At 45.2% G+C, this 54,296-nt stretch carries 67 protein-coding genes (1 of these 67 running past the window's edge); 30 read left to right on the forward strand and 37 right to left on the reverse strand.

Annotation, left to right across the window (positions count from 1 at the left end; all coding sequences use genetic code 11):
- Positions 1–331: 331 nt before the first annotated feature.
- From RMY31_RS35035 to RMY31_RS35045, 3 genes are all read left to right on the forward strand, one after another.
- A complete protein-coding gene (locus tag RMY31_RS35035) occupies positions 332–1,519 on the forward strand; it encodes a catalase (RefSeq protein WP_409879342.1) in 1,188 nt (395 codons plus the stop codon).
- Positions 1,520–1,991: 472 nt separating this feature from the next.
- On the forward strand, positions 1,992–3,710 hold the full coding sequence (locus tag RMY31_RS35040; protein WP_409879344.1) for a diflavin flavoprotein: 1,719 nt from the start codon (positions 1,992–1,994) through the stop codon (positions 3,708–3,710).
- A 224-nt stretch (positions 3,711–3,934) separates the two neighbouring features.
- Positions 3,935–5,647: a diflavin flavoprotein gene (locus RMY31_RS35045; RefSeq protein ID WP_409879347.1), complete on the forward strand. Its 1,713-nt coding sequence runs from the start codon at positions 3,935–3,937 to the stop codon at positions 5,645–5,647.
- Between the two features lie 58 nt (positions 5,648–5,705).
- On the opposite strand, the gene RMY31_RS35050 is transcribed toward RMY31_RS35045, so the two are convergent.
- Complete coding sequence (locus RMY31_RS35050) at positions 5,706–6,404, reverse strand: TAXI family TRAP transporter solute-binding subunit (protein WP_409879349.1); 699 nt, start codon at positions 6,402–6,404, stop codon at positions 5,706–5,708.
- 819 nt (positions 6,405–7,223) lie between these two features.
- Between RMY31_RS35050 and RMY31_RS35055 the strand changes: the two genes are divergently transcribed.
- Complete coding sequence (locus RMY31_RS35055) at positions 7,224–8,330, forward strand: integrase (RefSeq protein WP_409879351.1); 1,107 nt, start codon at positions 7,224–7,226, stop codon at positions 8,328–8,330.
- Between the two features lie 16 nt (positions 8,331–8,346).
- On the opposite strand, the gene RMY31_RS35060 is transcribed toward RMY31_RS35055, so the two are convergent.
- The 6 genes from RMY31_RS35060 to RMY31_RS35085 form a co-directional block, all read right to left on the reverse strand.
- Positions 8,347–8,625 carry a J domain-containing protein gene (locus RMY31_RS35060; protein WP_409879353.1) on the reverse strand — a complete coding sequence of 93 codons (279 nt, stop codon included), beginning with the start codon at positions 8,623–8,625 and terminating at the stop codon, positions 8,347–8,349.
- 28 nt (positions 8,626–8,653) lie between these two features.
- On the reverse strand, positions 8,654–9,406 hold the full coding sequence (locus tag RMY31_RS35065) for a hypothetical protein (protein WP_409879355.1): 753 nt from the start codon (positions 9,404–9,406) through the stop codon (positions 8,654–8,656).
- Positions 9,387–9,563 carry a hypothetical protein gene (locus RMY31_RS35070; RefSeq protein ID WP_409879356.1) on the reverse strand — a complete coding sequence of 59 codons (177 nt, stop codon included), beginning with the start codon at positions 9,561–9,563 and terminating at the stop codon, positions 9,387–9,389. The genes RMY31_RS35065 and RMY31_RS35070 overlap by 20 nt, the downstream gene beginning before the upstream one ends.
- Positions 9,560–9,709 (reverse strand): hypothetical protein, encoded by a 150-nt coding sequence (locus tag RMY31_RS35075; RefSeq protein WP_409879358.1) that lies wholly within the window; start codon positions 9,707–9,709, stop codon positions 9,560–9,562. The genes RMY31_RS35070 and RMY31_RS35075 overlap by 4 nt, the downstream gene beginning before the upstream one ends.
- A 241-nt stretch (positions 9,710–9,950) precedes the next feature.
- On the reverse strand, positions 9,951–10,289 hold the full coding sequence (locus RMY31_RS35080; RefSeq protein ID WP_409879360.1) for a hypothetical protein: 339 nt from the start codon (positions 10,287–10,289) through the stop codon (positions 9,951–9,953).
- Positions 10,290–10,383: 94 nt separating this feature from the next.
- Complete coding sequence (locus RMY31_RS35085) at positions 10,384–11,157, reverse strand: hypothetical protein (RefSeq protein WP_409879362.1); 774 nt, start codon at positions 11,155–11,157, stop codon at positions 10,384–10,386.
- 236 nt (positions 11,158–11,393) lie between these two features.
- Between RMY31_RS35085 and RMY31_RS35090 the strand changes: the two genes are divergently transcribed.
- A complete protein-coding gene (locus RMY31_RS35090; RefSeq protein ID WP_409879364.1) occupies positions 11,394–11,636 on the forward strand; it encodes a hypothetical protein in 243 nt (80 codons plus the stop codon).
- Between the two features lie 138 nt (positions 11,637–11,774).
- On the opposite strand, the gene RMY31_RS35095 is transcribed toward RMY31_RS35090, so the two are convergent.
- From RMY31_RS35095 to RMY31_RS35115, 5 genes are all read right to left on the reverse strand, one after another.
- The gene (locus tag RMY31_RS35095) at positions 11,775–11,921 is read right to left on the reverse strand and encodes a hypothetical protein (RefSeq protein WP_409879366.1); all 147 of its coding nucleotides are present in this window, start codon (positions 11,919–11,921) and stop codon (positions 11,775–11,777) included.
- A 306-nt stretch (positions 11,922–12,227) separates the two neighbouring features.
- Complete coding sequence (locus RMY31_RS35100; protein ID WP_409879650.1) at positions 12,228–12,728, reverse strand: DUF2335 domain-containing protein; 501 nt, start codon at positions 12,726–12,728, stop codon at positions 12,228–12,230.
- A gap of 21 nt (positions 12,729–12,749) precedes the next feature.
- A complete protein-coding gene (locus RMY31_RS35105) occupies positions 12,750–13,013 on the reverse strand; it encodes a hypothetical protein (protein WP_409879368.1) in 264 nt (87 codons plus the stop codon).
- Positions 13,014–13,238: 225 nt separating this feature from the next.
- The gene (locus RMY31_RS35110) at positions 13,239–13,565 is read right to left on the reverse strand and encodes a hypothetical protein (protein ID WP_409879370.1); all 327 of its coding nucleotides are present in this window, start codon (positions 13,563–13,565) and stop codon (positions 13,239–13,241) included.
- Entirely contained in the window at positions 13,566–13,994 is a 429-nt protein-coding gene (locus tag RMY31_RS35115; protein WP_409879372.1) for a hypothetical protein, read from the reverse strand. It abuts the gene before it with no gap.
- A 143-nt stretch (positions 13,995–14,137) separates the two neighbouring features.
- Here RMY31_RS35115 and RMY31_RS35120 point away from each other — a divergent pair, with 143 nt between their 5' ends.
- The 3 genes from RMY31_RS35120 to RMY31_RS35130 all read left to right on the forward strand — a co-directional run bounded on the left by RMY31_RS35120 (position 14,138) and on the right by RMY31_RS35130 (position 14,861).
- Complete coding sequence (locus tag RMY31_RS35120) at positions 14,138–14,356, forward strand: hypothetical protein (protein WP_409879374.1); 219 nt, start codon at positions 14,138–14,140, stop codon at positions 14,354–14,356.
- 77 nt (positions 14,357–14,433) lie between these two features.
- Positions 14,434–14,670, forward strand: coding sequence for a hypothetical protein (locus RMY31_RS35125; RefSeq protein WP_409879376.1), 237 nt, complete (start codon positions 14,434–14,436; stop codon positions 14,668–14,670).
- Complete coding sequence (locus RMY31_RS35130) at positions 14,667–14,861, forward strand: hypothetical protein (RefSeq protein WP_409879378.1); 195 nt, start codon at positions 14,667–14,669, stop codon at positions 14,859–14,861. The genes RMY31_RS35125 and RMY31_RS35130 overlap by 4 nt, the downstream gene beginning before the upstream one ends.
- A gap of 163 nt (positions 14,862–15,024) precedes the next feature.
- Here RMY31_RS35130 and RMY31_RS35135 read toward each other — a convergent pair whose 3' ends face one another.
- Positions 15,025–15,366, reverse strand: a complete 342-nt coding sequence (locus tag RMY31_RS35135; protein ID WP_409879380.1) for a hypothetical protein — start codon at positions 15,364–15,366, stop codon at positions 15,025–15,027.
- A gap of 92 nt (positions 15,367–15,458) precedes the next feature.
- On the opposite strand from RMY31_RS35135, the gene RMY31_RS35140 reads away from it, so the two are divergent.
- Both RMY31_RS35140 and RMY31_RS35145 read left to right on the forward strand, forming a co-directional pair.
- Positions 15,459–15,665, forward strand: a complete 207-nt coding sequence (locus tag RMY31_RS35140; protein WP_409879382.1) for a hypothetical protein — start codon at positions 15,459–15,461, stop codon at positions 15,663–15,665.
- A 67-nt stretch (positions 15,666–15,732) separates the two neighbouring features.
- Complete coding sequence (locus tag RMY31_RS35145; RefSeq protein ID WP_409879384.1) at positions 15,733–15,963, forward strand: hypothetical protein; 231 nt, start codon at positions 15,733–15,735, stop codon at positions 15,961–15,963.
- On the opposite strand, the gene RMY31_RS35150 is transcribed toward RMY31_RS35145, so the two are convergent.
- The gene (locus tag RMY31_RS35150; RefSeq protein WP_409879386.1) at positions 15,917–16,264 is read right to left on the reverse strand and encodes a helix-turn-helix transcriptional regulator; all 348 of its coding nucleotides are present in this window, start codon (positions 16,262–16,264) and stop codon (positions 15,917–15,919) included. The genes RMY31_RS35145 and RMY31_RS35150 overlap by 47 nt on opposite strands.
- Positions 16,265–16,566: 302 nt before the next feature.
- Between RMY31_RS35150 and RMY31_RS35155 the strand changes: the two genes are divergently transcribed.
- The 14 genes from RMY31_RS35155 to RMY31_RS35220 all read left to right on the forward strand — a co-directional run bounded on the left by RMY31_RS35155 (position 16,567) and on the right by RMY31_RS35220 (position 25,470).
- Positions 16,567–16,932, forward strand: coding sequence for a hypothetical protein (locus tag RMY31_RS35155; protein WP_409879387.1), 366 nt, complete (start codon positions 16,567–16,569; stop codon positions 16,930–16,932).
- 74 nt (positions 16,933–17,006) lie between these two features.
- Entirely contained in the window at positions 17,007–18,407 is a 1,401-nt protein-coding gene (locus RMY31_RS35160; RefSeq protein WP_409879389.1) for a ParB N-terminal domain-containing protein, read from the forward strand.
- 4 nt (positions 18,408–18,411) lie between these two features.
- Complete coding sequence (locus RMY31_RS35165) at positions 18,412–18,684, forward strand: hypothetical protein (protein ID WP_409879391.1); 273 nt, start codon at positions 18,412–18,414, stop codon at positions 18,682–18,684.
- Positions 18,681–19,019 carry a hypothetical protein gene (locus tag RMY31_RS35170; RefSeq protein ID WP_409879393.1) on the forward strand — a complete coding sequence of 113 codons (339 nt, stop codon included), beginning with the start codon at positions 18,681–18,683 and terminating at the stop codon, positions 19,017–19,019. The genes RMY31_RS35165 and RMY31_RS35170 overlap by 4 nt, the downstream gene beginning before the upstream one ends.
- Complete coding sequence (locus tag RMY31_RS35175; RefSeq protein WP_409879395.1) at positions 19,016–19,216, forward strand: hypothetical protein; 201 nt, start codon at positions 19,016–19,018, stop codon at positions 19,214–19,216. Before RMY31_RS35170 ends, RMY31_RS35175 begins: the two co-directional genes overlap by 4 nt.
- A 59-nt stretch (positions 19,217–19,275) precedes the next feature.
- Entirely contained in the window at positions 19,276–20,022 is a 747-nt protein-coding gene (locus RMY31_RS35180; RefSeq protein WP_409879397.1) for a hypothetical protein, read from the forward strand.
- Positions 20,015–21,016, forward strand: coding sequence for a helix-turn-helix domain-containing protein (locus RMY31_RS35185; protein ID WP_409879399.1), 1,002 nt, complete (start codon positions 20,015–20,017; stop codon positions 21,014–21,016). Before RMY31_RS35180 ends, RMY31_RS35185 begins: the two co-directional genes overlap by 8 nt.
- Entirely contained in the window at positions 21,013–21,609 is a 597-nt protein-coding gene (locus RMY31_RS35190) for a hypothetical protein (protein WP_409879401.1), read from the forward strand. Before RMY31_RS35185 ends, RMY31_RS35190 begins: the two co-directional genes overlap by 4 nt.
- Positions 21,599–21,886: a hypothetical protein gene (locus RMY31_RS35195; protein ID WP_409879403.1), complete on the forward strand. Its 288-nt coding sequence runs from the start codon at positions 21,599–21,601 to the stop codon at positions 21,884–21,886. Before RMY31_RS35190 ends, RMY31_RS35195 begins: the two co-directional genes overlap by 11 nt.
- Positions 21,883–22,350, forward strand: a complete 468-nt coding sequence (locus RMY31_RS35200) for an ASCH domain-containing protein (RefSeq protein ID WP_409879405.1) — start codon at positions 21,883–21,885, stop codon at positions 22,348–22,350. The genes RMY31_RS35195 and RMY31_RS35200 overlap by 4 nt, the downstream gene beginning before the upstream one ends.
- The gene (locus RMY31_RS35205; protein WP_409879407.1) at positions 22,337–22,639 is read left to right on the forward strand and encodes a hypothetical protein; all 303 of its coding nucleotides are present in this window, start codon (positions 22,337–22,339) and stop codon (positions 22,637–22,639) included. The genes RMY31_RS35200 and RMY31_RS35205 overlap by 14 nt, the downstream gene beginning before the upstream one ends.
- Complete coding sequence (locus RMY31_RS35210; protein ID WP_409879409.1) at positions 22,639–23,031, forward strand: hypothetical protein; 393 nt, start codon at positions 22,639–22,641, stop codon at positions 23,029–23,031. The genes RMY31_RS35205 and RMY31_RS35210 overlap by 1 nt, the downstream gene beginning before the upstream one ends.
- On the forward strand, positions 23,028–23,354 hold the full coding sequence (locus RMY31_RS35215; protein ID WP_409879411.1) for a hypothetical protein: 327 nt from the start codon (positions 23,028–23,030) through the stop codon (positions 23,352–23,354). The genes RMY31_RS35210 and RMY31_RS35215 overlap by 4 nt, the downstream gene beginning before the upstream one ends.
- A gap of 1,558 nt (positions 23,355–24,912) precedes the next feature.
- Entirely contained in the window at positions 24,913–25,470 is a 558-nt protein-coding gene (locus tag RMY31_RS35220; RefSeq protein WP_409879652.1) for a DNA cytosine methyltransferase, read from the forward strand.
- A 784-nt stretch (positions 25,471–26,254) separates the two neighbouring features.
- Here the strand turns inward: RMY31_RS35220 and RMY31_RS35225 are convergent.
- From RMY31_RS35225 to RMY31_RS35290, 14 genes are all read right to left on the reverse strand, one after another.
- Positions 26,255–26,782, reverse strand: a complete 528-nt coding sequence (locus tag RMY31_RS35225) for a hypothetical protein (protein ID WP_409879413.1) — start codon at positions 26,780–26,782, stop codon at positions 26,255–26,257.
- 3 nt (positions 26,783–26,785) lie between these two features.
- On the reverse strand, positions 26,786–27,307 hold the full coding sequence (locus RMY31_RS35230) for a hypothetical protein (protein WP_409879416.1): 522 nt from the start codon (positions 27,305–27,307) through the stop codon (positions 26,786–26,788).
- A gap of 1 nt (position 27,308) precedes the next feature.
- The gene (locus tag RMY31_RS35235; protein ID WP_409879418.1) at positions 27,309–28,118 is read right to left on the reverse strand and encodes a hypothetical protein; all 810 of its coding nucleotides are present in this window, start codon (positions 28,116–28,118) and stop codon (positions 27,309–27,311) included.
- Between the two features lies 1 nt (position 28,119).
- Positions 28,120–28,770: a hypothetical protein gene (locus RMY31_RS35240; protein ID WP_409879419.1), complete on the reverse strand. Its 651-nt coding sequence runs from the start codon at positions 28,768–28,770 to the stop codon at positions 28,120–28,122.
- Positions 28,739–28,990 (reverse strand): hypothetical protein, encoded by a 252-nt coding sequence (locus tag RMY31_RS35245; protein ID WP_409879421.1) that lies wholly within the window; start codon positions 28,988–28,990, stop codon positions 28,739–28,741. The genes RMY31_RS35240 and RMY31_RS35245 overlap by 32 nt, the downstream gene beginning before the upstream one ends.
- 126 nt (positions 28,991–29,116) lie before the next feature.
- A complete protein-coding gene (locus RMY31_RS35250) occupies positions 29,117–29,530 on the reverse strand; it encodes a hypothetical protein (protein WP_409879423.1) in 414 nt (137 codons plus the stop codon).
- A 33-nt stretch (positions 29,531–29,563) separates the two neighbouring features.
- Positions 29,564–30,499, reverse strand: coding sequence for a major capsid protein (locus RMY31_RS35255; protein ID WP_409879426.1), 936 nt, complete (start codon positions 30,497–30,499; stop codon positions 29,564–29,566).
- A 127-nt stretch (positions 30,500–30,626) separates the two neighbouring features.
- Positions 30,627–31,358: a hypothetical protein gene (locus RMY31_RS35260; RefSeq protein WP_409879428.1), complete on the reverse strand. Its 732-nt coding sequence runs from the start codon at positions 31,356–31,358 to the stop codon at positions 30,627–30,629.
- 88 nt (positions 31,359–31,446) lie between these two features.
- Positions 31,447–31,728, reverse strand: a complete 282-nt coding sequence (locus tag RMY31_RS35265; RefSeq protein ID WP_409879431.1) for a hypothetical protein — start codon at positions 31,726–31,728, stop codon at positions 31,447–31,449.
- Positions 31,721–32,686 (reverse strand): hypothetical protein, encoded by a 966-nt coding sequence (locus RMY31_RS35270; protein WP_409879434.1) that lies wholly within the window; start codon positions 32,684–32,686, stop codon positions 31,721–31,723. The genes RMY31_RS35265 and RMY31_RS35270 overlap by 8 nt, the downstream gene beginning before the upstream one ends.
- Positions 32,676–33,428, reverse strand: a complete 753-nt coding sequence (locus RMY31_RS35275) for a hypothetical protein (RefSeq protein WP_409879436.1) — start codon at positions 33,426–33,428, stop codon at positions 32,676–32,678. Before RMY31_RS35275 ends, RMY31_RS35270 begins: the two co-directional genes overlap by 11 nt.
- A 46-nt stretch (positions 33,429–33,474) precedes the next feature.
- Entirely contained in the window at positions 33,475–35,586 is a 2,112-nt protein-coding gene (locus RMY31_RS35280; protein WP_409879439.1) for a hypothetical protein, read from the reverse strand.
- A 42-nt stretch (positions 35,587–35,628) separates the two neighbouring features.
- Positions 35,629–36,099, reverse strand: coding sequence for a hypothetical protein (locus tag RMY31_RS35285; protein WP_409879442.1), 471 nt, complete (start codon positions 36,097–36,099; stop codon positions 35,629–35,631).
- Between the two features lie 138 nt (positions 36,100–36,237).
- On the reverse strand, positions 36,238–36,501 hold the full coding sequence (locus tag RMY31_RS35290) for a TRADD-N-associated membrane domain-containing protein (RefSeq protein ID WP_409879445.1): 264 nt from the start codon (positions 36,499–36,501) through the stop codon (positions 36,238–36,240).
- 165 nt (positions 36,502–36,666) lie between these two features.
- On the opposite strand from RMY31_RS35290, the gene RMY31_RS35295 reads away from it, so the two are divergent.
- Entirely contained in the window at positions 36,667–38,007 is a 1,341-nt protein-coding gene (locus RMY31_RS35295; RefSeq protein ID WP_409879448.1) for a pentapeptide repeat-containing protein, read from the forward strand.
- A gap of 187 nt (positions 38,008–38,194) precedes the next feature.
- On the opposite strand, the gene RMY31_RS35300 is transcribed toward RMY31_RS35295, so the two are convergent.
- From RMY31_RS35300 to RMY31_RS35310, 3 genes are all read right to left on the reverse strand, one after another.
- Positions 38,195–38,629, reverse strand: coding sequence for a hypothetical protein (locus RMY31_RS35300; protein ID WP_409879450.1), 435 nt, complete (start codon positions 38,627–38,629; stop codon positions 38,195–38,197).
- Complete coding sequence (locus tag RMY31_RS35305) at positions 38,626–39,327, reverse strand: DUF433 domain-containing protein (protein ID WP_409879452.1); 702 nt, start codon at positions 39,325–39,327, stop codon at positions 38,626–38,628. The genes RMY31_RS35300 and RMY31_RS35305 overlap by 4 nt, the downstream gene beginning before the upstream one ends.
- A 91-nt stretch (positions 39,328–39,418) precedes the next feature.
- Entirely contained in the window at positions 39,419–46,954 is a 7,536-nt protein-coding gene (locus RMY31_RS35310) for a tape measure protein (protein ID WP_409879454.1), read from the reverse strand.
- 80 nt (positions 46,955–47,034) lie between these two features.
- On the opposite strand from RMY31_RS35310, the gene RMY31_RS35315 reads away from it, so the two are divergent.
- Positions 47,035–47,271 (forward strand): hypothetical protein, encoded by a 237-nt coding sequence (locus RMY31_RS35315; protein ID WP_409879457.1) that lies wholly within the window; start codon positions 47,035–47,037, stop codon positions 47,269–47,271.
- 24 nt (positions 47,272–47,295) lie between these two features.
- Here RMY31_RS35315 and RMY31_RS35320 read toward each other — a convergent pair whose 3' ends face one another.
- Positions 47,296–47,736 carry a hypothetical protein gene (locus RMY31_RS35320; protein WP_409879460.1) on the reverse strand — a complete coding sequence of 147 codons (441 nt, stop codon included), beginning with the start codon at positions 47,734–47,736 and terminating at the stop codon, positions 47,296–47,298.
- Between the two features lie 44 nt (positions 47,737–47,780).
- Positions 47,781–48,395: a hypothetical protein gene (locus RMY31_RS35325; protein WP_409879463.1), complete on the reverse strand. Its 615-nt coding sequence runs from the start codon at positions 48,393–48,395 to the stop codon at positions 47,781–47,783.
- A 248-nt stretch (positions 48,396–48,643) separates the two neighbouring features.
- On the opposite strand from RMY31_RS35325, the gene RMY31_RS35330 reads away from it, so the two are divergent.
- Positions 48,644–49,234 carry a hypothetical protein gene (locus RMY31_RS35330; protein WP_409879466.1) on the forward strand — a complete coding sequence of 197 codons (591 nt, stop codon included), beginning with the start codon at positions 48,644–48,646 and terminating at the stop codon, positions 49,232–49,234.
- Positions 49,235–49,343: 109 nt separating this feature from the next.
- A complete protein-coding gene (locus tag RMY31_RS35335; protein WP_409879468.1) occupies positions 49,344–49,928 on the forward strand; it encodes a hypothetical protein in 585 nt (194 codons plus the stop codon).
- On the opposite strand, the gene RMY31_RS35340 is transcribed toward RMY31_RS35335, so the two are convergent.
- The 4 genes from RMY31_RS35340 to RMY31_RS35355 form a co-directional block, all read right to left on the reverse strand.
- Complete coding sequence (locus RMY31_RS35340) at positions 49,895–50,644, reverse strand: DUF3102 domain-containing protein (RefSeq protein ID WP_409879471.1); 750 nt, start codon at positions 50,642–50,644, stop codon at positions 49,895–49,897. The two genes, RMY31_RS35335 and RMY31_RS35340, sit on opposite strands and share 34 nt — an antisense overlap.
- Positions 50,641–51,291, reverse strand: a complete 651-nt coding sequence (locus tag RMY31_RS35345) for a sigma-70 family RNA polymerase sigma factor (protein WP_409879474.1) — start codon at positions 51,289–51,291, stop codon at positions 50,641–50,643. The genes RMY31_RS35340 and RMY31_RS35345 overlap by 4 nt, the downstream gene beginning before the upstream one ends.
- Before the next feature lie 95 nt (positions 51,292–51,386).
- Positions 51,387–52,898: a terminase large subunit domain-containing protein gene (locus RMY31_RS35350; RefSeq protein ID WP_409879477.1), complete on the reverse strand. Its 1,512-nt coding sequence runs from the start codon at positions 52,896–52,898 to the stop codon at positions 51,387–51,389.
- Positions 52,880–53,356 (reverse strand): helix-turn-helix domain-containing protein, encoded by a 477-nt coding sequence (locus RMY31_RS35355; protein ID WP_409879480.1) that lies wholly within the window; start codon positions 53,354–53,356, stop codon positions 52,880–52,882. The genes RMY31_RS35350 and RMY31_RS35355 overlap by 19 nt, the downstream gene beginning before the upstream one ends.
- A gap of 99 nt (positions 53,357–53,455) precedes the next feature.
- Here RMY31_RS35355 and RMY31_RS35360 point away from each other — a divergent pair, with 99 nt between their 5' ends.
- Together RMY31_RS35360 and RMY31_RS35365 are read left to right on the forward strand one after the other, a co-directional pair.
- Positions 53,456–54,238, forward strand: coding sequence for a hypothetical protein (locus tag RMY31_RS35360; RefSeq protein ID WP_409879483.1), 783 nt, complete (start codon positions 53,456–53,458; stop codon positions 54,236–54,238).
- A protein-coding gene (locus RMY31_RS35365; RefSeq protein WP_409879486.1) for a DUF6464 family protein crosses the window boundary here: on the forward strand, positions 54,225–54,296 show its 5' portion. 951 nt of this gene lie beyond the right edge of the window; the window shows 72 of its 1,023 coding nt (coding positions 1–72); its start codon is at positions 54,225–54,227; its stop codon lies off the right edge, out of view. Before RMY31_RS35360 ends, RMY31_RS35365 begins: the two co-directional genes overlap by 14 nt.

Genomic DNA, 54,296 nt, shown 5'->3' on the forward strand with positions numbered 1-54,296 from the left:
CGCAACTGTACCGCCAGTAAAGTAATTTGGCGTTTTACTACTGAAGACGCGCGTGTCAAACTTAAACATCTTTATCCAATTTTTGAAACCGATGAAACAGGCGATTCTAATGCAACATTTTAGCCTTGACACGCCACTACGAATGTAGAATAATTTATTTTTTGGTATTCCCTGAGATAAAAAAAGTTTGCCAACTTGCCCAAGCAGCCTGGAAGCAGTTTCAAACAAATCCTCGAAGCTGGGTGATGACCGCAAAGCGATGCCTACGGCGGGCTGCGCCTACGCAGCTAATAAACTCAATTGATGAATTAACCTTCCCTACCTTAAAAAAATGAAGCTATTTACCGAATATCCAGAAAAAGATGAAGCTAAATATTGCGCTCTCATGAGTGAGTTAGTTAAAAAGAACATGGACAATCTTTACGGAGGTGATAAGAAAAAAACCGCCAAGAGAGATACTCACTCGAAAACCCATGCTGCTGTTCAAGGTACTCTAGAAATTTTTGACTTTGATGAAGCAGTAATTAAGCAGGAATTGAGCAAACGCGCCTCATTAACTGAAGCTCAACTTCAAGCAATTTCCCTAAAACAAGGTTTATTTGCTAAACCGAAACAATATCCGGTTTGGCTACGATTTGCCAGTGGTGCGTTCTCAGTCAAGAATGATTATGAAGGAGATACGCGCTCCATGGCTGTAAAAGTGATAGGTGTAGAAGGAGAACGAATACCGCACAGTCACGAGTTAAAAACCCACGATATTATTGTCCACAATACCGAACTCTTTTTTGTTAGAACCATCAAAGACTTCTACGGCTTTTTTTTGGCGATTTATCGAGCAGGGCTGTTTCCGCTTTTTAAGCTGTTGGTGCTTTTATGGCTAAAGTTGCATCCCTACGAATCCACTCTTTTACAAACCAGTTTCAAACGATTTCCCAAGAGTTTGCTCACAGAACGCTATTGGAGTGCTTCGGCGTATTCTTTGGGACTCAAATCTGATTTTGATCCATCCCAACCAGGTCGAGTTCCTGTGGAATATCCGGCTGTGATTAAATATGGATTTATTCCGGTTTCCAGTCAACCACCTCATCAACAGCTTCCTCTCGAGTCCAGACCAGAAAGTGAGCTTCAGCGTGCCAAAGCCTCAGGTTCAGAGGATAACTACTACCGAGAGGATATCATTCAAGCTTTAGCAAAGCCTAATGCTGAATACTATTGGGACTTTCAAATCCAATTTCAAACTAGCCCAGAGATGTCTGTTGATGATACCACTATTACTTGGAATGAAGAAGAATCACCCTTCTTTACAGTTGGTCGTCTGACAGTTAAGCATCAGAACGTTCACTCTCCTAAAGAAGATGACTTTGGGGAAAATCTCAGTTTTTCTCCTGGAAATGGTCTAGCAGTGCATCGTCCTGTCGGTGCGATTAATCGCTTACGTAGCATTGTTTATCCTATTGTTGCTGATAACCGTCACGAAAAACGAGGAGTCAAATACCAGGAACCAACTGTGGGGGAGTAGGGAGATGAGGGGGACAAGGGAGACAAGGAGAGAAGTCGCAAGGAGGAGCCAGTCCGTTGTGGGGGTTCCCCCCATTGAAGGAACTTGCGTGGTTTCCCTCCAAGCGAACTTCGGAGGGACAAGGGAGACAAGGGAGATAATTCTTCACTTCTGCTTTCTGCCTGCTAATTCCAAACTCCCCAGTCCCCAATCTATGCTTTTTGTTACGAAAATCTTGTCAAAAAAGATAAGATATGTATGATATTTTTGGGATTTTAAATTATGCCAAGAAATATCAATTTTTAAAATGTGATACTTTTAACAAAATTGTTTTTTAGTAGATTTTTTGAGTTAAAAACAATGCTAAAAAACAGCAATAATTGATACAACTTAAAATTTCCAAAAAATAAACTTCATTACAACTTTAAAAAATATTTCCAGGCACAATGGGGGCAGAGAAACAATACTGTTTATTTGCGCTCGGAGACGAATAATGGTAGCGATCGCAGAGAACGTTCAGCATCGGCTAACTATACAAACTGTAGAAATTGCCCCTAACACAACGGCGATTCGCTCTCTTGATTGGGATCGCGATCGCTTCGATATCGAATTCGGACTGCAAAACGGTACGACTTACAATTCCTATCTAATTAGGGGCGAGCAAACAGTTTTGATCGATACTTCTCACCAGAAGTTTCGTCAGCTGTATTTAGATACGCTTAAAAGTATCGTCAACCCCAAGACTATTGATTACATTATTGTCAGCCACACAGAGCCAGACCATAGCGGCTTGGTTGAAGATGTACTTCAGTTAGCACCCAGAGCTACTGTTTTAGCCTCAAAAATTGCGTTGCAATTTTTAGAAGGTTTGGTACACGATCCTTTTTCTAAGCGGATTGTGAAAAGTGGCGATCGCATCGATATTGGTAAAGGCCACGAAATCGAATTCGTGAGTGCGCCTAACCTGCACTGGCCAGATACCATCTTTAGTTACGATCGCAAAACCCAAACTCTCTTTACCTGTGATGCCTTTGGGATGCATTTCTGTGACGAACGCACCTTTGATGAAGACTTAGAGGCGATCGAAGCTGACTTTAGATTTTACTATGACTGTCTAATGGGCCCCAACGCTCGTTCTCTCTTGAATGCCATGAAGAGAATGAACGAACTAGGGAAAATTAACATTATCGCTAACGGTCATGGGCCGCTGTTGCACCATCATCTAGATGTGCTGACCGGATGTTACGAAAGTTGGAGTCATAGACAAGCAAAAGCAGAAACCACTGTCGGCTTGTTTTATGTTTCCGAATACGGATATAGCGATCAACTCGGTATGGCGATCGCTGAAGGCATCCAGAAAACTGGAGTGGCGATCGAAGTTATCGACCTCAGCACAGCTGGGATACAAGAAATCCAAGAACTAGCAGGTAGAGCAACTGGCTTCATTATCGGAATGCCCCCAAGTACTGCCGTCGCTGCCCAAGCTGCTATTAGTTCGCTACTATCTGTTGCTAAGGATAAGCAACTGGTTGGCTTGTTTGAATGTTACGGCGGGGATGACGAACCCATTGATACGCTGCGAAGAAAATTTATCGACCTGGGTGTGAAAGAAGCCTTCCCAGCGATTCGGATCAAAGAAGCTCCCACCGCAAGTACATTCCAATTGTGCCAAGAAGCGGGTACAGACTTGGGACAATTGCTAGTGCGCGAACGCAACATCAAGCAGATTAAATCTCTTGATGTCAACATGGAAAAAGCCTTGGGGCGGATTAGCAGCGGACTATATATTGTCACCACCAAAAAAAGTGATGTGTCCAGTGCCATGCTGGCCTCCTGGGTATCGCAAGCGAGTTTGCAACCTCTAGGATTCACAATTGCCGTTGCCAAAGACCGCGCCATTGATTCCTTGATGCAAGTAGGCGATCGCTTCGTCCTCAACGTCTTGGAAGAAGGAAATTATCAAGAACTGAAAAAGCAATTCCTCAAGCGCTTACATCCCGGTGCTGACCGATTTGCCGGAGTCAAAACTCGAACTGCGAAAAACGGTTCTCCAATTCTGACAGATGCTTTGGCATACATGGAATGTGAAATCCAAAGCAGCATGGAGTGCAGCGACCACTGGATTGTATACTGCACCGTTCAAGACGGTCGTGTTTCCAAATCCGATGCACTGACAGCCGTTCGCCATCGCAAAGTAGGTAACTACTACTAAGAAAGGCAGGAGGCAGAAGGCAGGAGGCAGAAGTTAGTAGTTATTCCCTTGTTCCCCTTGTCTTTCTTGTCCCCCTTGTCCTCCTTGTCTCCCTTTTCCCCTGTCAGCATTTCATAGGAAGTATGAAATCTCCATCTTTCCTAACACACTTGCTTCAAGCTGCTAAAAACTGGGCAAAATCTACCCGGTTTTTGCATTTTTTTTCCACACTTCACCCGAAATCTATGAGCGATTCCAAACCCCGTGACGTACAAGTTCTCCCCATTGCTACAAATACTAAAATCCTCAGGGCACGTAGTTGGTCACGTCTGCGGTTTGAAATTGAATATGCATTAGAAAGAGGTACTACCTCCAATTGCTATTTAATTGAAGGTGATAAAACCGCAATTATTGACCCACCAGCTGAAACCTTCACTGAAATTTATCTAGAAGGATTACAGCAAACTCTAAACTTGAAAAAGCTGGATTATGTAATCCTTGGTCATTTTAGCCCCAACCGCATACCAACCCTCAAGGTACTTCTAGAACTGGCACCGCAAATAACCTTCGTATGTTCTCTTCCCAGCGCTGCACATTTACGTAACGCTTTTCCAGATGATGCACTGAAAATTCTAGTAATGCGTGGGAAAGAAACTCTAGATTTAGGCAAGGGTCATGTTTTAAAATTCTTACCTATTCCCAGTCCTCGTTGGCCAGAAGGACTTTGTACCTACGATCAGCAAACCCAAATTCTCTACACAGATAAGCTATTTGGAGCACATATCTGTGGCGATGAAGTGTTTGATGACAACTGGGAAGCATTCAAAGAAGACCAGCGCTACTACTACAACTGTCTGATGGCTCCCCAAGCTACCCATGTGGAAGCAGCTTTGGAGAAAATATCAGATTTACAGGTGAGAATGTATGCTGTTGCTCACGGGCCTTTGGTACGCACCAGCTTAATCGAACTCACCAAAGCTTATGGAGAATGGAGCCATTCTCAAAGAACGCGGGAGATTTCTGTCGCCCTACTTTATGCCTCAGCTTATGGAAATACAGCAACTTTAGCACAGGCGATCGCCCTTGGATTGACTAAGGGGGGAGTCGCAGTTCAATCGATCAACTGTGAATTTGCCTCACCTGATGAAATCCGCACGGCTGTAGAACAATCGGATGGTTTTATCATCGGTTCACCTACTATCGGTGGTCATGCACCGACTCCCATTCATACTGCTTTGGGTATTGTGCTGACAGTTGGTGACAACAGCAAACTCGCAGGTGTTTTTGGTTCCTATGGCTGGAGTGGCGAAGCCTTTGACTTAATTGAAGGTAAACTCCGAGATGCTGGATATCGGTTTGGATTTGAAACCCTCAAGGTCAAGTTTAAACCGGATGATGTCACACTCAAATTTTGTGAAGAAGTCGGTACAGACTTTGCCCAAGGACTGAAAAAAGCTAAAAAAGTGCGCGTACCCCAACAAGCCGCTACACCTACAGAACAAGCTGTGGGTCGGATTGTTGGTTCAGTTTGCGTAATTACAGCTAAGCAAGGAGATGTTTCGACTGCGATGTTAGGTGCTTGGGTGTCTCAGGCTACCTTCAACCCACCTGGTCTGACCGTTGCGATCGCCAAAGATCGAGCCATAGAATCTCTCATGTATCCAGGTGGTAAATTTGCCTTGAACATCTTAGCTGAAGGCAATCATGTAGATTACATGAAGCATTTTCGCAAAAATTTTGCGCCTGGTGAAGACCGATTTGCTAACTTTGGCACTACAGTTGCAGACAATGGCTGCACAGTCCTTGCTGATGCTCTCGCCTATGTTGAATGTTCAGTTAGCCAACGTATGGAATGTGGCGATCACTGGGTAGTTTATGCAACCGTTGATAACGGTAAATTAATCCAACCTGATGCTGTTACTGCCATCAACCATCGGAAAACCGGGACTCATTATTAGAAAGCTAATGACCAAGTAAAGAAGGCAGGGGGAGCAGGGGAGGCAGGGGGAAAAAATATTAATACCTCAATCCCCAGTCCCCAGTCCCTATTTTGGCATCAAGGTCATCACCGACATTAAGGTTAACTGCATCAGTAGCGATCGCATCTATCTGTCGAGCGTTCAATTTCTGAAATGCTCTCTCAAAATCAGCAGCATCCTCTTGAACTTTCAAGTTATCTGCTTTGAGCAGTTGGCTGGTGGTGAAGCGAATCCCGCTTCCTGGTGTACCAGTGGCTACGCGCTTTCCTTGAAGATCGCCAAATACCTGCAACCCTGAGTCTTTGCGGGTGATAATCTGTAAATACTCGTTGGCTAAAATTGCTACTGCTTGGACTTTTCCCTGCCGCATTGCCTCATTAGCAACATCCACCTGCACCAGAGCAAAATCTACTTTACGTTCTAGCAAGCGTTGCAGATTTTCGTAGGAACCCTGCGAGTCAAGATTGCGAACCTTTAATCCAACCGTTGTCTTGGTATTGCCAATTTGCTCGCCCACGCGATGGTAGAAGCCTCCAGCCGTCCCACTAGAGAGAGTCACGTTATCCGGCTGAAAACTACAACTGCTGAGCATCGCTACCAGGGTGCCACTTGCTAAACTGCGGAAAATCAGAAAAATTCCTTGATGGCGATCGCTATTTTTCAAAAATGACAAGTGATAACTAAGTAATTGCTTTGCCCAGGTTCGTCTACCAGATAGTTCGTACACTTTTCTCATACCAGCCCACACACGGCTGTTTTCTCCGTAACAATAACATTTTTCAGGTTACAGTTCAGCGAAATGCTTTAAAATGCTTTATTTGCCTTGTATACTTACTTTGGGAAGTTAGCAAATTGCAAGACAATATAAGTAACTTCTCACAAATAAACTTTACAAAATAGTACTGAATAAATAACGATACTTACGAATAGAGACGCGATAATCGCGTCTCTAAATTTATTTTTGCCGACCTAGTGAGGAACTTTTAGCTTGAGGCTTGGTAAGTGCGAATGTGGCAGAAAAGTTGAAGTAAGATTCCGCAATTGCCACCAAGACAATTGAATAATTATCATGTCATCTTGAACTAGAAAGTCAGTATCTGGCAGTTTTTACACAAAATGCCAACTACTGCCACAGCGCTTTTATACTACTTGTTCCTCCTATGACCGCACACAACAAAAACAATAAAATTAAATTTCCTATTTGGCAGTATCTGAACCAACCCTTGTTTAGCCACGATTCTAGATTAGAATTGAATCCCCGTCGCTTTGCCCACGGCTGGCGAATTCAACTTCTAAAAAGGTGTTGGACTAAAGAATGTGATGCTAAGGGGCCTCAACAGTCTTAGATTTGCGAAAAACTGGCGCACTGAATTTCAAGCTTGTAATCTAAGCCTCGTCCATAGAACGTGGCTTTTTGCCGTCTAGTAAAACCCCACAATCCCTTGTTTAGCTGACTAGGCTGCTTTTGGTTTCTACGATTTAGGATATTATCAATGTCCTGAAATATCCTAAAATACCCTAAATCATCCCAAGTAATTAGGGCAGATTTAGGGCAATGAGGTATTCGTTAGAAGAAATAAATAAGCGGCTCAAAGCAAGCAAGAGGGGCGTATCTCTGCGGCAAAGGGGAGATATGCTAAGTATTAGGGCAACACTGCCGCCGCGCCCTAATAGCAAAAAAATCCAGGCGCACCAGCAAGATGTAGCTTTGGGGATGTACGCCAACCCTGCCGGACTCAAAGCAGCAGAGGACAAGGCAATAGAGCTAGCGGCCGACATTGTTAAGTGGAAAACTGGACAGGCGTTTCCTTGGGAGAATTGGATTGAGGGGAAGTTAGTACCAGTGGGGAATACCTGCGAGTATTGGATAGAAGCTTTCAAGCAAGAATTTTTAATCAAGCAACAACAGTTTTCCGCTAGCACTTGGGAAAGGCATTATTCGCTTCAATTTGATCGGCTTCCAGCCAAAGCCGAATTAACTGGAGAATTGCTATTGAAAACGTTATTATCTCTGCCCATTAACACTTGGACTAGACATCATACCGCCAGTAGTTATATTAAGCTAGCTAAATTTGCCGGAATTGATATTGACCTGCGCCCCTACAAAGGCAAATACAATTCCACGGACACAATCAAGGATTTGCCAACCGATGAAGCGATCGCCTCATTGCGAGATAAAATCCCTAGCCGCCAATGGCAATGGGTTTATGGGATGTTGGCGGCTTATGGTTTAAGACCGCATGAAGTATTTTTTGTCAACGTTGAACCAAGTCCACCTTATAAATGTCGCGTGTCAGAGGGGAAAACTGGGGCGCGAATTGTGCAGCCTTTTTATCCAGAGTGGGCAGAGCGCTGGAAGTTGTGGGAGCAGCAAAAGCTTGCGACCAAAAAATCAGAGTACTGGGAGCTAGGGAGACAGGTTCGGCAATCGCTGTACTGGTACTTAAAAAAGGTGGGAGCTTATGCAGCTCCTTATGACCTCCGTCACGCTTATGCAATCAGGATTAGTGTAGTTTTTGAATTGCCCGTAACCACTTCAGCTAAACTGATGGGGCACTCGATTGCAGAACACCTGAGAACTTACCAACGTCACATTGACGAGAAAACCAATTCTAGGGCAGTGGAGAGAGCGATCGCGCGGTTTGATGGTGAAGCGCCTTAGAAAGCTCACCACCTAGCTATTTTCCATACTCCAGCTTCGCCTGCTCAAATGCGAGGTTAATGGCAATCATTTTTTCAGGGTTTGGATAAATGCCATCTGGATGGTAAATTTTGGCAGCAGCGCGATATGCGGTGCGAACTGCGTCAAAATCTGCATCACGAGCAACCCCTAGAACTTCTCGCCAGCTAGGGGTAGCACTTTGCTGTCGTGTTTGGGACTGCTGCGATCGCGTGTCACGCTTTTTAGAGCTTGTAGACTTTTTCTGCGATTTGGACTGCTCTGGCTGCTTTAACACGTGGTTAGGGGGTAGGCAGTGATAAGCATCAAATAGCAACGTCTTTGGGCGACTTCAAATAATCCAAAAATTGTGCAAGCTGATTGTCGCTTAGTTGTTGCCTCGATCGCACCTTAAATAACTCAAATAATATGCCCTTGGCTTGGTCAGTCGATATACTTTTTCGCTTCATCACTGACTCAATTTCAGCATTGAGCAGATTGCGATCTGGGGCAGAAGACAACAGAGGCGCAACTTTTGGTGCTGGAGTGGGTGACAACTTCTTGGGTTTGCTCACATGGGTCATAATGTGAGCTTTGTACTGTTCAGACAATCGTCGCACTTCTCCTTCCATCTGGTCAGACAACTGATGTCGATGCTCCCAGAGGTAGCTAACCACAGACGGCTGGTCATCCAGATAGCGCCCCACACCCCAGGATTCTGACGCGTTCTTCAAACCTTCAGCAGCAAGCCTATCGGCGGGGCTTCCACGGGTCATCTCGTTGCCTTTACCACTTTGCAACGAGATGGGGACAGATGCGATCGCTTCCTTGCGTACCCCCAAAATCGTAATCCCACACCGACAGATGGCATCGTTACCCATGTATTGGATTTCGGAATAATCGCTCATCCAGTCTGGAGCAACTTCATCTAGGCGCTCTCTAATGGTCTGCCAGCGAAGAAATATCCACTTCTTATTGCTTCCTGGAAGCTCGCGTACTTCGTGCAAGTTGGCGGGAAATAATTTTTTAAGTTCGGATTGGATTCGCCGCAAATCGTCTCTAATTTCTGGGGTAATCATTTATTACCTCTTGATATTCAAGTCCATTGACAGCCTCCTCTACACACCCTATCGCTTCATCTAGATAATGCAACGCATCAGCTAAACAGGATTTCAATTCTTCATCCTTGTCGCAAAGGTTTTCCCAAACTTCAATGACTGTTGATTGATGTTTCAAGAACCACCGTCAGCGGTTCTTTCTGGCTTGCCATTTTCACGCGGTTGTGGTCTTTTAGCTTCTATAGGTGTGTTGTTAGTAGCAGACACGATCCGTTCTCCGTAAAAGCAGGCAGTTACTAAAAACAGTAGTATCGCTAATCGCATTATGCACCTCTTAACTGATCTGTTTTTGCAGGCTTCCCGTTATTTGGAGGAATGGGGCGAGGTTTAACTTGAGAGCATTCTTCTCGTCTGGTGCATCCCTTACTTTCAACAGCAAAAGCAGGGGACATCAAAGCAATTGATATCGCTAGCGCGGTAAGATATTTCATGTTCATCTTTCTAGTGGTGGACGGGTGCGATCGCTCAACTTTCCACGGGAGGGCAATCGCACTTCAAATCTCAATTATTGTGAGTCTTGGTTACTCTCTAGCAAGGGAATTACTTGGCGAGATTCCACATCAATTACGTCTACGTCATCAAATGTGGAAAGGTATCCCTCTCCAAACCCGTGCATAAAAGGAATCGTGGTCATTTGGGCTTCATCGCCTTGCGCTCTTGTGTCGAGAATTTTGTTTCTTAGTTCAACATCGCTGTTAAAGCCAGCTATCCACCCTAAAAGGAAGTGAGCTTTAACAGTAGTCCTCCACCCTGGATAAAGTCTCGTCCAGGAATCACGATTCATGTGTTCATAATCTTTCGCGGCTATATCCCAAGCAGCGAGTGCTTCTTTTTTTGTATTCATTTTTATTGCTCGTCGCGTCATTTACAAATTACATTCATTTGTGTGTTGCGATCGCCTATTTAGTCTGGGCAGGCGATCGCACTTCAGACTTTGATTAAGCCGCTACTAATTCAGGCTCCATTGGTAGTGGCGTAGTGCGAATTTTCAGGGCTAGTCTTACTGCCTCAATATGTTTGTCTCTAAAATTCTCTTGCTCGTGTCGATGTTCGTAGTGAGGACATGTGCAGCTTCCAGCTTCCAGGTTCACTTCGTAGCGCTTTGAGGGCTGCCCTTGCTTGTGACTGTAGACTGCAAACACGTTGGGCTTATTGGTTGCAAAAGCCTCTAGAGACGGGTCTTCTTTGGGAGCAAGTCTCGCAACTGCCAAGAGTGATTCTTTAACAGCAATTCCGAAGTCAACTAGCACAGCATCGCCTGTCAAATTAGTCTTATAACCGCCCTGAACACCTGCAATACGAACCAGAGTACCGTTAACATTTGCTTCCCACAAACCACCATGAATTGTGGTGTCAACCTTGTCGAAAGCGATCGCACTACTTCCAGAATCTTCAGTAATCGGCGAAACATCGCGCAGTCCGCGATCGTATCCCATTCGGTAGCAAGGGTCACTGGATTGCATTTTTAAGCCAGCAGCCGCATCTTGATAGCCTCGTTGATTCATTTCTAGAGGTGCGATCGCTTGAGCCTGCTTCTCGATATGAGCTTCTAATTCGGCTTGCGTTACTTTCTGAGGCTGTGCTTCCAGAATGTCTGTGATGCAATCAGAGCAACTGCGGCGGCGGGGGATAACCAGAGCATCGCATATCTCGTGCAACTCCTTCCTGCAAAATTTTTCAAGTTGTTCTTTTGAGTAAATCGGTTGTACCATTATCTTCACCTGATGTTTCAACTAAGGTTCCAAGAGCGCCATTTTTCTTTGCGGGAGGGTGGCGCTTTTTGGTTTTGAAGGCAGAAGGCAGGAGGCAGAGGGCAGAAGGTTCTGTTTTTACTTATCTGCAATCGCCTTTTTGGTTGTCTGTTAATCCAATGTTATACCATGTACTACCATGTGTCAACATGGTGGTACAGGTAGTAAAATTGTGGTACAGCGCAATGGATTGAAATATGGAACAAGAGCTAATTAAGCTAGATGACCGATTAGCAATAAGAATCGACAAAAAAACAAAGGAAGAGTTCAGTAATCGCTTAAAGGCTGAAGGCAAAAATCCCTCTGAGGTAATGCTGTCCTGGATCAAAGACTTTCTACAAGAGGACAAACCGAAACTTCCTGACCTCGCGGAAATAGCAATTGATGTCAAGCTCTTGAAAGACAAAGTTGCAGAACTGGAGGGGAAGTTACCAGCCTGAGGGAGGAAAACGAGTCTCTCAGGCAATGGCGCGACTTAGTAATAAAATCAGTCCCAAAGGAAAACCCGTCAGATATCTGACGGGTTTAGTTTTATAAAGCGGATCATCAATTAATTGTACAAACATGGTGTAACAATGTTACTCTATGAAAAGCGATCGCTCAAAGCCATAACCGACTAAAAGCGATCGCCCAAACGCAGGCAAAGGCAAAGATACGGCTTTTGTCCAATGTCTGCTGCCTAAAAAAGTGCGATCGCGTACCGGCCAACTTTGGGGCGATCGCACCTACCCAAGCTGGAGGGCAAAAAACAGCGGACTGCTGCCCTGATATCAGTAGCCTTCTTAAGGCACAACTTGCCCTACAGGATGACTTCAGACGCTGTTTCCTCGCCTTGGGCAACAGAACCTTGAAAATTAAATGTATCACCCTAGCATTGCCACCAATCGGGCAACGCGGGTGAAGGAGGACAGGGGACAAAATAATCCTGAAAAATTTTTCAGGATGTTTGTTCAAATTAATCAACCCCCAGATATGAAGTCTGAGGGTTGCTGAAAACTACCAATTTTTAGACACAGAAAGAATGAATTACACTAGTCGCTTTCATCATCTTTATCATTGTTGTATACACCTGCTTCTAGCAAGGCTTTTTGCTTCTTTATTCGCTCTTGCGATCGCTTATCAGTACCATAAATAAACGCGGTCACTATTGAAACGATAGGCGTACCAGCAAAAGCAGCTCCAGCAATGTCATGACCTTGTTGAATTAAAAACGCGCCAGTTCCAATCGAAACGAGAGTAATTATAAAACCAAAAATCAAGCCAGCCCACGAACGCTTGCTATCACCAACAATCACAGTCTTTTCCATTTCTATGCGATGCTGTGATTGATTTTTGGCCATCTCGAATATTTCACCAGCAAGACCCGGTTTAACTAGGTCGTATGCTTTGAGTGTTTCAGGTGGAGGAATGGGTCCAGAAGACCTTGAAATTGCTGCCTGAATCTCTATTATCCTTTTTTCTTTGTTAACTTGATTTGCTAGTTCTTTATCCAACTTTTCAGCAGGAGTCTCATTTATGTCTTCATTGTCCATCACACCACATCAATCCTTTGTCTAAGATTGAGCCTCTGCCAAAGCCTTACGCGCTTGGGCAATCAGCGTATCATTAATTTGAGACTCTACTTCCTTAAACTCTGCCATTGCTTTTTTAAGATCGTTTCCTACAACTACCCAGTCAGACAACAGTGCTAAATAGTCTGCCTGCTCAGGGCTTAATGACGTATTGTAAGCCTGCAATGTATTACCAAAATCAACCATTCTGGCGACACCCTCGATTAAAGATGGTCGTGCATACAAATAACTTGATAATAGATCCATAATCCCTCCGTAGATCATTCATCTATTTGAGGGTAGACCCCCCCAAGGTCAATATACATCAATCAAAAGTACAGACAGCAAAAACCAGTGCCAATTTAATCAAATCTTTGACTGCATTAACCAAAAATAAAAATTTGCAGAGAATTTTGCTGAATTTATTACAGGCACAGAGCGCGATCGCTTTCCTCGGCAGAGGTCTGCAAAACCTTTACACCAAAAGCGATATTACTTATAACAGTCATCTGCTGGTTTGTTATTCAAAGAAGCCTCGGACTCGCAGGCCGCAATTTCAGCTTGTCTTGCAGCATCATCAAACTGTCTCGTCAAAGGAGTGTTTAAGACGTTCTCGTTGAGATAAACGCAAAAGCCAATAAATACAACCGGAACTAACACGAGCAAGAGTAAAAATTCTTTGCCAAACACTTGTTCATCTTCTGTGTTTTTCTGTTGTGATTGTTTTTCTTTATCGTCCATAGCATTTACACCACCGCTAACTCCTACATCTAGCAATCCCAAAACCAGATCGCGTCTAACTTTTTTAAAAATATCCACTTATTTATTCCGCCAATGTCCGCGAACGTAAGTGCCATCAGAACGAGTGTAAGGACGAACATAAACTTCACCAGTCGAGCCACTGTAGCTAGGCGTATAACTCGAACCGTAGCTGTAACCGGGACGACTGCTGGCAGAGCGATCGCCGCATGTTTTACCCGACGAATCAACTTGCCAGGAGTACTGGCAATTTCCAAGGTAAGAGTCACTGGGATAACCACCAACATAATTATTTTGTTGGTACGTGCTTGCTGGTATTCCACCACCACACAAGTTTCCCAAATTAATTATTTTGCCGCTTTCGGTTTGCATATAACAGTTTGGTGAAACAGGTTGTTCCACTTGCTGTGCTACAGCAACTTGGCTCAGTCCGAAAAGCGACGCAGCAACGCAAGAAAAAATAACGTTTAACTTTTTGACCTTTAACATGCTCTTTGGCTGTAAAAATGACTACCTCATTTTTAGGCTTGCCACGCAGGATACTGTTGCAGCAAAGCTACTGAAAAGTAGTTAAAGATTAAGCGATCGCGCCTACCACTTGCTGAAAAATTTTTCACAAACCAAGGACGACAATGACTGAAGAACGATTTGATATAGGACAAAACCTGCACTCTATGTCCATCCACCTTGAGATTCTAATAGAGTCACCCGAATACCAAAATTTAACCAAGTCCGACTTTTACCACCCCGATTTCACCTTAGTAAATGCGTTGCAAGCATTGCAGCAAGCCTTGGAAGCCTACGACAAAATGATGGCAGCCAATCCACCAGAAGAACCACTAACGCATTAGAGGATTTATCGCGCTCAAAAGTGCGATCGCGACAACTACCTCCTGAAAAATTTTTCATAAACCTAAACGAGGACATAATGAGCAATTTTCACATCGCCAATCAACAAGCCGCAATTGAAGCCGTTCAAGAAGTAGAAAGTTTATCAGACGAACAACTACGCGAAGCTATTTTGCAGTCCCTTAAAAAGGCTGGATACCCAAGCAACGATCTGCCGTCAGAGATGGATACTTCCAGACAAGGCTTGTTGGATTTTATAGCGGGGATGGCAGCGATCGCTCACAGCTATCCAGCAGAGAATGAGGTGCGGGATTGAATAATCAGTTTTGGCTACAAATCGGCGATCGCGTCGAACACGTCAAGGAAACTGGGTATCCAGGGACTGTCACGGAAATTGATTTCGATTGCTACCCATTTTTTGAATATGGTGTGACTACTTGCATAGTAGTGTGGGACGATGCAAGCGATCCAGATATCCAATGGACAAACAAGCTTTACAAAGTGTGATGCGTAAAGCCAATAAAAAGTAGTTAAAGATTGCGCGATTGCTCTAGTCGTATTCTGGAAAAATTTTTCATAAACCGTTTGTGCTACAGAACTATGCGATCGCGTCTAGGCTACTGATACTGGTAACTGCCCTAATCTTTGTGTACGTTGTTAGCAGTAGGTATTAAACTTTAATTGCGACTGTGGCGATGTCAAAAAAATCTGAGATATCTGCGCCTAAGGCCTTGCATAGCACCATCACAACTTCAATAGAGACAGTTATAGTGTCGCTTTTGAGTCTATCGGCATAATAATCCGGCTGCTCCAGCTGCTGAATATATTGATGAGCAACCTTGCAGCCTAATTGTGTTGTTATCCGCTCAAGCTGGCGGCGGGGCATTTGTCCGCGAAGCTCGATTAGTTTTTGGGCTTGAACTTCTGTCCACTTTAATGTGGCAATATGTTCTAAATTCACCATCGTAATAACTCGCTTGCCGCTACTACTTGCCAGGATATCACTTTGCATTTACGCTGTTAACGGAAGGACAACAGTAATAACTTAATTCACAAAGTGTCAGGCAGTCGTCTTCATACGCGGATATCTATTCCATCCCTCGTATGAGACGGATACAAGATATCCGTTTCAAAAAAACAAGCGATCGCACTGCTTTGGACGGTGGGGCGATCGCTTTGTTAACAATCCTGAAACGCTACTTGCTCCACTTGGGGAGCCAGTCTCGTGGGCGGGTTTCCCGACTTGAGAGAACTGGCGTGAAATCCCAAGACCGCAGTAGCTCAAATTTTTCAAGAAGTTTAATTAGCTGATTTTCGTTAAAAAGAGTAACAGAGATGGAAATTTCAGTAATTTCCGTCATTCTACCCAACTTACTCTATGAACGAGATCAGCAACAAACTTAGAGATTACAAAATCCATGCCCTAGCAAATTTTGTTCAGGACATAATTCCCCTGCTGGAGGCTGAAGGATTTTCCTTCAATGATTTCCTACTAGCTTTATCTAGCTGGGCGCAAAATCAGCCTCAGTGGCAAGATTCCGCATTTTATTTAGAACAGGCAGCTAATCCTCCAAAAGATCGGCTAAGTCCTCAACCAAAAGTTGAATAAGGCGTAATCTTTGCTTCTTATTTAACAAATTGGCTTGTAGCAAAACCTCCTCCGCAACTTTTGGCTGAGGACGCTTGAAGAGTTCCTCTCCGAGTATCTCAGCTAGAAGTTCAATCAACGGTTGCTTGGAATCTTCGGCTATTGCAGTCAACCCGTCCAGCCCTGGGGAGCTAATACAATCCTCCCAGTTGCGGACTGTGCCAGGCGAAACACCTAAAGCTTTAGCAAACTGCGCTTGAGTCCTGCGCCCCTTAACTCGCGTGACGATTTCTGCTATGCGCTGTTTTGCCTGCTCATCCATATCGCTCAAAAATGTCTGCTTAGATCATCTACTTTAAAAGCAAACATTTGATATAGGATATATACTGTGTATCACTAATAAATTACTACTAAATAACAATATTTTACTATGAGCGCCCCCCCTGATTGTATAAACCGAAGCTTTAATCTTCCAATATCGCTGGATGAAGCTTTAGCACAAGTCGCTCATAGGCGACGGACAACTAAGACTGCGTTGCTTGTAATGGCGCTTGAGGATCTGTTTTACAAGCTTGAAAGGCAAGAAGCCAACAGAGCCAAGATTAGAGCAAAAGAGGTTGCGTGATGGAGCGCAGTCCGCCATGCCAAATTACTGAGAGGCTGATTCCTGAGTCCCAACTTAGGGATGCCGTTAAAGAAATCCTGGCAGAAATGCTAGGACTGCAAGCCACCGATCCCAAATCCCAGAGGAAATGGTACGACACCGAGCAGGCTTACTCCCTATTGGGGCTAAATTCAGCCGAGCAATTGCGGGAGATGGTTAGAGATGGGAGGCTTCGCTTAAAAGAAGGACAAAGCCAAGATTTTGAAGTACGCGATGTGCGATCGCCGAATTCTGCCATCCCCAGATATCAGTTTCACATTGAAAAATGTGAGGCGAGATTAGCAATGCCGCCCGAAAAACGCTCCCACAAAAAACGCGCGGCGTGATCAACAGTTTTCTATAAAATCGGCGCGACTCGCCAAAGTCACGCCGAAAGCAAATCTATTACTAGGACTCAATTATGACACAGATAGCTGAGGTTTTAAAACCGTGTAATCCTTGTGACATAAGGATTTTGGAAAACATTAGTGCTGATGAAATTGAAGTAGGAAAAGTTATATCAGCCTATCACGCTGATGGCATTATTCCTGACATTATAGCTACAGAAAACTGGGAATTAATTGAAGGGATAAATGCTCTAGAAGCAGCCATTAGGCTTAATCAGCAGGTAGTAATGGTGAAGGTGCGCCAAGAGAATAAATCGCACATAAAAAGGAACTTAACACTGTTATCTACAAGCTTACTTTATACCCACCCTCTAAATAGCTCAATCTATGGTGAGAGAGAAGACCTGACCAGACTTAAGCAATCCATTGCTGAAACTGGCTGGATAAAACCCCTAGTTGTCACTCCAGATGCAGACGGCAAAAGATACAGAGTGGTTGATGGTAACAGCTGCTTCAAAGTCTGTGTTGAGTTACAGATCGCAGAAGTTTGGGTAGAAATTAAAGAATTCAAGAACGAACAAGAAGAACTCAAAGCGCTCTTAGCTGGCAATGTTGCCCGCGAAAAAACAATCGAACAGAAAGTCCGCGAAGGGCAACTTTGGGAGCAAATCGAGCGCTGTGAAGCCAAATCGCGCCAGGGACGAGCAGGCGAAGGACAAGGAACAACTCGCGACATCATCGCCAAGCGCGTGGGATTGGGCAGTGGTGTGAATTACGAACACGCCGCAGCCGCAGTCAAAACTCTAGATGAGACTAACGATCCGGGATTGCGATCGCAGCTAAAAATAGCCTTGTCAAAACCTCGCGGTGTGGATGCAGCTTATAAGCTGGTAGCAGAAGGCAGAAGGACGACAGTTGCCACAACGGGGGGAACCCCCGCAAGGCACTGTCTCCAGAAGGCAGAAGGCAGAGGGCAAAAACGTTGGATACCCAAAGAACTTGAGCGGGTGAAAATTATTGACGGGCCCCACAAAGGAAAAAATGCGACTGTACGAGTTTTAACTGGCATCTGCGCCATAGTCCATGTAGACGGTACTCCAGACCCCAAGCGAGAGCAAATTCCGTTTAACCAAATGGAAGCGCTAGAGGAAGAAGCTCAAAAGCCAATTACTTCAGTCACTCAAGAATCAAAGCAAAAGCAACAAGAATTAGGCTTAGGGAAGCGACGAGAGCAAGTCCTTCCCGACCTAGCACGCAATACAGGCGTAAAACCAGAAGAACAACTACAAGCTTCTGCCACTAATCTCAACGTGGCTGGCGATGCATTGGTTGGTGAAGTAGCGATCGCGCTACTCAAGCTTTCTCCCAAGCAGATGAGTGAGGTGATGTTGAGGGTGGGGCCAGATTTGTCTGTACCTCAGTTAGAAGCTATTTGGCAAGCGTTAGGCGATCGTTTAGCGCATAAGGCGGCGTAAGCAAATGATTCAAGAAATATGCGGTATGCACCCTGATTCATCTGGAAGCAAGGGGCACTTTACTTGGTTTAGACGTGAAGGAGAGTCTGGGGTAGACGCTTTTGAAGAAGTGTTTATAGTCGCGGCTTGTGGGCTAATTCAAACAAAAAATGATGGGCGGATCGATTTGCAAACGCCCGTTAAGTACTGTGAATCACCAGAGGAAGCGATCGCTTTAACTGAAAAACTCAACGCAGTTTTAGGCACTGATGACTACAGCAAGGTAAGGCGGAAATGAGTTACTGGAGAGAAAAAGCTAAGGAAGTGATTGACTGCGCGGTTTCTTCTGCCTCCGTTGGCATGAACATGAAAAATTTGAGGCAGTGCGGTGGGCAGGTTCCCTGGCATAAAGCAACTGCCGTATCAGAAACCCAAAAAAAGGAATTGAGACTTGCAATTGATGCTGCTTACCCTTTTGGAGTCAGGAAGAACCATCCCTATCAGCAATGGTGGGGCGAACGTCGCAAGGCTTTTGATCGGCTTGGTTTAGCGCAATCTGAAGGCAGGAAGAAGCCCGCGATTAATTGCGATCCGACAGTGCCAGGACAAACCTCGATTTTTGACTTGTTGTGAACATTACCGAAGTCAAAATACAACCAGATGCCTACCTCAAAATCATTGAGGGCAGGTTGGTCAAAATCAATCCCGAATTTGCGCGAGTAGCCCTTGGCAAACAGTGCCGACTCATCAATCTGGAAACAGATACTTTCATGTACCGCTACTTGCATTCAACTATTGACGAGTACGGCTATTGGGTCAAAAGGATATGAGGCTATCTTCCAAAAAAAAGATGGCCCCACCCAGAATAACGACAAACAGGAGGAAGCCAGTGATTAGTAGTTTATCAAATCTCGAACAAGCTAACAACTCGTTGTCTTTTGAGATCGCATCTCAACTTTACTCATCAGATGGAGACTTTCCAATCAATTTTGAAATAGCTTGGCAATGGCTAGGTTATACCCGCAAGGATTCAGCCAAAAAGAAACTGGTCAAAAACTTTATCGAAGGCGAAGATTATACCCTCCGCCAAGTGGCGGAGTCGGCTCCAAGTGGCGGTTTGACGCATTGGGATGACATTTGGCTTTCGGTTAATTGTCTAAAAGAAATGGGTATGCTTGCTGGTACAAATAAGGGAAAAGAAGTTAGGAACTATTTTCTCCAGTGCGAAGCGATCGCCAAGCAATCAGCCGCGTCTGTGCCAGAATTGCTACAAAGAATTCAGCAGACAGAAGACGCGATCGCTCTCCTCCAATCCCAAGTACAAAACCTACTGCCCCCATCGGCTGATTTCATCCCTCCAGGCTGGGATGCAGACGTGTGGGAGAAGTTACCGCCACAGGATAAACGCCACTTCCGTTATCTCTTTCGCCGTCGTCGCTTTCGCCCCTCCAATCAAGGCAACGATAATGTTTTGGCATTACCTCCTATCACTCCTGAACGGATAAGACAAAAACAACTTCTGGAAACAGAGCAGTTGATTGGTGAAATGTTACCTGAAGAAAAAGAACGCTTGGAAGCAGTAAAAGAGCAGGCATTAAAACAATTGTGGGCAGAAGGAGGGCAGGAAAATGAGTAGTTTTGCTTCTGCAACACTTGGACAAATCAGCACCCCAGTCAACATCCTCAAAGAATTTTTGGAGATTTTCAATCGTCGGCAGAAGTGTAAAGCGGCCATACTCTCATGGCTGGATGGCAAGCACTACTACGGTATTGAATGGGTAAGAACAACTTTTGAGAATTTAGCTGAAATATTGGGTTACTGCCGAGAAACAATCAGTAAACACCTAAATGAATTGATAGCAGATGGATTGATAGAAAAACTGCCAGCGGAACTTTTCCCAAAGGATACGGCAAATGTTTATAGACTTAATCCGAACTGGCTACCACCAATAGAATTTGATAAGTCCGATTGGAACGATTTGTCAAAACTATTGGGATTACTTAAATGCCCAGACATATTGTCGAAAATACTTTCGTGTCGATGCGAAAAAATTGACATATCTGTGCCAGATAATTCTCTAATCCATGCGAATAATCCGCCAACATTAGAGACTACCCTAAAGCTTTTTAAAAGCAACAACGTTGTTGAGGAAAAAAAAGAGAGTGAAAAGCAAGAGCCAATTCAAGATACTCACTACGCTGACGAGCTTAAAGAAGATTCTGCATCTAACGAACAATCCCCTCACGAAGATAGCTTTTCCGCCCCTGACCAGCCCACAAAACAACAACTGCGAGAAGTCTGTACCGAACTCAAGCGACTGCGAATCAACCCAGACTTATGCATGAGGGTAATGAAAAAATACTGGTGTAACGTGAGTAACGCGATCGCTAGGGTAAAGGAGGCTATAGCTGAGAATTGGTGCGACAACCCCACTGGGCTATTCATCGCCAGCTGCGAGAGTGGCGCGAAGCCCAAGAATGCGATAACGAGCGATGTTAAGCAGTGGTTTGACTGGGCCAGGAGACAAAGGATAGCGATCGCAATGACAGAGGGAGTGGTCTATACCCCAGAGGGCGAAGCAGTGGTAATCAAAGAAATGATGCAACGTTATCCAATAGGAGAAACATGAAAGCTATCACACTCAAAGCCCCTCTAGTCTGGGCAATATTTAACGCCAACCTCTCTACTATTCGCCATAAAGAGTATCTAGATCCAGGAACGCAGTTAGCTGTTCATGCAGGCAAGTCTTGCTCGGTTGTAGATGTTGAAAAATTTTCCAAGAGGTTGGGAATTTCCATCCCTCCGCGAGAGCGTCTATTTTTGGGTCAGGTCGTTGGGGTTGTGTCCATTGTTGAATGTTGCCCCTTCTCAGGAAATATGGCTCGTGAATGGGTTTTAGCCAAACCCAAACCCATTAGACGGTTTTACTGGAGAGGACAAGCTTGGGTTTACGATATTCCAGACGAGCGCATAGATTTTGACACTTCCAAAAACCCAGTCGCTGAAGAATCTGGCTACAAGTTCTCTGGCGCTCCCAAAGGCGAATGGCGAGTAACTGTCTGGCCGCATCCCAGCGAGGAAAATTTTTATTCTTATGCGGTGGCAATCGCGGGTGGTTTTTTAGGTAACGGCATTCTCGGTCATACTACCTTGCACGGATGCTACCCAGACGCAGAAGAGGCGTTACAAGCTGGAATAGAGCAAGGAGTCTATGGACGATAGTTTCAAGAGCGAATACCAATACCTGCGGCGTTTTGCTTCTTGGCGCTATCGGCATAAGCTAGAAAGCTTTGTTGGAGGAATCTACAAGCAAAGTCTAAAGGCATTCCAAAAAGGCGAATTGGAAAAAGCTTTGTGCTTGCAATTGAAGGGGTTTTCGCAGCACGAAAAAATTTTGCTGGAGTGGCTCAGAGTAGAAGAAATTATCCAATGGCTAGAACTAGATTCCGAGTTAAGAAACGTGGGCAGCAATTATCCAGATACTGTGGAGGGTGAATGAAAGCTATTTCACTGTGGCAGCCTTGGGCTTCACTGATTGCAATGGGATTGAAGCAGTATGAGACGCGATCTTGGCGTACGAATTATCAAGGCCCTTTATTAATCTGCTCTGCTCAAAGAAACTACCCCGAACAACAGCAAATTTATGCTGATATTTTCTATAAGTATCAACAAGTATTTGCTGAATCCGACAATTGGTTGATGTGGGACGAACTACCCAGAGGATACGCGATCGCCCTTGTGGAACTAGCGGGCTGCATCAAGATGGACGAGGCATTTATCCAGGCGCGATCGCAACTTGAAATTGACTGCGGTGAGTGGAGTGTTGGGCGCTATGCGTGGAGGTTGGAGAATGTCAGGAAGACTATTGTGCCAATTAAGGTCAGAGGTAGGCAAGGACTTTTTAACCTTGAAGTCGATATAAAAGAGGAAGATTTGGAGGAGGTTTCTGATGTTCGGTTTTGATGGTAATTTCAAAGGCTTTGAAATTATTTTGAGGCGCATTGCCGAAACCACAGAAAACAACGGAAATCTCACGCACAAGGAAATAAGAGCTTATGCCAGATGTATGCTCAAAATCCTTCCTGAAATTACCTTCGATGAAAAATTAAAGCTAGAAATCGAGATTTTATTAGCGGCTCTTTCTGCGTCTGGATTGCCTTTATACGATCGCTCTTTCCTTGCCACCAGAATACTGAAATTGCTGGAAGAGGATTCAAAATCAAAGTCTGAATCAAAAGGAGAAATTTTCTAATGTGTGACTGTGATATTGAACGCCCTGATTACGACGACGAATCAGGAGAAGAACTGTGGGAAGATAACGAAGTTGTAGCCCAAAAAGAAGTTTCTTGTTGTGAGTGCAGTCATCCAATAAAAGCAGGCACAACTTATAGACACATCGAAGGCTGCTGGGATGGTGAGTGGTTTACTTACAGGATGTGCTTAATTTGTTCGGCGTTAAGCGATCGCTTCATGAAAGAAACCGATTGCTGTCACGCGCTCGGTGGACTTTATGAAGAATTGATTGATTCTGGTATTCTGTGTCGGGATGAAGAGAACGAAGAAACCTGGATTAATCAAGAGCCTTGGTTAAAAGCTGTTTGTCAACATCCTCTCAAGTGTGAGGTAGTGGAGGAAGTTGCATGACTAACTTAAAAGTCGATCCAACGCGATGGAACGAAAAGGAAAAGTGGGAGGGAACAGGGATATTTATTCGCGCTCAATTCGATGACGAAACGTGGGAAGTCGTTGAAATTAGCCATTTAGATAAAGCCTCTTTACTTGCTTGGCTAAAAAGCAAAGGTGGCGATAACCGACTTGCAGAAAACTGCATTGGTGTTTTGCTCGGTCACGGACATCTTCATGAGGACAAAAGCGTAAGCAATCAGCGTCCCTTTGGACTCGCAAGAGGTGAATTTGAAGTACCCGACGATTTTGATCGCGAAGTGGTATGGGGGGATGAAGAATGACCACAGCACCCAACCTTGGTAAAGTCTTCAACGGCACAGCCAGACCCGCCAGTCCCGAAGACATCGAAATCCTCGCGCCTAGCGATTGGGTAAAAAGACAAGAACATCCTTGGTGTTACCAGTTCAGAAAGTGGGATAGCGACAAAGCGATTTGCACTTGGGAAGATGATGAGTTTTTCATCCCACGCCATTTATTGATGGTTGTTGAAGTTCTAGAAGGTCAAGCTTGTGAAAAATTTTTCAGGAGCTTAGAAAAGAGGAACCTGAAACAAACTGAGATATCGACAGACTATAGTCAGCTAAAAGTAGGCGATCGCCTAATCCATCACTCCACCAATAGCAAAGGAATCCATACTCATTTCGCTACAGTAATTGCGGTAGCAAAAGGCAAGGTAACTTTTGAGCGCGAACATAACAATTGCTGCGACACTTTTAGTTACAAGGAATTGAAGGAAGCGGGATACAGTAAATATCTGCAAGCATTGACGAGGGAAAGCACAAAGCCCAGAGTCTACATTGTTGACCAGTCAGGATCGCTAGCGATTATCACAGACAACTTAGGCTTTGGTTTTGTCGTCGATTGGTTGGGTTTTGGTAAAGTCCCCAATCCCCCCTCTGGCCGGCAAATAACTTACAACTGGGAGCGAGACAGCGAGACTATTAGTAAGTTTGCGATCGCACCATCTGAATTAGTAACCAAATTCCTAGCTCAAAACGAGCCACTGGAATTTAAGATAGGCGATCGCGTCGTTGCTTACAAAGGTAAAAAAGCATCTGCATCGGCTGTCGTTCACGATGCCAGAATTGAGAATGGGCGCATTCAGATAATTTGGGATGATGTGCCGGATGGTTTGCCCAGACCATTTGCGGTTGATTCCCTTAGCCTAGAAATAGAAACACCTAGTGAGGTGTCCAAGCCAGTTCTGCCACTGGTTGAAAAATCCCCTTGGGATATTTCCCCCCAAGAGTGGGAAAGTCAGGGGATTAAATGTCGCTACGATGGCATGTGTGTTTATTGGGGAACGGTTCCCGGTAGCATTCCTGGACTGCCAGGATGCCTAAGAATCGAAGCAACAGATCGCCTTGAAAACACATATATTAATCCCAGAACGCTGATAAATTTCGTAGAAGATTCTTGGGACACAATTCGGCAAATCCTTCACTTACTAAAACAGCCGAAGACAAAAACCGAGATACTGCGATCGCTTCATATCAAACAAAAACTCATAGCACAAGCGCTAGATGTCGGTATTGATATTGGACTAATTCACAAGGATGGAAAGCTCTATAAAACCCTTGTTGCTGCCCCATATCTCTATCCTGAGCCTCCAGAGCCAAACTCTCAGTATGAGAAAGATACAGAACTTGAAAAATTTTTCACAAGCGAAATTCAAGTAGGCGATCGCTTTGCCTTTCCCGATAGCGACAATCACATCGTTGTGATAAAAATCAATCCTCGTACCTATCGCTTGAAGTGGGGGTTAGGTGGGAAAAGAACCGTTTATCAAGATAAATTTCGTCAAGCAATTATCGATTTAAAGCTAACGAGGATTGAATCATGCTCACGTCAGGACACATCTTCTGTGGAGGCGGCGGCGATACAGAAGGAGCAATTGCCGCAGGATATAAACCCATCTGGGCAGTTGAAAACGACCCCTACGCCGCAGCCGTCTACAGAAAGCGATTCCCAGGAGCTAGGCTCATCGAGCAAGACATCAGAACCATTACAGGCGACTTTATTCTCGGACTCCCAACACCAGATATCACAATTTTCGGTTCACCTTGTCCAGACTTTTCCTTGGCTGGTGAGCGAAATGGGCTTGCTGGAGTTCGCGGACAACTGTTTTTTGAAGGACTCCGATTTCTTCGACTCCAACGCTCAAGTGCATTTGTGTTTGAAAACGTTGATGGACTCCTTAGCGCAGACAAAGCAACTGCCTTCCCGCAAGTCATCCAAGCGTTTACAAGTTTGGGGTATCGCTGCACCTGGCAACTTAGGAATGGCAACAGGCACGCCCCCCAAAACCGAGAACGGATTTTCGTCGTGGGCTATTACGGCGGAGGTCAAGGCGACACAGCCCAAGCCAACAAAGAAATCTTTGCAGGAAATTTTTAACAATACACCCGTGAACTCGTTCACGGGTGAAGAGCTTGAGGAAGCTTACACGCTAAGAGCATCCACAGCTAAATTAGGGGCAGGCAACAAATCCCATCCCAATACTTTCGTTTCTATTCCTGTAAAAGTTTATGCTGATGGAGTTGAAGCGGCCCTTGAGTCCCCCGCCCTTTGTAGTGGAGGATGGCAACACCGTAGCCCATTGCATCAAGACAAAAGAGGGGCTTCATTTGCTGTGCTGTATCGCGCTGCGGATGGCGATCGCATCTACACTGACCAAGCCCCATGCTTGCGAAGTCAAAAGGATGCAGGCACAGGAGCTTACAAAATCCGCGAGTATGTGGAAGGCAGACGGCAGACGGCAGACGGCAGAAGTTTGGATCTTGCATTTGTACTCAAGATTCTGGAATCAGCCAAAGAACAAGTCAAAATTCCTACTGCCTTCTGCCTTCTGCCTCCTGCCTTATATTTTGAGCGTCCCATCAATGCCACAGAAGCAGAACAGTTGATGGGGTGGGAAGTTGGATCGACGGCGATCGGGATTAATCAAGAAGGCGATGAAATTACTATCAGTCAAACCCAAAGAATAAAAATGCTGGGGAATGGAATCATCCCAGCAGAGATCGCCGATATATTGACTTCAATCAAACCTATTCTAGAGCGCAAATTAGAGAGCGAAGTGAGCGAAAATTTACGCTTTGCCTATCGCCAACTACGACAGCAAGGCATGAACCATCATCAAGCAATGAGCCTCTTACCAGATTGAGCATGAGCATTTAATCCCTTAAGAATTAATAATGATCTTGGCATCATCGCCAAAGCTAAAATTCATGTCATTAGCAACGGCGATCGCTTTCCATCTTTCGATTTCTTCAGTGGTTGGTAATTGCCCTTCGGGTAGCCCATCAATTACCAGGTTCCATTGGAATTGGAAAAAGATTAAATCCTGTCCTTTTAGATCCGTTCCGGCGACTCCTGTGGCAATTGTAAGTGCTTCCATTGTGGTTTTAGCGTCTTGATTGGTAGTTGCTAATCTTACGCGTGCATATCCTGGGTCGGGATACATATCCCGGTTAAAATTACCCCAGTTAGGTTTAGGGGTAGGTGGCAAAGGCTCTGTTTGGTTGATTACCTCATCTATCATTTGCAAAAAGGCGATCGCTTCTGGCGAATTAGATTCGATGACTAATGGAGCAGTTACAGGAATTGTAAAAATTCTGGCTTCTGTGATGACTTCGGTGTTGTAAAAGATTTCAATTGTTCCTTGCTCGATGTCACTTTGAAATCGCCAAGCAATGTTTTTAGATGTCATTTTTTAAGTTAGAGATTTATTTAAATAGTATTCCAACAAACAGACTGGGTTATTAATATTTGGGGCACTACCAACTTTAACTAAATTGAGTGAGTATCTACCAGTGTTGAGGTACAAAGTATTGATATCGGCACTCGTTTTAGAAACGTGCCCCGTAATTTCATTATTATTCCCAGACGTGACATTCAAGCTGTGAGTAACGCTGGCAGCACTTTTAAATTGTAGTTTCCAGTAATTACTTGCTGAAAGATTGCCAGTAGTTGTAAAACTTAATGTCAATCTTTTTAAATATAAATTTGTTGCAGTTCCTACAGGAACGGGCACGTCTGTTGTGTCTGCACTAATTTGCCCAACAGTCCCCCCAATAACTATTGTTTGTCCGTAGGCTAAGAGTATATTTGTTTGGTAGATTTTTCGACTTAGCCAAATTGAACCATTGTAGTTCCAAAGATTTACGATACCTTCGTTAGTCCCTGGTTCGTCCCAGTAGCCGACTTGAATGGGATTTATTGGTGGTATAGGCATATTACCAACTCGTCAAGGCAGTACGTTTCCAAGTATTATTAGCAGTGCAAACATAAATAAAGTTTGCATCAATTCTGATTTCTCCTGCTGTCCCCGTATCTGTTGCAGATGTGGGAGCAGTGTTTAAAGCTGACAAGCGAAATTGGCTTGCCTTGATCGAGCCACTAACTTGTAATTTATTGACATTGTCTTCTGTAGCCCCAATCAAAATATTACCAGTGCTGTTAAGCACTAAAGAGTCTATAAAAGAAGAATCACTATTTTGAAATAATTTGAATCTTATAGGAATTTTGGAGCTAGAGCCATAAGATTTTAATTGATATTCTTCTACTCCAGAAACACCCGCCGCTCTCGCTCCTAGAATGGTAAAGTATTCTGCATTGTCTTTGTAAAGTCTTAATTCATTTTCGTTAGTTCCTATTGGGTTTTGGTTTCCAATCAACAGTTTGATATTTCCATTGCCGCTACTTCTTCCAAGGTTGGCGGTAAGTAGGCTGCTGGCATCGCTAGAGCTAATTTGTAATTTAGTGCTACTGCTACCAACATTTAAGGCAGTAGCAAGCAACGTGCCAAAATAACTGTTCCCTGAAACGCCAATGCCGCCAGTGACAACTACAGCCCCCGTGGTAGTTGATGTTGAAGCCGTGGCACTAGAAAACGTTTTGTTCCCAGCGATGCTCTCATTCCCGGTTGTATGTACTGCCTTGGTATCTAGCTCAGCAATCGCCGCCTGAACATTGGTAGCAGCAATATTTCCCGTAGCAGAGAAGGAAATACATAAAGCTTTGAGCGCGTCAATAAAGTTACCCATGTTAGCCCAAAGTACTAATCAAAAAAGTCGTGCCAGTCGCGTCGTAAGTTACCGCTGCTAAGGTATTGTTACCAGTGGCTTCCCATCCTACTCGTGCGCCGCTGGGAAAACTTACTCCATTTAGAGTTCCTGCATTTGCTCCAAAATTGAAAACGGCGATCGCCGTTTTGCCTGCGGAAACTGTACCAGAATTAGAAACGCTGTTATAAGCTGGCGTTAATTGAGCCGAAACAGGGAGGCGATCGCGAACCTGTAGCAGAGTTGTTTCAGTAGCTGGGTTATCTAACGCAGTTAAAACATCATCAAGTTTTTCAGATATAATCCCTGTTTGCGAGGCGATATTTGCAGTATCGCTATTAATATAGATAGCAATGTTCTTGATTTCGCTTAATTCAGTTAGCGAACTAGTATCATCCTGAATTAGTGATAGTATTCCTGTTTGTTCGTCTTGTTTAGTAGCAATAGCAACATCAGCTAAAGCGCTGCTAATAGTAGTTACATTACTATCTATTGTTGTTAAAAGCGCTGTTTGTTCGTCTTGCTTGTCGGCTGATGCATTGCTGCCGCCACCGCCACCGTCACCGCTAAAACTAACAAGATTGCCGTCGGCATCAACGATATTAACTTTCTGATAAGCTGTTTCCTGCGCCATTTTCTGCCACTATTTTCTTGCGTTTTGGTGGAGTTGAGGGACTGGGGACTGGGGTATCGATATTTTCTCCTTCATCTCCCCCTAGTTCCCCATCTCCTTCATCCCCCCTGCTCTCTTCCACGCTCCATCCCGCCGCCAACCACCCAGGCGCGTCAACAGCAGGAATTGACTTGTTTTGCCCGTTGGGGCCGTACAAAGTTACTGGGTCTTGTTTCAACATGAGAAGTCCTTGAATGTGGATCGAGGCAGAGGGCAGATGGCAGACGGAAAGCATAATTTTTTCAATAATCCTTATATTTGGAAACATCAAGCAATTATCCCTTCTGCCCTCTGCCTCCTGCCTTTCTTAACTGCATGGCGCGAGGAATGCCCCATAAGTGAGGTTGCCGGGAGCGCCTGTTTTAGTTGCCTTCACGCGGACAAAAGCCGCATCAGTGACAATATCGTCTACCCATTCACCGCTAAGAGGCACGTCAAAGCGATTGGCAACGCCTATAACCGTGAAGGTTTTTACGGTTTTGTAAGTGCCGCCGGAAGTAGCGCAAGCTTCAATAGTGATATCCCACTGAGCGGTTGTTGCAACGTAGCCAGTGTGTGCGGCTACATCTACTACGCATTTGTAGGCTTTAAGCTTGGTGACTGGATAAGCGATCGCACTTTCAGTAGTACTGGCAGAAATAGCAGTGGCGGCGAAATCTCGCAGCTCGAGAGATTTGTCAAACAAGATGGCGCGACGATTGGCAATTGTACTTCTTGGCATAGTTAGTTCCTGAAAAATTTTTCATCAAGTACATCAAGTAGTAGCTGGCGCGTCGGTGATACCAGCCAACCTTGCAGCTGCACGACCGTGGTAGCAGGCGATCGCGGTACGCCATTCTACGCGGGTGCGATATACAGGTTTTGTTTCCAATTCACCCAAATCGCGAACAGAGACACCGAATTTGCCGTGACACTTGCCTTGAATGCCAACCAACTTCATGGGCATGAAGCTAACTACATAAATGCTGGTGCAAGCAGTGGAAGATGTACCGTCTGGGGAAGTCTCGGTAAAGTCCAAAATTTGGTTGCCTAAGTTGTCATAATCGGCGATGAGAATAGGCAAGTCGTTGTAGTAAGCGACTTGTTTGCCAAATTCATCTTGTTCCCAGCGAATATCCCCGCCAATGCCAGCACGAGCCGCAGCTGTTAGCCGTCGGCGCTGGGCTTTGCTCATAATCAGTCCGGTGGGGTCATCTACAAGGTCGATCGCCTCATCCAATCTCAAAAGCGATAATCCTGCACCCGCAGCAGCATTAGCCACTAGCTGAGAGCCAGTCAGCCTCACTTGTAGCCCATCAAATACGCGAGGATTCACGCGGCTGTCGCCTTTGATAAAGTTACGAGTCCACATCAAAGAAAGGGCTTTTACCTTCTGCAATTCGTGAACAGAACGCACCTTTTCCCCTTGAGCGTCGATGATACTGGTATCTACATCTAAGTCGCCCCCAGCAAGCTTGAAAGCTTCAGATTGAGGATTAACTACACCCACGGATTCGCTATAGCCCTCGTTCACACCCCGAAAACCTACGCCTGGAAGCTGGTCTTCGCGGTTGTAATGAATGCCCGAACCTTCATGATCTTCAAAAGGAATTTCGCGCAGGATGTCAGACTGGGCGGCGTATTCTTCAATGATCGTTGCAGTTTCAATAGAGTCAGCAACCTTTGCTGCCTCCAGTAAAGTCATTGGCATGATTCGTGATGTCTTGGGTAATGGTTTATGCGATCGCCCTCGGCATCACGCCTTTTACTAATAGCAACGTCACATTGCTACAAAGTGGGCAAAAAGTATAATTTAAAAACTCAAATTAATACTCAAGTTAAATTCCTAGTTCCCGTGCCCTGGCCAGTCGTTCGGCACGAGGCAATGCCATAATCTGCTCTCGCAACATTGCGGTGTTTTGGGTTCCGTGCGATCGCGTCATGCCGCCACCGGCACCATTATTAATCGGGTCAAACAGCGCCGCTGTGGGGCCACCGGAACGCAACTTCAGCATCAAATCATCAACAGTGAAACTCACGCCCTTGGTATCTTTGAGGAGAGTTTTGTCTCTGGGGTCAATCACGCTGATTTTGTCCTGGTCATCAAGGACGATGTAAGCAGCAGCGCGATCGCGTATCAAGTCAAAGTAAGAATATCCGTCCTCGTCCTTCCCAGCTTTGCCCCCAGTGGCATAAAAAGATTTTTCAAGAGTGTTGATAATCTGGTTTCGCTTGAGGTTCTCTTGCAACTGTTGAATCTGCTGTTGCAGCGTGGTTTTTTCAGTTGTCCAGCGTTCTTTGAGTTCGCCGAAATTGCGCTGCTCTTCGAGTTTGCGTTCTTCGTAGGTTTGGGCTAATTTCTCAAGCTCTTGATAGCGGTTGGGGTCGATTTTTTTAATCTGCTCCAACTGTTGCAAAAGTTCAGCATTCTTGGTTTGGGCTTCTTTAAATCTTTTGTCAGCCTCATCCCTTTCTTTGCGGGTGGCTTGGGCTGTATTTAGAATTTTGCCGATTTCTTCGTCAGTATATTGTTTAGTTTCAGTGGGATTTGGATCTAGTTCAGGAGGCATAAGTAAGCATCACGCTTTACGTCGCCTCCAGGTTTCCCAGTATAGTTACTAATTCGTAATTCGTAATTGAAGCTTTTGTAATTACGAATTATCTCGGCATGGCATCAATTATTGGAACGCCACCTACTGGAATTACTAAGCTTACTTGTGCGCCTTTACTTAATGCTCCAGAATTCGATATTGCCTTTGCTAAAAATGTCTGCCCGCTAGTATTTATAACTTTGTAATATCCCGTGCTTGGGTCATAATTTACTATTTTCGCACTCTGCTCTTGGGTGCGATCGCTGCGTTTTTGAACTTGTACTTGCCTAGCTTGATAGGCAGTGCGATTAATTAAAGCACGAGTTTGCAGCATAAATATCTCATTCATCTGGTAAATCATCCCAATTAATTGTTAGTAAAGATTGAGCGAATTTGCTATTTTCATTGGGTAGAAATTGCAGCGTAATTTGCGACAGCATATATGCGTCGCCGCTCAAGATTGTGCGGCTGGCTTTGTCGTAGGCGATCCAAACGTATGGGGTGTCGCCCATATAGCAAATAGGGGTTCCGTTTAAAACCTCAGAAGAACCAAAAGCAGTCAAAGTGCTAACAGTAGGAAAGTTGGCAGCATCGGGCGGTGGAAAATCGTGATTGGTGCGAGGAGTTGGTAAAGCTCTTAGCGGCGAATTCAATGCAATCATGATTTCATCTACTTTTTCTTTAAGTCCGACAAAATCAAAAAACTGCAAACATGCTGCAATATAAATAATTCCGCCTGCTTGTTGAAATTCGACTAATCTTGATATTTCGTCACTAGTAAGACCTCGACTAATACTAGGTATATAGAGTAATTTTAGTCCTTTAATATCTGGTAGAACTTCTGCTTCGCTGTAGTGTTTTTTTAGATACTTTGGATCGACGTTCTCCTTAATTTCTCCTAAGAAAAGGTTGACAGCTACCTTGAGGAAATTAACCGGAATATCCGCGCCCACCTCGGATGTAATCATATCCCAAATAAGGAATTTTACCTCTTTGGTTTTTGGTATGATTTGTTGAATTTGTGCTTGTTTTTTATTAGGCATCGCGTCATAACCAGCCATAATACCTTTGCGCCTGAGTCTAATGTTTTCTCCCTTGCCTATAGCCCCATTAGTCTGGGGACTGCCATAAAAAATATTGCCAAGGGCATCCTGCAACCGTGCCAATCCAGTTACAGCATCGAAGCCAGTGTAAGCAGTTGGTTGCTGTAGTTCCGCTTGCGCTTCAACCGCATCGCTGATTCTTTGCTGATATAAATAGCGGTTGAGGTGCGATCGCTCCCTCAACATCGCCTCCTCAGACTCCATTCACGTACCCCGCGTTCAAAACTACAAGAGGGATTTGATAGCTGTAGCTTTGTCCGGATGACACGGTGATGGGATTGGATTCAGTCGCATAGGCAACCACAATGCCATTGGCGCTCCTAGCACGGAACGTACCTGAGCCTGTATCAGTGATGTCAATGGTCGAGCCACCACCGTTGGGCTGGAGTTGAAAGTCATTAGTAGTCACGCTAGCAACTTGATAAATAGTGCTTGCTGTAATGCCGCTGGGGAGAGTTGCTAGGGCATCGGCGGTGAAAACTAATTTATCACCGTTTACAAAACCGTGAGATGTGATAGTAATGCGATCGGTGCTGGCATTGACGTTGGAGTTTGTGAAAGATTTTGAGGCTACGGCGGACGAGTCCGCGATCAAAAAAGCTGTTTGAAATTGGAGAGAGCCACCAGAAGCGCTGAAGCTGGCGTTAATTGTAGGCAATTCGTGACGCTGGTCTGTAGAGTCATAGCTGCCATCTGAGCCAAAGTTGGCGGATGCCCTAGTGTAGCCATTTGTGGGCAGCAGTTCATTGGCTATAAAATCAGCCAATGAACTTGCCCGACTCAGCGTCGCAGTGTTGGCCAAGCATAGTCGAAACTTATTTGCATTGGGGGGAGTACCACCACGGAAAAGGATTTTGGCAGATTCGGTTATCCAAGCGTTAGTAAAAGTTCCGGTTGGCATGGGGATTGGGGACAAAGAAAATAACTCCACATCACTGATTCCCATGTGAGACTGGGTTGCACTGCATCCCAGATATTTTCATCTATGTTATTTATCCTGTTACTTCCAACCCCATTCCCATTCCCAATGGAAGCGAAAAACCACTCATTGAGGAGATTCCCCCGCCCATTCCCAGTTGAATCTCTGCTGTAGTGGTAGTTAGAAGGTATGGGTAAGAATTGAATTCAACTCCTAAGCCCAATCCCAAGTAACTTAATTGCGGTTCGGTGTAAGGTGGCACAACTGCATCGCCTTGGGTAGTCCCAACCCAGATGCCATCGCAACTCCACAAAGCCTTCTGCTGCGACACCACCCAAGAGCAGCCATCTGCTAGATAGTGTTGAATCGTTCCATCTAGCTCAGCTGCCCTGACTGGATACAGGGGGTAGTAACTGAAAATTTCATCTACCATCACCATTGCCAGATCTTGTCCCTTGTACCGTCCGCGCAGCAGTCGCCCTTCGCGTTGGGCTATGGCTTGCAATTGAATAGCCGCTGGCGTGCCGCCTCCGGTGGTTTGATATATGCGTACTTCTCCAGGCTTGAGTGCTGGTTCCGTTCTGCTTGCTAAAAGCTCTACATTGTAGGTGCGATCGCGCTGCTTGAGGTTGCTAGCGCACAGGTCGCCAAATATTACTTTTTCCTCAATATTATTTTCTTCATAGTTGCATTCAACAGGACATCTCTCAGGCGCTGGTGGGAGTTCCTGTCCTGAATTGGAGGTGCGGCGGACGCTCTGTTTGGGGTTAATTATTAAATTAGTTTTGTTGCTGAGGATTTGGGAATCGTCTTGGTATTTCACCAGTTCGGTATTTACTCTGACCACACATTGCAAGCTGAAGCTGGTGTATTGCCAATTGTCTTTATTGAATTCTTTCCATTCTTGAATGACTTCCTCTGACGGCACTAAATCTTCTGGAGGAAATGTCCAGGCGCTCCAGTTTTCATCAGTGCTGTTAAGGATAATTATTTCCGGTTCTTCAGTTTTGGAGATAATTTTTCTGAGCCTATCTTTGATGTCATACTCGTAAGTTTCGCGGGTATATTTGACTAAATTTAAAGTCAGTAAATCCGTGAAAAAAGCATTGGGTTTAGCTTGCTTGTATTCTGCTAAATAAGTTGCTCTAGGCTGATAAACGTTAGTTTCATTGAGCTTGCGCTTGCACTCAAGCTTATCTTCAAAGTAGGAGTCTTCTACAGTGACTTCACTTAAAATCAATTCCAGTTTTGGTGGAGTTAATCCCCAAAAAATTTCAGGAATTACTAAGCCATAAGGTCTGTAGATGTTAGTCGTAATTCTGAGCCTGTGGGAAGCTTTATCCCACTCTTGAAACCGCTCGGTTTTTTGAATGACGATAGTGTTATCGCTGTAGTTTTTATCAACAGTTGAAGCGGTGCCAGATTCCTCTGTGATGTCTATAAAATCTTCCGTAGGGCGCGCGATCGTCTCAGTCCCGCAGGCCTTGATGATTTCACAAGGCGCTTCAGCTCCCTCAAGGCGCTTGTACCAGATATCATCGCGCCCGACCAACAGATCCACACCACCAATACCCGCAGCTATGTTAGCAGGCTGTACATGGAAAATTTCTTGATTGTTCGCCCAGGCAAACATGTTGTTAGCATAGAGCAACTTGCCAACCGAAGCGAGGTAGGAGCCAGAAAGGTTGAGGGGGTAATTGTAAATCGCGATGGGCAGGCTACCGCCAATGGCACTAATTCCAGCCAGCCCCAATAGCGTGGTGATAATCTGCCCCGCCGGCTTCCCATCGAGGGATCTATTGTCTGCCTTATCTGGATCTGTCGGTTCTTTGAAGTTGAGACAGGCGATTAAATCGCCAACTTCCAAAGTTAACTGTTGCTTTTCAGCATTATATTTAGGTGTTAGTATCCGCAGTGCCCCTCTGGGGTGACGGCGTAAAGTGCCTGAAGAGTCGGCAATTTCTAGTATTATGGGTACGCCGCGACAGAAACGAGTGGGATTTTTGCGATCGTCCAGGCTTTCGTCGAAGTTCAGCGCTTTGCCCAGCAAGATTTGACCTGTGAAACTAACCAAACCAGATTGATCCAGATGGCTATCGCTACCCTGAAACGAAATCAGGCAAGGTGTAAAATTCTTGCCACCTATGGTAATGCGGACATTTCTAGCTGATTGGTTGACGCTCATAGATTAAGGGCGATCGCGTTGCTAAAGACTAATACCCAATCCCTAATCCTCTACCTTGTCCAACTCCCGCAGTACAAAGCTTGCCACATAGGGATATAGCTGATTTACTTGCCACTGACTCCTCGGCTCAAACATCCTGGCGTAAAACTTTGCAGGATACGCCACACCACCAGTAAAAGTTGTCTCGCTTCCCCCAGCCGCGATCGCTCTTGTCCTTGTCCCCTGTTCAATAAAGTCTTGAATACTGTCCTCAACGAGGATGCGGTAATTGCCTTGCTCTCGGCGGAGGCGATCGCATTCCCCAAAGATCGCACCTAATGCAAGCCATTGCTCAAGTGTCACCATCGCAGATATTGTCCAAATATGCTTGGGTTCGTGTACAGGGCCAGAATCCAAGGGCGTGCCCACAATACTGTAGTCTGTAACTCCTGTGTCTGCGAGAGTGCGATCGTAGGAGGTAAATCGCTTGAGGGTAGTTGAGATGTCGCCGATGGTAAGGGTTAGTTGCCTCATGTAAAATTTTTCAGGATGAGGGAGAGGGACTAATCTCCAATACCCAAACAAAAAACTATTTAGATGAGTGGGTGTTAGATGATTTCGTTTCAGTGGTTGAAATGAAAGCAAAGCGATCGCCACCTTAGCAATGCTCGCTTAATCTTCGTCTTTCATCTCAGTCAAAGTTTTATCAAGCCTATCGTTAGCTTCCTTGGCAAACTGGATGCATCGCACACTAGCGCTCATTCCCCCAGCAGCAGTAAAAGTTCCTTCTGTGACTTTGCCTGACAGCAGTAATCCGGCTCCAAGAGCGCCAATGCAAGCAGATAAAGCAGTGGCAGTCAAAGCAAGGTTAAAGCTGTAGCGTGCTTGGCGTAGGCGCTCTTGGGCAATGTAAAATTCGACTGGCTTGTGACTCATAAATTTTGTTTTTTGTGCGTTCAGTTCACACTTCTAATATCGAGCCAAACGCCCGTAATCTTGACTACACAAAGATTGTGTTGTAGATAACTTGTGATTTCTCTATGATTGTTTGATGCCCAAGTTTTGATTGCGTGAGCGATTTAAATACCCAATTATCAGACTATGACAGACCCTAGTCTTGGCAGAAAAAACAAGAAAATAACTTACACTGCATCTCCAGAAGGTATAAGCAAAGCAGAAAGAGCTTTGAAGCGGCTAGGGTTTGAGTCAAAAAGCAACTTTGCAAAGTCTCAACTTATATCTCGTAGTACAGTGACAAATTTTTTTCAGCGTAAACCAATTCAGCTTGATTCCTTTAAAAGGATATGTGAGGCACTGAAATTGAATTGGAGAGAAATTGCGGAGTTAACAGAAAAAAAACAACCAAACCAGTTACCAACAAGTAGTTACAGCACCCTTGATGTTGATGTGGTAGTGGAGCAAGTGCAACTAAAGCAACGTCAAGTGACTGTAATAGATAAACAAAGTAAAAAAATTAAAGCAGTTATCACTTTAGAAGGTGATGTAGATTCAGTTCAAAACTGGAAAATTATTCAATCTGCTTTAAGAGTATATTCAGGTGACACTATAGAAATTACCGATATCAAGGAAGGCAGCATCAGATTATTTGTCGAAGGTTCTCCAAAAGATATTGAACGGCTTGTATCTTCTATCAATTCAGGAGAACTAAAAACAGTAAGAGGTTTTCCTGTTGAAGATGTTCAAATTTTAAGCGAAAGTTCAGATGATGAAAGTACCGAGTCTGATGAGAAATGGCGCTTAGTACAGGAGATTGTTAGTCAGACGATTAATAGGCGACGTTTGAGCGGTGTCGATCTAAGCGATACCGACTTGAGCAGTGCCTACCTAAGAACTGCCGACCTGAGCGATGCCGACCTGAGAAATGCCGACCTGAGCGGTGCCGATTTGGTTGGTGCCGACCTGAGAAATGCCGACCTGAGAAATGCCGACCTGATTGGTAGCTACCTGATTAGTGCCGACCTGAGCGATGCCGACCTGAGAAATGCCGACCTGAGCGATGCCGACCTGAGAAATGCCGACCTGAGCCGTGCAAATATTGATGAGGTGACGCAGCTTGATAGCAAATGGTGTTTAGTTTGGCAGATTGTTAATCGCCAAGTATTCGGTCGAGATTTAAGTAAAGCTGACCTGAAAAATGCCAACCTCAGCGGTGCCGACCTGATTGGTGCCAACCTGATTGGTGCCAACCTGAGCTATGCCAACCTGATTGGTGTCAACCTGAGTGATGCCAACCTGATTGGTGCCAACCTCAGCGGTGCCGACCTGATTGGTGCCAACCTCAGCGGTGCAGAACTAACGAGTGCTATTGTTACAAACGCTTTATTTGTAGACAGCGAAGGACTTACAGAGAATATGAGGTATGACCTAGAACGGCGAGGTGCAATTTTTGGCGATCGCCCCCCAGTTCTCAATCCCAAATAAGCGAACATGAAAAACTTTTCACAAAGTAAGAGCGATCGCATTCTCCACAACGCGACTACCTCTAAACTCATTTGGCACTAAAAAAACCACCACTGTGAGTGGGTAAAATTTCATTTCAAGCAGAGCGATCGCAGGAGTTCTAATTAAACCGTTTAATTAGAACTCCTGCGATCGCTTTTCCCACAATCTATAAAAATCGCTTCAATTCTTCCATTAGCATCTGGTCGTCTTTCCACATAGAAACCTTTCCATCACGATAAATTTTGGCAATGAATGGAGCAGGATGTTTGCGAACAAATCTTTGCATTTGGACAATCGCTTTTAGAAAAATTGCAGCCATCTCTTCCCCTAATAAGCTCTGAGAGGCGAACGTAAACATCTTTATTTGAGCGCGTGCAACGGCAATTCTTTCTAAACAGTTATTGCTAATCTTGCCATCTTTGGTCAGAACAACCCAGCCCCTTTTGCCGACCTCTGGCAACCAATCTACATCTTGAGCGCCTTTACCAAAGTGTTCATCGTGGATTTCGATAGTGAGTCCTGCACCCTTGAGCGTTTCTACAATACATCTGTTACCTAGGCATCTATCTATGAAAAAGGTGATGGATTGAGGCTGGGTCATGCAACAGCGGGTAGTTCACACCGGATAGCTTCTTCAATCATAAGGCGATCGCAATCGTAATCATAAGCAAGATGGTCAATTGAATCACCAGCTTGATAGCGCTCTGCTAGGACACGTGTAGGAATTCCGGTTCCAACAATAACAAGGCGACCAAAAGCGATTCGAGGATCGACAACGACAAAGCGAGGATTATCTTCTTCGTGAGAGCGAGTAAAGGGATACAGTTTAATTGCAAGCCCAGTGTCGTCGGGTTCAATTCGTTCCAGATGAGCATTAAAAGCGTCTTTCAGTTCGGTTTGTTCGCTTGTCGATGCATTAATGAGAGAGCCATAGCGCTCAATGAACAAGTCAACACCATCGGTAAGAAAACGCTCGCGCGCTAGAGGATGAGATGTTTGAAACTGTTCAGCAATGAAGTCAAGGGCATCTCGCACCTTAGCTAGATCGATTTGGTGGTGTTTGCGAATCGCTCTTAAAACATGAACTTCAACTAGATTGGTGAATGAGAGTAGTTTTGGCTTGAGATCGCGAATTGGGATCGGGGGTCTAAAGAAACCAGAACCGTTTGAGGTCGGATAATGTCGCCCAACTGTCCAAGAGCGAATAGTGCCAGCTGGAATGCGTAAATAACGGGCAGCATCGCTAATGGAGTAGGTGGGAATATCTCTAGGATCGGTTCCTCCGTAAAGCTCAGTCATAAGCGTGCCTACCAGAGATGTTTATTTCTATTATCTCCTTAATCAATATATATTGAGAAGCAAACAAAGCTTTAGCCTCCTGAAAAATTTTTTATAACCCCGTCGCCGCCACCTGCCCTCGACCAATCCTATTCATAATATCCGCAGCATCATCTACTGCATTGGGGGTTTGCACAGTGAGACTACGCGGTGTATTCGCCAGTTGCATAATGCGATCGCTCAATGTATCCAGTCGCTTTTCAATTCCTTGGTTAGCTGTTTTTAGCGCATCTACAAACTGAGAATAACCATTGCTTTGTTCGGGAGGCTTGATTTGGGCGTTTTGTGTCATTTGGGCTGTATTATCCACTGGCGGTAAATTGCCTTGTTGCCTGTTCAAAGCCAAGTCATATTTATAACCCTTCGTATCAAGAGTATTGACGGTATTCCTAGTTTCTACAATTTGCCCCTCTGCCCTCATCTTGTTGATGCGGAGATTGTAGGCGAATAGCCCTTCGCCTTTTTTCTGGATGTAGGGATTCTCCCAACCATCAACATTTGCTTTATCCCCAGATGATAGTCCTTTGTCTGCTGACTCCTTAAGTGGTTGCTCCATCTTTTTGACGCTAGACTCTGCACGTTCTAAGGCATTTGCCTGCTTCCTTGCGCTATCTGCTGCTAGCTGTTGATCAATGGCAGTGCGCTGGGTTGCCTCTTGAGCCATGACGGCATTCTGCGATAGTTCATCCTGGGCACTGAGGTTTTGTAAGGCATTGTCTAGTCGCTTGTCACTCAGACCAATCTCGCGCTGCGCTATCTCTAGTCCGACTTTGGCAGATTGAATACCTACATCATCTTTTTTGATAGTGGCAATCCTCAACGCTGCCTCAGCTTCTAGCTTGGCTTTAGCAGCTGATAGTTGAGCCGACTGAGCATCATACACAGCAGTTTCAGCCGCTATCTTCTGGCGTTGCAAATCAAGCTGTAGAGACTTTTTCTGATACTCCTGCTCTAGTTTCAAAGCCTCCAGTTTCTTAGCGGCAATCTCGTCCTCAATTTGACTGCGCTTCGCCAAGATATCTAGTTCATTCGTACCAAAGCCTAGTGCATTGAGCTGGGAGTTGATTTCACCACGCACGCTAGGGTCAAGATTTTCATCCTTGAGCTTGCGACTAAGGTCTAATGCTCTGTTGGCATTGTCGCGACGGGATTCTAGAGGCGCGATCGCAGCATCAGATAGCGCCTTGCCTAAGTTGTACCGACTTTCTTCAAGCTTGGCAGTCCGGTCAAGGCTTTGGTTGTAGAGTTCGAGTGCAGATTTTTGGGCATCCAACTGCGAAACAAAAGACTTGTAGCGATTGTCCTCAGCTTGGACAATCTTCTGAATGTTGCGCTCGACAATTTCACGGTATTTCTCTTCTTCGGCAATCTTAAGGTCAACAAGTTGCAGGTTATTTTGGGCTAATTCTTGGTTGAGCGAGAGTTCTTTGTCTGTTGCCTCGCGGGCATCCAGCACCCCTGCAAGCCGCAGTTTCTTTGTTTGGGCTAACTGGTCTTTGATTAGAGCAATCTTGTCAGTAGTTGCCTTCTGCTCGACAGAGTTTTGAGCAAGAGCAAATTCATCCTGAGCAGTAGCGGTCAATCCCCCTGCCAATAAATCTTGCTTGGCTTTTGCTGTAGCGTTGGTTTGATTGAGTGCGATCGCAGTTTCAGCCTTCTTGTTGACAAGCTCAATTTCCTTCAACTTCCTATCTTTTACCGCTGCTGCCACAGCAAGGCGATTCTCGGCTTCGGTGCGCTCTAGGTTGGTTTGTTCGGTGGTGAGGTCGCGTTCGCGCTTGGCGAATTCCTCGGCGCTAATGGTTCCTTGCTTATAGTAGGTGCGAAGTACGCTTAACTGGTTGGTGAGGTTTTTTTGTTGAGATACGGTGCTAGAAAGTTGAATCCTGGAAAGTTTTTCATTAGCTACCTCATCAGTTATTGACTTGGTTGCTTGAGCGTTTTTTATCCTGGCAATCTTCTGGTTTTCAGCTTTCTGGCTAGCAGCGCGGGACGAAGCCGCAGACTCGTCAAGACTGAAGAGGGAATTATCCTGAACCTGCTGTTTTACCTTCAGTTGCGACTCAGACAAGCCCAGCTTTGCCTCGCTGAGCTTATTGCGTTGATCCCTAGCAGATTTTAGCTTTTCTAAAATCCCCTTATCTGCCTCATCTGAGGTGTTTTTGAGGATATCGTCAATTTTAGCGATGCTGGCATCTGGTGTAAGCCCTAAGCGCTGTAGCGTAGATTCAAGCCCAGGCGCGTTAACTGTGGCATCGGTTTGGCGTACAGCTTCTTCTAGAGCAAGTACATTGTTTTGGTTCTTATCGCGCTCGGCAATGGCGCTTTGTAGGGCCGCGTTTCTGGTTGCCAGTTTATTGGTAGAGAACCCTGAGACTTGAGAGCGAGTAATCGCTTCGCGGCGAGTGTTAAACCTTAGTTCGTTCTTTTCCTGGCTTTCAGCCAATGTCAAATTTAACTGACGCAACGACTGAGTAAATGCCAGCACTGGATCGACTCGCAGTGAAGCTAAGGCGTTTTCCGCTTCTGACTTGAACTTTTTGAGCTTTTCGAGTGAATTTTGTAGTTGTTGAGTCAAGTCGGTTGCTGCTTCTGTGCCTCCCACAGCCGCGATCGCTTCTGGTGACTTGAGAGATTCAATTTGAGCCTTGAGAGCATTAATTTGCTGGTCGGTGCGGGTGATATCAAGGGTAAAGGGTTTGGCAAGTTCAGATCGCTGGTTGTTGAGGTCAGTGATTCTCAAGTTTTGCGCTTCTAAACGACGCTTATCTTCTGCGGGTATTGCCAATCCCTTATCTGTAAAATTGCGCTTGATTCCAGCTTGGAGTATTTGTCTTTGCTGTTCAGCGTCGCGCAAAGTTGAATCCAAGGCGGGTAACTGGCCGATGTCCCCAGAACGGGATTTGAATTGATTGAGGCGAGTGCGAGCGCTGATGAGAAAATCGGTGTTGTCTCCTGTGGTGCTTTCAACGCTTTGTCCGACGCGATCGCGCTCTAATTCTCCGTAGGTCTTGATTTTGCTATTGCCAATGCCTCCTTTAAAGGGGCCTAAATCCTTATTCAGAAGTCCAATCAGGTATTTATCTAAAAATCTCCCCACGCCACTGGAAGATTCTGGTGTCCCTTCCGCGTTCTGTCCTTTGCTTCCTGGCTTTTCAAAAGCTTTTCTTGATTCCTCAGCGGCTCGTTTGGCGGATGCGGCGGCTTTGTCAAACGAGCTTGTCAGATCAGTGTTAACTGCTTGATTTAGCAGGTTAATAACTTCTAAGACTGCAAAGATGCCAGCAGTTAGCTTAACTGAGAATGAGTTATTAACAGTTTGAGCTAGGCTTGCCATGCCACCACCTAGCGTCCCCGTTGCCAGCTTGGTGGCGATTAGCTGGGCAATTACAGCTTGCAGCGCCCCAACCATCTTTATACTCAGGGCTGCCGTTACGCCCAACAAAATAAAACCAAGCTCCTTAGCTACAGATGCTAACCCTTTGAGGATTGCAGATAGCCCATTCAATCCCGCAGTCGCAGCTGGCGAAACACCCTCACCTATGCCCTGCTGCAAGCTTAAAAATGCGTTCTCCACTCCAAAGATTGCACTTTGAGCATTGCCTGCTGCATCCTTAGCAGCATCTCCGAATTCAGCTTGCAACTGCTTGGCAAACTTGGGGAGGAAGTCTTGGGAGAAAATCTGTCCTGTGTCAAGTAATCTACTAAATTCTTGCTCAGTTACACCCATTGCTCTCGCCGCAATACCCATTGCACCAGCTAACCCCGATTCACTTAGCTGTCCGCGCATTTCTTCTGCACTGACCTTCCCCTTGTTTAAAATATCCGTCAGGGCTTTAAATGCTCTCTGGCTTTGCTCGTTGCTGAGGCTTAATACGGTGCTTGCATCAGCCATGCCCAAAAATAAATCACGGGTTCCTGCGCCTTCTATAGCGGTTCCTCGCGCCGCCGCCGCTAGGTTTACAAACCCCTCAGTTGAAGACTTGAGAGGAATTTTCAGGTCATCAACTGTTTTTCTCAAAAACGCCAAATTTTGAGCGCCCCCAGCAGAACCACCTGATGCAAAATTTAGGGCAGTTTTTAGGCGATCGAGTTCGACGTAGGCCTTAAAAGCATCTGTAGAAAGATTGATGAAAAAGCCTTGAATAAAACTAGAAACCTGAAAAGCAAATATCCCCTTGAGCAGGGTAAACACATTGGGCAGCGCCTTGCCCAGCTTGCCTGTGCCTGTCAAAATTTGCTCAAATGGGTCTTTAGATGGGGTTTCACCCAATAGCTTCAGATTCTCTCTAAGTTCGGCGTTGTACTTCTCAAGCCCCTTGATATCCTGTTGCTTGACTGCTAGCGCCGCACCTTCCCCAGCCGATCGCAGTTTCTTGGCAACTGGGGTAAGTTCTTTAGCGTTTTGAATAGTTGGTTGTAGGTCGCTAAGTCTTTGCTTGTCAGCGTCGATTCTGCCGATTAAATCTTGGCTTCGCCCGTTCAGTCGTTGCAAATCCCCAGGTGTTAGCGCTGGCTCCTTCCCGGCTTTGGCGCGTTTTAAGGTGTTGAGAATTTGATTGAGTTCGCGCTCGTTAACTTTGGCTTGGCGCTCAACTATCTGGGCTTCTTTTTGGGCACTTCTGCCAAGCGCTATTTGAGCGTCAACATCGCTCAATAAAATTTGGGCTTGCTGCCCTAAGTACTCGGCCTGCTTGGAAAGTGCCCCCAACTGAGCTAATCTAAATTCTTTGCCCAAGCGCTTGAGTAGAGGCTGCTGTTGTAGTGGCTTGATGTCTTTCTCAACTCCAGGCACTTCCGTCTCAATGGTTGGTGCATCGATGCTGCCACCATAGCCGCGCTGAATTTTACGCAACGTGCGACGGGTGCGGCGAGAAGCGATCGCGTCATCATAAGCGTTGTTGGCTTCAATATCAGCGACTTGCTGACTAGTTTCCTGTTCTAGTTGAGCCAGCGCCTTATCGGCACGTTTAGCAGCGCGATTTGAGTTCTTGAAGATATTTCCAAGAACCCGCTTGGCTCGACGTTCGGCTGCGCGAGTTTGGCGCTCAAACTCGCGTAACGCCTCATCTGAAACCTCAAACAATTCCACGCCTTGAGCCTGAGTAGCAGATTGCACTCTAGACAAACCCAAAGAACTTGAGCCAGGTTGCTTTGCCCTGAGTGCGGGTGAGTAAGTTCTATACTGGCGCTCAATAGTACCCTTGAATTGCCCAAGTTTTTGCCGTGCTTCACCTGATAGATCGGTGCGTTTTAGCTGTTCAGAAACTAGGGCTATTTGTTGGTCAATTTCGCTGAGTGTAGTTGCTGCTAAATCTTGGTTAGTGACTTTGCGATCGCTAGCTTTACCTTTGAAAGATTGCTTGAGATTGGCAGTAATCGTAGCTTGAGATTGAGCAACCTGCTTGAGTAATTCGGCTTCAGTCGGCAGTCCGCCTGATTTTAATCCAGCTTGTAAACCCTGCTCAATGTTCTTAAATACCTGCTCAAAATACCTCTCAGCAAACACATAAGCATCTTCTTCGAGGGTTTTAATAGTTGCTACGTTCTGTGGAGATGCATTGAGTGCGCCACGCTTGAAGAATTGGGTGCTACCTTCAATCTTGCCGCCTAGTTGCTGCAATTCTTCGGGAGTGCCTTTGACAAGCTCAAATTCAGGAGATGCGGATTGAGTTAGAGTTCTTTTGCCAAAAGCGGTCTGCATCGCATGGCGCAGTTCATGCACCAAGGTTTTGACAAGTTCAGAAGAAAGAACGCCCTTGGCTAGATTGTCGTAACGCTCTGCTGGTAGAGAGATAGTGTTGTCGGCGGGGCTGTATTTGCCGTTGTATTTAGCCCCCTCCGCCCCACGTACCAGCTGGGGGATTTTTTCTGGAGCGATGCTTGCTCCCGTAATGGCACTAAACTGAGCAACAACATCCTTGAATATTTGAGGGGATGGCGGTAATTCCTTGAGTATGGCTGTATCAAGCTTGATTGGTTGGATGTCTGCTGTGGTTGCTTTTGTTCTGGTTTTCGGCTTAATTTTTCTAGCTCGCACTGGAACAACCTCAGCTTCCTGTGCGCTCAAACTGTCGGCCAGTTTTTTAGTCTCGGCTTCAAGTCGCTCCTTGTCTTTGTTTCGCCCCTCAGCAATCTCTTTAACCACTTCCTGCTTATCTTTGACGATAAGCCCAATATTGTCTTTGTAAGCGGCAATTTCTTTTGTGACTTGTTCGGTCTTAATTCTTTCCTTGCTACTTTCTACCAGCAGCGCCCTAGCTTTAACATCATCACCCGCTTGCGCTGCCGCGATCGCCTCTTGTTTGAATTGCGCTTGGTTCTGTCGATATTGCTTTAACCTGCTACGCGCTTCCTTGAGATTATCTTGCTGGATTTTGATATTGCCGTCCATTTGGGCAACAACACCTTTCCCTTTGACTGCCGATTCCTTAAGCCCAAAATTAATATCATCAAGAACTGATGTATCCGCACCAGCCAACTTTAGCCGTCCAACTGCCACAGATGTTTCGTTGAGCAAACTTTGTATTAACTGCTGCAAAGCTTTCTCGCTCTTTTTCGCCTGAACCAGAGCTTCGGATGCTTCGGCAATTTGCAGGTCAATTTCTTTAACGGCTTGCTCGATTTCTTCTGTTTGCTCTCCTGCTTCTACAAGCAATTGTCTGTCGGCTTGTAATCCGCTTAATTGAGATTCTCTAGTTTTGATCTCCTGTTGATACTTGGGCAAAGATTGGCGGACTTTTTCGACTTGCTGCTGCTTTTGAGGTGCGGAAGCGATCGCAGTCTGCAACTGTCCTGCTAACTCTCTTTGAGCAAGTTTCTGTTGCTGCGAGGAGCGTTGCTTGCTCTGTTGTCTGCCAGCTTGAGAGGCTATTAACTGTTCTGATTCGCCAACAATGCTGGTGATTTGGGCGGCTAATTCTTGCCTAAGATTTTGCAGTGGCTTGCTATTAAGAATCGCCCCAGCGATTTTGCCCCCGACTGTGTTGCCTAGCTTAGGGGCAACACCAGTGATTAGTTTTTCACCCAGCAAATCAAAGCTGCCGATTGCTGGGGACAATTGAGACTCAATTCCCCTGCTTAACCCCAGCCCCAATTGTTTAGAAAGCTGCAAACCCACGCCTTCAAATGCACCCGTAGCAATTCCCTTTAGGGGTGCAAGCAAAGTGTCGCCTATCCCAGAAAACAGTTTTGATGCAAGTCCTGGTGTTTTAGGTTGAGATTTTTTAAAACCCTTTTCTATAGCATCGCTAATCTTTTCAGAAAATTGATCGCCTACCTCAAATAACTCCAGTTGTGGAGCAACTTTAAGCTTACGAATTTCGCTGTCATCAACAACTACACGAGCTTTAATCTCGATATTCTTTATACTTGCAAGCTGGGTTTTTAGCTTGGATGTGTCCAAGACAACCGGGATTGAAATAGCAGGGATAAAACCCTGTAACCCTTTTATCTGTCGCTCAAAATCCTTGGTGTCAAGACGCAGTGCGATCGCCCCAGCATCCTGCGCTGACAACTTCTTCAGGTCGCTATCAAATTGGGAACGATCTAAGATTAATTCAATTGAAGCGGAACCAAGACTTCCCATAAAGGCGATCGCACTACATCATGGTTTTGGTTCCCTCTGCCAAGCGATGTGTTTAAATATTAGAAAAATCTGATATTACCATGAAAACATTAGAGCAAGAATGGCTCGAATATGCTTCAAGGGTCTTACCCAAAGGTTGTTCTCCTATACAAAAGCAAGAGACACGAAGGGCTTACTATGCAGGCATATGGACATTTATGCAGATGATTAAGGAACTTGGAGATGACGAGGTGAGCGAGGAGCAAGGAGCCGAAGAATTGGAGAAACTTGAGAATGAGTGCAAAGACTTTTTCTCTCAAGTTGGTATTAAATATTAAGCTCCAAGCATCTTGAAAAATTTTTCATGAGCAAACTGCGAACTCCCCATCTAACAACCATGCATCACCTATTTCTGGAACCCTGACCACTCCGCCACTGGTTTCAATCTCCCCGCTAGCTTCAACAAACCCCAGAGGGAATCGTACCAATCCATCCTCGACAGATGGCTGAATCAACACCAATCCTTCACCAACCCACACAACGGGGTTAACGGTAACGCCATCGCGGGACTTAGAAAGCTTATCTATGGGCGCGACCGCCACTACCCATCCCGGCAATTTACCAGCATCAGCTAAAGCAAAGAACGCATTAGCAGCAGCAGGAGAAATCCTTTCCCCTTCATCTTCAGCAGGCGTGAAGTAGAAAAAGTCACTGGGCTTTGCTGCTTCAGACTTTTTCGGATCGCGGTTGGAATTCACAAAGCAACTGGTAAGTGTGGCGATACCTAGTTCGGCAAGGTGCAACTCCTCGCGATGTAATTTAGCACCATAGTGTAGCGCCTGGAGGATTATCCAGGTTGGCTGGCTGCCAAAGCTTGCTTCGCTGAATCTTTCTTCTTGCGGCCAGTATCTTCGGCATCGCCAGTAGATTTCTCCCCAGTCGGGATCTCTTGGTTCTTCGGTGAGTTTCCCAAGTCTTCTTCAGTTATTTCTTCATCGGCAACCTCTTGCCATCCAGACTCTTCTTTACGTGCAAAATCAGCCACTTCTTGCACCAATATTGGATGAATTTGATTAAAATCTTGAGTATTTTCAAGCTCCCATTCAGGAACCAATCTCTTAATAATTGCTGTTGCCAAAACTGAATTTCTAGACTTTGAATTCTCTTCCATCAAGTCTTGGAAATTTACAAAATCTTCTAAATACTCTCCTAAAGATGCGGCGTTGCCTTGGGTCAGCGCGTAATAAATATCGGTTACTTTTCCACCAGACTTAGCCGCGATCGCATTCGCTAGCTTCACCGCAGCCATGCGGATATCCACAAGGTTAGCTGCTTTTATAAAAATGCGCTCGTTGGGGGTGAGGTCGCCGTATTTGGGTATTTCTAATTCACCAATTTCAGCATTGCCAACAGTAATTTTTTCAAATTCTTTAGGGGAAGTCTTAAAAGGAAGTTTCAGCATAATCAGTGATGGTTGTTTGACTATTCACTGATTACTGATTCCCCAATAAAAAGGCGGAACCAGACCGCCTGAGACAATGAAGATTTGTAATTGACACAAAAAATAGGTGCTTATAACACCTAGATTCCTATTCCTTTGAATGTTAAGAATTAACAATAAATTTGCAAGTTCCCTAGCGAATCAATACTAATCACATTTGCTTTTCACGTCAAGAGCGGGAATGTTAGCCAAAATTAGTATTTGAAATTATGACTAACTACGGCGCAAACATCCTCTCCTACATGCAGGAGCAAAAATTCAGAATTCGCGCCTTTAATATTGTTTACTTAGAAGGCGTAGACCCCGATACTTTTGCAGTTAATACCGATCGCCTCGACGAATGGAACGACGTGCGGATGGTAATTCGTGACAATGGCGAAATCTTGCATTGCGTCAGCGCCACCACAGAGCCAGGACGCTATTACACCGAAAATCCTCTCAATCCCAACGGTGCAGCGCGAATCGCCTTTGGTCAACACCTTGAAGCTTGGACGTTCGGCACCCACAAGGGACAAGATGCTCTTGTGCAATGTGGGGCGGTGAAGGTGCATCGGGACAAGAACAAGGACGGATTTAGAACAGGCGATCCGGTGGATGTGGCAGACTCATTTGGCTTGAACCAGCACACCACCTCTAACGCACCTGAACTGGTGGGAAGGTGGTCAGCCGGTTGTCTTGTGGGACGATACCCTGAGTCTCATACTAAATTCATGCAGCTATGCAGGGATGCGGGGATGAGGAGATTTGATACTACAGTGTTGGATGGATCGGGATTGCACAAGCTAGGTGTGCTAGGTTAACGCTTGAAAATTTTGATATCTCGTCAGCTTGTCACTTGCCCTGGCTAATATGTCCACTTGTCCACTGGACATATTAGAATTGTCCACTAGATAACTGGACAAATTGACAATGACTCTCACAAGTGAACTAATCAAAATATCCAGCCTGCAAGAGCGTTACAGACTTGACTCTAGGCAAGCAGTCTACGACCGTATCAATGGCTTACAAATACAACCAGTAGCCCGTGGGAAAATATCACAAGAGCAACTAGAACTATTAGACAGGCTAGATAAACACATTCGCTCTGGAGGCGCGATCGCTGATTTTCCCGTTCAACCAGAAGTCCAATTACCTGCATTGGACAAACTGGACAAGCTGGACAAAGTTGACAGACTGGACATCGAACCCGACCAAATGATGGCTATCAATGTCATGGCAGAGTTAATGGAAAAAATGATGTCATACACCTATACTCGTCAGACATCGCCGCTGTCAGGCTACGAAGAATTAGAAAAAGCAGTGCAGTTTGGGTGGGTTTTACCCACTTCCAAAATCAAAGAATTAATAGGAGCCAGTCCAAAGCTGCAACACGATGAGCAAGTGTGGCAACGCGGTTGTTTCACTTTTTCTAAACACGGTAAAATTGGCAGCGAGACGGGCTGGCGAGTTGAGAAAGAAACTTATAATGCTTCCGTTAAAACTGCTACTTCCTGAGAAATTAGCTTTGTTGCCATGCTTTGAATATCAGAAGGGAGATAATCTCTGCTAGTAAAAAGCACCTGAGAGAGTATCGCTCTTAGCTGCAATTCTGGGAGAAATTCAATCATAATTGCGATCGCTTCTCGTAATTTGTCTGAATTATCCTCCACTTCAACATCAATGATTTCAGCAACCTCCACCTTTAAAGGCTGGTTCTCTGCGACTAACTCATTTTTGAGAAAAGGAAACTCTCCTTTGGAAGTTTTGCAAACCAATATATCGCCGTGGTTTAGCTCCTTTACGACTTCTACAACTTCTCCATAACATGAATGTTTAGGCTGTGCTACTTTATACGTTTTTAGTGGTTCTGAGGAAGAAGCTTCTTGTTTGGGTTCGGCGGATACTATTGCCAAGGCAGTTCTAAGAGAGAGAATTGGCGCTTCAAATGTCCCACGCGTGAGACATTTATCTTCCCAAGATTGCATTATTTTCTGCCAATTTTTGGCGATACTCATCAATCTATGGGCGTGAGAGCGAGAGAATTTGCAGTTAGCTTCAATCCAAGGAATAAAAGCGCCATGAGGTAAATTTTGCTTAGCCTGAATTAATAAGTCGCCGCACTCTTTATCAAGCACAAGCGCTTGTTTTATGGCATTAATGCCAGTTTCATAAAATTCTTTTGAGCGGTCAAAAGTATCGTTAATATTAATAGCTATTTCTGATAGATTCATAATTCTTGTGATAATGAAACGCGTAATTTTGCTAGCCCAAGGTTTATATAAGCTCTGATTTTTTCTGGGCTTTGGTTTTGGCGCTTGGCGATTTCAGGGATACTTGAGTTGTTGAAAAACTTTTCAACAACTGCGACTCTGTGCCGATTTTTCAATTTGCTTAAACTATTGAATAGCAGTTGCTCGTCAATTTCGACCTCTTCTGGTGAAGTCGGCTCGTGAAGAAGTTCGTCAAGACTAATAGTTACATTGCTATCCAAAGTATCAATATCGCGCCATTTCTCCTCACTAATTCCAAGCCCCAAAGCAATTTGATCGGGCGCTACTTCTCTGCCTAAACTAGAAAGCGATCGCTGTAATCTTCTGACTTTGGCTTTAGTTTCCAAGGCAGTGCGCGGGAGTTTTACCGATTGCCACTGATCGCGTAAGTAATGCTGAATTTCACCTTGGATATAGGGAATGGCAAACGAGCTAAAAGCGTTGCCCGTACCGGGGTCAAAGCGATCGGCAGCCTTCAATAACCCGATGTAACCTAGCTGATATAAATCCTCATAAGGTTCGCGGCAAGTAGCAGACATCCGGTGAACTACTTTGTGGACTAATTTTTCATTTTTTTGGGCTAACTCATTCCGTGTAAGTGTTGACATAAATGTATCCAAATATATCAACAATGTATTGAGGAATAGCAGTAATCTGCTACAGAGGGGTTACGGAAAGTTAATGTTTTCTTTATAAAGACTTTTTAGCTCCATGTAGCAATATCTTCAGCCCAGACAGCAAATTCCACATTGCCAAATGCGTAGACAACACTATCACCACAGTCAGGACTGCGCCCGATTCGTTTTTGGATGTCCTCTTTGCTTTCAATTTGGATTTTGGAAGATGAGGTGATTTTCCACTTAGGGGCGGTTAGATCGGCTAGAAGTTCGGGGTCATCAGGCAGGGCAATATCATCGCCACTGGTAGGATCTAGAATTTCGCGTAAATGCCAGTACCACTCAGCCCGCTTATTAATAAACCCAAACTTGCCGCTTTTGTCCCTAGCGCTCGAACCCCCAGCGCCGTTGGCAGCGTGAGCGTTAAGTCCTCTTTCCACGCAAGTATCGTAAGGGCTGGAGCCAACACCACAAATATCTATGTGAACGTAAGCATCACCCACGATCGCTACTTGCACCAGAGAAGCGATCGCGCCCCCATTGGGTGTAGTCTTGCCTGCGTGTTTTTGCAGTTTGCCAATAAAATTGCCGTATCTTGGTGCAATTACGGTTTTAGCAGCACCGCCACGGGCTACATCTACACCCAAGCAGGTCATGGGAGTGGGGCGAGTCATAGAGATATGACGGTCTTTTTTCCACCTTTCCATCGCCGCCAATACCCACTCGGTTGGGATAACTTGCCACGGATCGTCCTCAACCCCAGCTGCAAAGTCGCCCTTGAGCATCTGGCTTCGCAATGGTTCGGGCAACGACTGAAGCACTGACTTGTAGCCAGTCTTCATATATATAGGGTTATCTTCAATCTTGGCAGGGATAAAAGTACGCGATCGCGGCTTAACTAGCTCGGTTTTGCCTTCTTTGTCTGTGTATTCAAATGGCTCACCCGACTCGACTTCAACATCCTCACCATCCAAAACAGCAAACCAACGCAATTCTCCAGGTGCTGCTGGATTAGGATGCTTGGGGTCAAGCCAAGGTGCCCAGTATTCAATCACCCAGCGCCCTTCGGCTGTCGTGGGTGGGTTGCCCGTGCAAATGACACGACATTTTTGATTGAGGTCATCAGTCCGCAACCATCCAGTTAGGAACTTGAATTGAGCTTTGCTAAAGTGAGTAATTTCGTCAATCGCCTTCAGGTCATGAGGGCGACCTTGGTACTTCTCTACGTCGTCTTCGTGCTGACAGGCCCCAAATTCCAAAGACCTACCATCAGGCAATCCGCTCCAGACTTTTTCGGTAGAGTTGTACTTAGCCTTGGTGCCTTTGAGGATTTTCCTGCATCTTTGCACCAATCCTTTTAGCTGAGGATATTCACGGCGAAAGATGATGGAATTTTGATGAGCAGTGAGTGCAAGTCCCAAGATTAAGTCAGACTTGCCACCGCCAGCAGCCCCACCATAGAAAAGCTCATCTGCTTCTGAGGTATAAGCCATTGTCTGCGGGCCAGGTAATGGCTTCCACGGGACAATGTTGTTAGCTGCAAGTGCAACTTGTTGAAGTGCTTCCTCCCACTCCTGCCTTACGCCCTTCTTTGCCACGCATTTTTCAACTCAGTCAAAAATTCTTCAGGCCCTACGTCCAATTCAATGGCGCGTTCGACCAAATCAGCCACAGTTTCAGGTTTTAGTTTCCTTTTGAGTTCAATCAACCTTGCGATCGCCCCTGCCATTCCCCCCTTGGATTTATCTTCAGATCCTGGCAATGAATCGTGAAGGTGAGCGATCGCAGCTTCTATAGCGTAAATGTCATCAATAGCCTCGCCGTCACGCCGTATAAAATCTAATCTGGGATTTTGGACTTTTGGCTTTGGCTGTAACTGAATGACATTGCTGTTTCTAGCATTTTGTCGGTGCGAATCCCAATTACCATCTTTTGCCCAGCGATCGATAGTACGGCGAGAGACATTAAGGGCAGCCGCTATTTCTTCGGGCGGCTCACCAGTAATATACTTGGCCTCGGCAAGCTTCATTTTGTCGCCGTCTTTCTTTCTGGACATTATTTAGACAATATAGAAAATATAGTTATTTGGACAAAACCAGAATTCCCTATCTGACAACGCTTTCAAGATTTTGTCTAATTTGTCTATTGATTTAAAATGAGCGAATTTCCACCACAACGCATTGAAGAAGCCCAAAAATTTTGCTGTTGCTCTCCATATCAAAACCGCCAAATTTGCATCTACGCAGGGGGAGGCAGCAGCAACCAACATGATATGTATTGGGCTTATGCGATCTATGACTGCAATGGCGATCGCCTTGCCTACGACCATCTACCAGACAAATGTCTAGATTTTGATGATGGCTTGATATTTTGTGAGGAGCTAATCAATAAATGGGACGCACCTATAACCTACGAGGATGTCAGGCTATGGCGCGACATCTGCGAGTATCTCAATCAATGGCGCAGTCCTATCCCTTCATCCTGGATAACGTATAGAATCTCAGGATGCAGTCATCTCGTGGGATATGACAGAACCTACAGACAAAAGTTGTGGGATAAATACAAGATCCAGCTAATCACTTATGAAAAATTTTCCAAGAAGCACCAAGGTTGGACGCTGAAGGGCAACTGGGAAGACAAAATCGACTTTTTAGAGCAAATCTATATTCTGGGACGCGATCCAGATAGCCTGCCTCGTCCTTGGCTCGACAAGTGGGAGAGGAAGCTGCAAGCAAAGAAATATCAGGAGTTGGCAGATGCCTTAATGTCTGTGGAGCGAAGACTAGACACTATTCATAGCTGCCTTCGGTGGACGCAAGCAGGGATAATTGACTACCTCACAGATAACCCAGATATGATGCAAAGCCAGCTAGAGTACTTGGGCTATCGTTGTAGGGAAGCTAGGGATTTATTGTCAAAACTATATGAATCTAATTGAGGGGTTTGCACAAGACAATTGGGAGCTAAGTCTTTGGTCAGACGCTCTTCACAAAGTC

The sequence above is a fragment of the Dendronalium sp. ChiSLP03b genome, assembly GCF_034531165.2.
Taxonomy (GTDB): Bacteria; Cyanobacteriota; Cyanobacteriia; order Cyanobacteriales; family Nostocaceae; genus Dendronalium; species Dendronalium minutum.

Excerpts from the sequence above, each read along its gene's own strand:
- RMY31_RS35035 (WP_409879342.1), top strand. The coding sequence starts at position 332 with ATGAAGCTATTTACCGAATATCCAGAAAAAGATGAAGCTAAATATTGC.
- RMY31_RS35040 (WP_409879344.1), top strand. The coding sequence starts at position 1,992 with ATGGTAGCGATCGCAGAGAACGTTCAGCATCGGCTAACTATACAAACT.
- RMY31_RS35045 (WP_409879347.1), top strand. The coding sequence starts at position 3,935 with ATGAGCGATTCCAAACCCCGTGACGTACAAGTTCTCCCCATTGCTACA.
- RMY31_RS35050 (WP_409879349.1), bottom strand. The coding sequence starts at position 6,404 with ATGAGAAAAGTGTACGAACTATCTGGTAGACGAACCTGGGCAAAGCAA.
- RMY31_RS35055 (WP_409879351.1), top strand. The coding sequence starts at position 7,224 with ATGAGGTATTCGTTAGAAGAAATAAATAAGCGGCTCAAAGCAAGCAAG.
- RMY31_RS35065 (WP_409879355.1), bottom strand. The coding sequence starts at position 9,406 with ATGATTACCCCAGAAATTAGAGACGATTTGCGGCGAATCCAATCCGAA.
- RMY31_RS35075 (WP_409879358.1), bottom strand. The coding sequence starts at position 9,709 with ATGCGATTAGCGATACTACTGTTTTTAGTAACTGCCTGCTTTTACGGA.
- RMY31_RS35080 (WP_409879360.1), bottom strand. The coding sequence starts at position 10,289 with ATGAATACAAAAAAAGAAGCACTCGCTGCTTGGGATATAGCCGCGAAA.
- RMY31_RS35085 (WP_409879362.1), bottom strand. The coding sequence starts at position 11,157 with ATGGTACAACCGATTTACTCAAAAGAACAACTTGAAAAATTTTGCAGG.
- RMY31_RS35090 (WP_409879364.1), top strand. The coding sequence starts at position 11,394 with ATGGAACAAGAGCTAATTAAGCTAGATGACCGATTAGCAATAAGAATC.
- RMY31_RS35100 (WP_409879650.1), bottom strand. The coding sequence starts at position 12,728 with ATGGACAATGAAGACATAAATGAGACTCCTGCTGAAAAGTTGGATAAA.
- RMY31_RS35105 (WP_409879368.1), bottom strand. The coding sequence starts at position 13,013 with ATGGATCTATTATCAAGTTATTTGTATGCACGACCATCTTTAATCGAG.
- RMY31_RS35115 (WP_409879372.1), bottom strand. The coding sequence starts at position 13,994 with ATGTTAAAGGTCAAAAAGTTAAACGTTATTTTTTCTTGCGTTGCTGCG.
- RMY31_RS35120 (WP_409879374.1), top strand. The coding sequence starts at position 14,138 with ATGACTGAAGAACGATTTGATATAGGACAAAACCTGCACTCTATGTCC.
- RMY31_RS35125 (WP_409879376.1), top strand. The coding sequence starts at position 14,434 with ATGAGCAATTTTCACATCGCCAATCAACAAGCCGCAATTGAAGCCGTT.
- RMY31_RS35135 (WP_409879380.1), bottom strand. The coding sequence starts at position 15,366 with ATGCAAAGTGATATCCTGGCAAGTAGTAGCGGCAAGCGAGTTATTACG.
- RMY31_RS35140 (WP_409879382.1), top strand. The coding sequence starts at position 15,459 with ATGAGACGGATACAAGATATCCGTTTCAAAAAAACAAGCGATCGCACT.
- RMY31_RS35145 (WP_409879384.1), top strand. The coding sequence starts at position 15,733 with ATGAACGAGATCAGCAACAAACTTAGAGATTACAAAATCCATGCCCTA.
- RMY31_RS35150 (WP_409879386.1), bottom strand. The coding sequence starts at position 16,264 with ATGGATGAGCAGGCAAAACAGCGCATAGCAGAAATCGTCACGCGAGTT.
- RMY31_RS35155 (WP_409879387.1), top strand. The coding sequence starts at position 16,567 with ATGGAGCGCAGTCCGCCATGCCAAATTACTGAGAGGCTGATTCCTGAG.
- RMY31_RS35160 (WP_409879389.1), top strand. The coding sequence starts at position 17,007 with ATGACACAGATAGCTGAGGTTTTAAAACCGTGTAATCCTTGTGACATA.
- RMY31_RS35165 (WP_409879391.1), top strand. The coding sequence starts at position 18,412 with ATGATTCAAGAAATATGCGGTATGCACCCTGATTCATCTGGAAGCAAG.
- RMY31_RS35170 (WP_409879393.1), top strand. The coding sequence starts at position 18,681 with ATGAGTTACTGGAGAGAAAAAGCTAAGGAAGTGATTGACTGCGCGGTT.
- RMY31_RS35185 (WP_409879399.1), top strand. The coding sequence starts at position 20,015 with ATGAGTAGTTTTGCTTCTGCAACACTTGGACAAATCAGCACCCCAGTC.
- RMY31_RS35190 (WP_409879401.1), top strand. The coding sequence starts at position 21,013 with ATGAAAGCTATCACACTCAAAGCCCCTCTAGTCTGGGCAATATTTAAC.
- RMY31_RS35195 (WP_409879403.1), top strand. The coding sequence starts at position 21,599 with ATGGACGATAGTTTCAAGAGCGAATACCAATACCTGCGGCGTTTTGCT.
- RMY31_RS35200 (WP_409879405.1), top strand. The coding sequence starts at position 21,883 with ATGAAAGCTATTTCACTGTGGCAGCCTTGGGCTTCACTGATTGCAATG.
- RMY31_RS35205 (WP_409879407.1), top strand. The coding sequence starts at position 22,337 with ATGTTCGGTTTTGATGGTAATTTCAAAGGCTTTGAAATTATTTTGAGG.
- RMY31_RS35210 (WP_409879409.1), top strand. The coding sequence starts at position 22,639 with ATGTGTGACTGTGATATTGAACGCCCTGATTACGACGACGAATCAGGA.
- RMY31_RS35215 (WP_409879411.1), top strand. The coding sequence starts at position 23,028 with ATGACTAACTTAAAAGTCGATCCAACGCGATGGAACGAAAAGGAAAAG.
- RMY31_RS35220 (WP_409879652.1), top strand. The coding sequence starts at position 24,913 with ATGCTCACGTCAGGACACATCTTCTGTGGAGGCGGCGGCGATACAGAA.
- RMY31_RS35225 (WP_409879413.1), bottom strand. The coding sequence starts at position 26,782 with ATGACATCTAAAAACATTGCTTGGCGATTTCAAAGTGACATCGAGCAA.
- RMY31_RS35230 (WP_409879416.1), bottom strand. The coding sequence starts at position 27,307 with ATGCCTATACCACCAATAAATCCCATTCAAGTCGGCTACTGGGACGAA.
- RMY31_RS35235 (WP_409879418.1), bottom strand. The coding sequence starts at position 28,118 with ATGGGTAACTTTATTGACGCGCTCAAAGCTTTATGTATTTCCTTCTCT.
- RMY31_RS35240 (WP_409879419.1), bottom strand. The coding sequence starts at position 28,770 with ATGGCGCAGGAAACAGCTTATCAGAAAGTTAATATCGTTGATGCCGAC.
- RMY31_RS35245 (WP_409879421.1), bottom strand. The coding sequence starts at position 28,990 with ATGTTGAAACAAGACCCAGTAACTTTGTACGGCCCCAACGGGCAAAAC.
- RMY31_RS35250 (WP_409879423.1), bottom strand. The coding sequence starts at position 29,530 with ATGCCAAGAAGTACAATTGCCAATCGTCGCGCCATCTTGTTTGACAAA.
- RMY31_RS35255 (WP_409879426.1), bottom strand. The coding sequence starts at position 30,499 with ATGCCAATGACTTTACTGGAGGCAGCAAAGGTTGCTGACTCTATTGAA.
- RMY31_RS35260 (WP_409879428.1), bottom strand. The coding sequence starts at position 31,358 with ATGCCTCCTGAACTAGATCCAAATCCCACTGAAACTAAACAATATACT.
- RMY31_RS35265 (WP_409879431.1), bottom strand. The coding sequence starts at position 31,728 with ATGAATGAGATATTTATGCTGCAAACTCGTGCTTTAATTAATCGCACT.
- RMY31_RS35270 (WP_409879434.1), bottom strand. The coding sequence starts at position 32,686 with ATGGAGTCTGAGGAGGCGATGTTGAGGGAGCGATCGCACCTCAACCGC.
- RMY31_RS35275 (WP_409879436.1), bottom strand. The coding sequence starts at position 33,428 with ATGGGAATCAGTGATGTGGAGTTATTTTCTTTGTCCCCAATCCCCATG.
- RMY31_RS35280 (WP_409879439.1), bottom strand. The coding sequence starts at position 35,586 with ATGAGCGTCAACCAATCAGCTAGAAATGTCCGCATTACCATAGGTGGC.
- RMY31_RS35285 (WP_409879442.1), bottom strand. The coding sequence starts at position 36,099 with ATGAGGCAACTAACCCTTACCATCGGCGACATCTCAACTACCCTCAAG.
- RMY31_RS35290 (WP_409879445.1), bottom strand. The coding sequence starts at position 36,501 with ATGAGTCACAAGCCAGTCGAATTTTACATTGCCCAAGAGCGCCTACGC.
- RMY31_RS35295 (WP_409879448.1), top strand. The coding sequence starts at position 36,667 with ATGACAGACCCTAGTCTTGGCAGAAAAAACAAGAAAATAACTTACACT.
- RMY31_RS35300 (WP_409879450.1), bottom strand. The coding sequence starts at position 38,629 with ATGACCCAGCCTCAATCCATCACCTTTTTCATAGATAGATGCCTAGGT.
- RMY31_RS35305 (WP_409879452.1), bottom strand. The coding sequence starts at position 39,327 with ATGACTGAGCTTTACGGAGGAACCGATCCTAGAGATATTCCCACCTAC.
- RMY31_RS35310 (WP_409879454.1), bottom strand. The coding sequence starts at position 46,954 with ATGGGAAGTCTTGGTTCCGCTTCAATTGAATTAATCTTAGATCGTTCC.
- RMY31_RS35315 (WP_409879457.1), top strand. The coding sequence starts at position 47,035 with ATGAAAACATTAGAGCAAGAATGGCTCGAATATGCTTCAAGGGTCTTA.
- RMY31_RS35325 (WP_409879463.1), bottom strand. The coding sequence starts at position 48,395 with ATGCTGAAACTTCCTTTTAAGACTTCCCCTAAAGAATTTGAAAAAATT.
- RMY31_RS35330 (WP_409879466.1), top strand. The coding sequence starts at position 48,644 with ATGACTAACTACGGCGCAAACATCCTCTCCTACATGCAGGAGCAAAAA.
- RMY31_RS35335 (WP_409879468.1), top strand. The coding sequence starts at position 49,344 with ATGACTCTCACAAGTGAACTAATCAAAATATCCAGCCTGCAAGAGCGT.
- RMY31_RS35340 (WP_409879471.1), bottom strand. The coding sequence starts at position 50,644 with ATGAATCTATCAGAAATAGCTATTAATATTAACGATACTTTTGACCGC.
- RMY31_RS35345 (WP_409879474.1), bottom strand. The coding sequence starts at position 51,291 with ATGTCAACACTTACACGGAATGAGTTAGCCCAAAAAAATGAAAAATTA.
- RMY31_RS35355 (WP_409879480.1), bottom strand. The coding sequence starts at position 53,356 with ATGTCCAGAAAGAAAGACGGCGACAAAATGAAGCTTGCCGAGGCCAAG.
- RMY31_RS35360 (WP_409879483.1), top strand. The coding sequence starts at position 53,456 with ATGAGCGAATTTCCACCACAACGCATTGAAGAAGCCCAAAAATTTTGC.